This is a genomic window from Luteibacter sp. OK325 (genome assembly GCF_003050935.1).
GTDB lineage: Bacteria > Pseudomonadota > Gammaproteobacteria > Xanthomonadales > Rhodanobacteraceae > Luteibacter.
Genome location: NZ_QAOX01000011.1, coordinates 115,343 through 159,474 on the forward strand (window position 1 = coordinate 115,343; position 44,132 = coordinate 159,474).

The following is a 44,132-nucleotide window of genomic DNA, read 5'->3' on the forward strand; positions in this document are numbered from 1 at the left end:
GCTCATCGGCCAGAAGCAGGCGCGGCGAACCGGCGAGTGCGCGGGCGATGGCGACGCGCTGCTGCTGACCACCGGAGAGCTCAGCCGGATAGTGCTTGGCACGCGAAGCGAGACCCACACGCTCCAGCGCATCCATGATCCGCTGCTTGCGCTCGGCCGCCTTCATGCCGCGATAGCGCAGCGGCACTTCCACGTTGTCGAACACGTTGAGGTCGGGAATCAGGTTGAAGGCCTGGAAAATGAAGCCGATCTTCTCGTTGCGGATTCGCGAACGGGCGTTGTCGTCGAGCTGGCTGACTTCGACGCCGTCCAGGTGGTACTGGCCGCCGGTAAAGGTTTCGAGCAGGCCGGCGATCGTCAGGAATGTGGTCTTGCCCGAACCCGACGGTCCGGTCACGGCGACGAACTCGCCTTCCTTCACGTCGATGTTGAAGTCGCGCAGGGCGTAGGTCTCGACGACTTCCGTGCGGTAGACCTTGGCGAGATGGGTCATCTTGAGCATGGCGGTTCCTTCGTTGGTAAGGGAATGAGGTTGGATCAGCGGCTGATGGCGACGTGTTTCGCGTCACCGAAGGTGTCGGCACCGGAGATGACGATCTTGTCGCCCTCTTTCAGGCCGCTCAGGATTTCGACCTTGTCGATACTGCTCGCACCGACCCGGATGTCGCGACGATCGGCCATGCCGTCGGCGACGACGAAGGCATAACGGCCGGCGCTTTCGTCGACGAACGAACCGCGCTGCACGGTGAGCACGTTGTCGCGTTTGTCGAGCAGTACGCGTACGGAGAGGCGCTGGCTCTGGCGAAGCTGGCTGGGCGTGGCGCCGTCGAAGCGCAGGCGCGCAGCGACTTCTCCGTTGACCACTTCGGGCGAGATCGCACTTACCTTGCCGCTCCACACCTTGCCGTTGCCACTGATCTCACCGGGCATGCCGATGGCGAGATCACGCGCGAAGCTCTCCGGCACCTTCATTTCCACCTGCAGCGCGGACAGATCGATCACGCTGACCAGCTGTGCGTCCTTGGCGACCGTAGCGCGTTCGGCAATGAACGCCTGGCCCACCTGGCCGTCGACCGGCGACTTCACGTTGAGTTCTTCCACCTGGCGCTCGAGGTCCTGCACGAGCAGCACCTGGCGGTCGTAGGCAAGCTTCTTCGCCTGGATGTCGAAGGTCAGGCTGCCATTGTCCGTGGCGAGGTCGGACTGAGCGTGTTTCACCGTTACGTTGGCCTTGTCCAGCGTGGACTTTGCCGTGTCGACCGCCGCGGCGGGAACCGCCCCCTTGCCGTAAGCGCCCTCGTAGCGCTTGAGATCGCGCTGGCCGGCAGTCTGGTCGATCACCGCGTTGTCGTAGGCCTTCTGCAGCTCCGAACGCTTCTTCGTGGCGTCCACCTGTGAACGCAGGAAATCCACCTTCGCGGCATCCGCGGCCGAGCGTTCCTGGGCCAGCTTGGCGGCGAGGTCAGGGCTGGTAATCACAGCAAGCACCTGATTCTTCTTCACCACGTCGCCCGGATGCACGGTCAGCACCACCGCACCGGCGGAGGTGGCGTACAAAGTGGGGCTTACCGCGGCGACGACCTTGCCTTCGGCGGCGATGTCGCGGACGAAGGGTCCGCGCGTCACCGTGGCAAAGCTGAGGCGGGAGGCACTCACCGAGCTGTCGGCGGAGAACATCGTGGCGACATGGGGGGCCGCGAAGGCAAGCGCGGCGACTGCGGCAATGCCGGCGCCGATGTAGATCAGCTTGCGTTTACGGTTGGAACCGACTTCGACGAGGCGGTCCGTGGCGGAGGTATCGCGGATCATGCTGGCTTCCCTGGATTCTCTTGAGGGGAAGAGAGCAAGCGGCGTGCCAAGCCATTACATTGTATTAAAACAGTGAGTTACGGCGCTCCTTGGAGAGCAGCGCCGTGTCCGCGGACAAAGTGTCCGGACACTGCGCCGGTCGGACAGGCGGTGGCTCAGACGGTAATACCCACCGACTCCGAGACCGCTATGTCGCGCGCCACACCACGGCCCAGCGATGAGATCAGCACGTCGCGCGCGCCGAGCACAGTGAAGCCAACCAGGCGCCGACGGGTGAAGCAGAGAACGCGGGCCCGCGAGGCACGCAGCCACTCGCGATCGGGCAGTTCGCGGTTCGGCGCTTCGACGGGCGTGGCATCCACGAAGAGACCGTCCCAGGCGAGGTAGTCCGTATCAGGCAGCAGGTAGATCCGGGCGAGGGCTTCGCCCTGCCCGCCCACGCAATCGATCCACTCACGCGGGCCCTCCGCGGTGATCGCGCAGGTGAGGCCAACGTAACGCGTCGCAAGCAACGGCGCGAGGTCTACCGACTCGACAAGGCAACCGGACGGCGTGTTGTCCGGCAGCGGACAGACAGCGGATCCCGGGGCGAGGTACAACACACCACCGAGCTGGCCAAGACCTTCCACCAACGTACGCGGCGTGATGGCCAGCCAGCGCGTGGTGGGGATAGAACGGGCGCGCGAGTGCATGCCGAAGGAAGCTAACCAGCCGAACATAGTGCGTCTCCCGGGTGACTGCCGGAATGGGATGCCTGGCTGGGTGGCCTGGGAGGGCCCGCGTGGCTTGGCGTCGGGGAGGTTGTCCCTATTGAAGCGGGCCCTGTTGGGGTAGGCCCTTACTTGGTAAGGATGAGCTTGTCATTGCGCGTGAGGCGCAGGTGGTATTCGTTGCCCTGGTGCTCAATGACGAGCTCCCGCGAGCCATCGAGCAGACGCGTGCTTTCGATACGACGGGCAACGGCGGGGGTGGCACGCAGCGCGACGACTTTGTCACGGCCGCCGTTATCGGTCAGGGGAAGCGTTCTCATCAACATGGCCGGGCTCCGGGTCTGAGGGTTCGGCTTTGATGATAACGATTCTCATTTACACGTCAAGGGGGGTGGCTCACAAAAAAGCCCGACCTGAGTCGGGCTTGCGTTGACCTGCCATCGCCGCTGAAGCGGCTCCCACATATAAAGCGGCTTCCACCTATCAAGCCTCGGCGTGCATATCCAGCAGTGTCGCTTCCAGGGCTTCCAGGTCCGGAATCACCGCCGTGTCGTCGCGGACGAGGACGCGGGCGCGGACGCCGAAGGGGAGATCGTGGCCGTCGTGCGTGGGCAGGAGCAGTTCCGCGTTGAGCGTGGTCAGCCGAGGAAAGCCGTGCGTGAGCACCGCGATATACGGCATGTCCGGGTGGTTGGTCACGCCCTTCAGCACCGCCACGCGAGGCGCCTGCGCGCCGCCGTCTTCCGGCAACGCAGCGACGTGGTCGAACTTCACCAGCGGAATCCGCCAGCCACGCCACGCAATGCGCCCGACCAGCCACTGCGGCGCGTCGGCGACCGGTTCGACACCGGCCAGCGTGATCACTTCGGCTACCGCGGCGTTCGGCAACAGCAGGCGAACGCCGCCGCTGGGAATCAGTACGCAGCGGATTTCGCGCGGTAACGGCTCGCTCATGGGAATTCCTCGATCAGTTTCTGCGCCAGCGCGTGAACGTCGCCGGCGAAGCCGGCCACGCGTTCCTCGCGAATGCCGGCGACCATGTGTCCTGCTTCCACGTCGGCAGCGACGGTCTCGACCCATACGCGGCCACCGGCGTCATACACCGCCTGCGAGCCGGCGACGGCATCGTTGCCACGACCAGCGAAGACGATCGCCAGCGCGTCCGAACCAAAGCCGCCGGCGAGCGTGCTGAAGATGCCGTCGATGGACGGCCCTGTCGCGGATGCCGGGCTACCGTCCTCGCGTACGGTGACGCTGCCGTCGCGACGGATCTGGACATGCGAACCACGCGGCACCACGAGAATCTCACCGTGTTCCGTGTGCGAGCCATCCGTCGCCACGCGGGCGCGGCCCAGCCGCTGCGCGAAACCGCTCGGATCGACGTCGTGATGCACGGCGACCAGGATCACCGCAGGCATGCGTTTGGGCAATGCGGCGACGAAGGCGGCCACCGTCGATTCACTTTCACGCGCACCGCCAAGGGCGACGACGCGACGAACGGCGCGCGACGTACCTTCGAGGAACATCTCATGCGAGAACTCGCCATCGGTACGCGGCGCGATCGCCTCTTCGAGCGACACGAGCTCGAGTGACAACCCAGCCTGGAGGCCGTGCGAGCCGTCGTCGACGATATCCTGAGCGAGGTACTCGGCGGCACTGATCGTCTCGATGCCGAAATCGGCGGGCTTTCCGTGCGCCGGCGTCTCGATGACGATCGTATCGTGATCGACCAGGTCCCACTCGGGAGCCGGTGCCGGCACGTATTCCGTGGCGCGTGATTCAATCTGGATTGAATGCTCGTTGGACGCGGCCGATGTGCCCTCGTCGTCACCCGCCAGGCTGAACTGGCCGACATCGAACTCGCGTTCCACCGCAGTAGCCGGCGGCGGCGCCTCATCCACCACTTCGAATCCGGAGAGATCCAGCGACGCCAGCTCGGTTAGCTCCAGCGGCGCGGACGGAACATCTTCCAGGCCATCGGAACCGTTGATCGTGTTCGCGTCACTGTCGGCCAGCAAGGCTTCGAGTTCCGCCGCGAGCACCAGCGGATCGGTGCCCTCACCGTCTTCCGGCGCTTCGTCCAGCGGCGTGGAGAAATTCAGGGAGTCGGCGAGGTCGTCGGCGCGGGCCGTGGCGGGCTCGTCTTCCTCGCTGACAGGCATCGGCGTTTCCGCGTAGCCATGACTGCCGGTGATGGCGAGATCGTCCACCAGCGGTTCGTCGAAGCGTTCCTCGGCCGGTGCGGCCACCCCGGCGATCGCTTCGACACGCGGCTCGATGGCGCGTGCGTCTTCGGGGCGCGGCGGATCCATGGGATTGGCGCCAACCAGCTTGGCAGCAAGATGTCGGGCCCAACGGGCGCGATCCCAGCCTTCCAGATTGCGGCTGGCATCGGCATCATTGAAAACGAGGCGCGGATGGCCGCCTTCGACCGTGTCGTAGAGACGGTCGAGATCGCCATCGCTGGGATCGTCGAGATCGACCACGACCACGTCGGCGGACGAGCCGACCAGTTCGGCCGGAGCGAAGGCCCGCAGGTCCGACTCGTAGACGATCCGCGCACCATGCGCGACGAGGGCGTCGCGCAGGTGTGCGGCAAGCGCCGCGTCGTCGAACAGCAGTGCGACCGACGGCTCGCGATCAGCCATGGGTCACTCCGAGCACGTCATTGATCTGCACGATGAGGTCGTTCTCCTGGTACGGCTTGCCGATGTAGCGGTCGACGCCGATGTCGAACGCGCGCTGGCGATGCTTATCGCCGGTACGCGAGGTGATCATGATGATCGGCACACCCGCCAGGCGTTCATCCGCCTTCATCTGCGTCGCCAGTTCATAGCCATCCATGCGCGGCATCTCGATATCGAGCAGCATGAGGTCAGGCACGCGCTCGTTGAGCTTCTCGAGGGCGTCCACGCCATCCTTCGCCGTCATCACTTCGAACTCGTGACGTTCCAGCACACGACCGGTGACCTTGCGCATGGTGATCGAATCGTCAACCACCATGACCAAGGGCTTCACGCGTACTTCGTCCTGGACGCGCGGTGCGTGAGGTACGGCGGCCTCGGCCTCGAACGCGCGGCGTGCCACGCCGTGGCGCACCATCGGTGCGAGGTCGAGAATCATCAGCACCGAACCGTCGCCCATGATCGTCGCACCGAGGATGCCCGGCACCGAGCTGACCTGCGGGCCCACCGGCTTGACCACGATTTCGCGGGAACCGAGTACGGCATCGACGCGGATCGCGGCACGCAAGTCACCCGAGCGGGCCAGCAGCAGCGGAACATCGCCTTCCTCGGGCGAGGAGATCACGTGCACGCCAAGGAGCTGCGGCAGATCGTGAATGGTGTAGTCGTCGCCGAGGTAGTCGAAGCCCGGATTGGCATCGGCCATGCGGTGCGCGAGCTCATTGGGAGCGACGCGCGCCACACCGTGTACCGAGGTCATCGGGATCGCGAAGTTGGTTTCGCCGATACGGACGATCAGGGCCTGGGTCACCGCGAGGGTGAATGGCAGGCGCATCACGAACGTCGTGCCAACGCCCTTCTGCGATTCGATACCGAGGGTACCGCCGAGCTGTTTGATCTCGTTCGCAACAACGTCCATGCCGACGCCACGACCCGCCACCTGGGTAACCTTCTCCGCGGTGGAGAAACCGGGCACCTGGGTGAGCTGGAAGATCTGGTCGTCGGAGACGCGGGCTTCCGGACGCAGCAGGCCGCGTTCGATCGCCTTGGCCCGGATCGCGTCGCGATCCATGCCGGCGCCGTCGTCGGACAGACGTACCACCACCTCGGTCGCTTCACGCGACACCTGGATACGCACGGTACCTTCCGGGTTCTTGCCGGTGGATTCGCGTGTCTCGGGCGACTCGATGCCGTGGGCGACCGCGTTGCGCAGCATGTGCTCGAACGGCGCCTTGATGCGGTCGAGCATGTTGCGATCCATTTCACCGTTCGCACCCTCCACCACCAGCTGGGCCCGCTTGCCGACATCGCCGGCCGCCTGGCGCAGCGTACGGCGCAGGTTGGGCACCATCGCGTCGAACGGCAACATGCGCGTCTGCATGAGACCTTCCTGCAGTTCCGCGTTCACCCTCTGCTGCTGGAGCAGGAGGTTTTCGGACTGACGGGTCAGCTCGTCGAGGATCGTCTGCAGGGACACCAGATCGGATACCGACTCGGCCAGCGCTCGCGAGTACTGCTGTAGCTGCGAGAAGCGGTCGAGCTCGAGCGGATCGAAGTTCGTCGCACCCGTTTCGCGGTGCTCCTGGTGGTAGCGCGCGATGATCTGCGCCTCGGTTTCGATCTCGAGCATGCGCAGCTGGCTGCGTAGGCGGCTGACCGTCTGTTCGTGTTCGGTGAGCGTCGAACGGAAGCTGGCCGTCTGCTGTTCCAGGCGCGAACGGTAGATCGACACCTCACCGGCATGGTTCACCAGCGTATCGAGCATGTCTGCGCGAACGCGGATCTGCTCCTGCGACGAACGCTGAAGTTCTTCTTCCTCGAACTCCGGCAACAGCTCCGGCAGGTCGCGGTCGAGGACAGGAATCGTCTCGACGTCGGCCAGCGGTTCGAAGCCGGGGATCGGCGCAGGCTCGACCGTGATGATCGCGGCTTCGCGCTCTTCGCGATAGCTTTCGGCGGTAAGCGTGTCCGGCGCGATCGGCGCACCGGCCAGGCGTGCGAACGGCTCGATATCGGCGTCGTTAAGCGTGATGGCGCGACCCAGCGCAATGCTCTGGATCATCCCGTGCAGACGGTCGAAGCCTACCTCGGTCGCTTCAATGGACGGGCGATCGCTGTCGCGCTGACCACCGGCCACGGCGTCCAGCAAGGCTTCCATCGCATGGGCGAGATCGCCCACCACAGCCAGGCCGGCCATGCGTGCGCTGCCCTTGAGCGTATGCAGGTCACGCTGCAGGGCGGTGATGTGCTCCGCCGTCTGCGGTTCGATACGCCACGCCGCAAGGGCGCCGTCAGCGTGATCGAGGATCTCGCGGCCTTCTTCGACGAACACCTCGAGCAGATCGGGGTCGATGTCCGCGTAGGGAGAGAGCTCCGGAACCATGGCAACGACCGGCTGCTCGACCGGCGTGTGTACCGGCACGGCGACAGGTTCGTGAGACTGGTCCTCGATGACGACGGGTTCGTCCGATGGCTCGTCGACGTTCGCGGCGACACCCACGGTCTCCTCGATATCGGTGAGCTCCGTGGGTTCGATGGAGGCGAAAGCCTCATCGGCGAGGAAGCCCTCCTCTTCCGACGCGGTCTCGTCAATGATCTCCTCGTCGTCGACCAGACGCGGCTCGACCAGGCCATCGGTGCTGTGCAGTACCTCACCGTCGAGCGACATCGGCTGCGGCAGGGCTTCTTCCGTGGCAGGTGTTTCGTCGGCGAGATCGCCGATGAGCGAGCGCCACGCGGCGTCTTCTTCCGCGTCGTACTTCAGGATCGGCTTGACCTCACCTTCCGGCTTGTCGATCTGGAAGCCTTCGAGCGAAGCAAGCAACTCGGCGGTGAGATCGGCCGTATCGTCGGTCAGGTCGATCGGGGAGAGATCGATGGCCGGGATGGCATCGTTCTCCTCCAGCGCGTCGACCGGGGCAGCAGGCTGTGCACGCTCGGCCGCGGCGGCTTCGCGCGCGGCGAGTTCGCCCGCCAGCATGGCTTCGAGCTCGGCTTCGAGATTCTCCGGCGTCACAACAGCGTCGTCGGCCTCGACCGGCGTCTCGTCGAACGAGAGCAGCTCGTGGTGAACGTGCGTGTGCTCCACCGTCTCGGGAGCGTCGAACGTCCCGGATTCCTCGAGGGTCTCGAGTGCTTCGACAGCGTCGGAGGCTTCGATAGTTTCGGCAGCCTCGACGGTCTCGGGTTCCTCGAAGGCGACCGGGGCTTCGTCGTGTACGACCGGCGCTTCTTCGTGGACGACCGGCGCTTCGTCGTGATGAACGACCGAAGCCTCCGCCACCACTTCGTCTTCCAGCGGCTGCGGATCCGGCTCGTACAGGATGTGGGCTACCGTGGCTTCTGGCTGCTCGTCACGCAGCGCGATGATCTGCGCGGCAAGATCGGAAACATCGGGAACACGCGGATCCGGTGCGTCGAACTGCTCCATGACGTGGTCGACCAGGTCGGCCGCGTCCGTGAGGGCATCGACACCGGCCGGGCGCAGCGGCACGCCGCTGGCACGGACGCGCTTGATCAGTCCCTCGAGCGGCGCGAGTACCTGGATGAGCACCGGGATGTCGACCATGCCGATGGCACCGTGCAGCGTATGCACGGCGCGCAGCAAGCCGTCGTCCACCGGCAGTTCGCCGTCGCCGGCGAGCGCGAGGTTGGCGCGGATCACGTGCAGGTACTGGGCTACCTCGGTACGCAGGATGTCCAGCAGTACGGCATCGACCGGAGGCAACGGCGGTGCCACGTACGGCGGATCCATCAGCGCGGCTTCGACAGGCTCCGACGGTGTGTGACCATAACCGGCGAAGGCGGCCGTCGGCACCGCGGCAATGGTGTCGCGCGGTACGCGACGCTTGACCTTGGTGCGAACGGTGTGGACCGAGCTCTTCGCGACGTCTTCGACAAAGGCACTGTCGCCCATCCCCAGGCGATCGGCCGTCTCCATGATGGCGGCGATCGGCGCGCCCGGCGTGGACTCGCCTTCGAGTGCCGACTTCAGCTGCGGCAGCGCATCCACCGCGTGGCGGATGAGCGCCTGCACGCCGTCGTGCGGGGTAATGGTGTGATCGAGCACGCGGTTGAGCATGTTCTCGACCTTCCAGGCGAACTCGCCCAGCAGGCGGGCACCGACGAGGCGTCCGGAACCCTTCAACGTGTGGAATGAACGACGGATCGGCACCAGCGCCTCGATCCGCTCGGGATCCTTGAGCCATGCCTCCTGCGCGGCGAGCAGGTTGCCGATTTCCTCTTCGGTTTCCTCGAGGAAGATCTCGCGGATCTCGTCGTCGATGCCGTCGACCGTGATCTGGAAGCCGGCGAACTCGGCATTGCCGCTGCCTCCGACTTCCTGCTCGACTTCCTCTTCGATTTCGACCCAGTCTTCCTCGCCCGTCGCGGCGGCTGCCACGTCGTGCGTCACGGCTTCGCTGGCATGCGCCTGCGTCGCCTGGATCTCTGCCTCGGTGGGCGGCTCGTCGAGCAGGTCGAAGGTCTCGGCGAAACTGGACACGGTCTCGCCTGCATCGACACTGGTCGATGGCACGGCGATGTGTTCGACGGCTGCTGTGTCGATAGCTTCCAGCGCGGCGTCGCCGAGCGACTCCGGCGCTCCGACGACCGGCACCGGCCAGTAGCCGAGCTCGGCCAGGCTCTGCTGGGTCACGTCGAGGATGTGCTCGAGGCCGCCGCGATGTTCGCGGGCCGCTTCCAGGTAGTACTCGAGCGCGGCCAGCGCATCGGCAAGCCGATCCATCTGCGCGCCGTTGGGCACACGCCGGTCACCGAGCAGCTCGCGGTGGATGAACAGGCCGATGCCATCGGCCAGCTCGGCCGGACGCGGGGCACCGAGCATGTTCATGGCACCACCGATCTCACCCATGAGTTCGGGCGTACCTTCGAGCTGCGCGTGGTCCCATGAGGACTCCACGAACGCGACGATCGCGTCCTTCACCCTGGAGGTGTTGGCCGTGGCCTCTCGCATCAGGGTGGAGAGGATGTGTCGCGCTTCGCTACGCGGCAGCGGCGACGGGCCCGAGTCGGATGCCTGGACTTCGCCCTCGCCCTCCGCACCGAGACGCTCGATGTGGTCGTCCAGCGAGGCTTCGACGTAAAGCAGTGCACCGGCGACGTCGAGTAGCGACTCTTCGTCCGGAGAACGCTGGCCCGTGGCGATTTCGCCAAGGATCCGGCGCTGTTCGCCGACGACGCGACGCGGCACGCCCAGGGCAAGCATGCCCAGCGTGTCGCCGACGCGGTCGAGCACCTCGGCCTGCGGGCCGAGCTGCGCGGGATCGCCATCGGGACGACGCAGGAAAAGGTCGAGCGATTCCTTCACCCGCAGCAGGTCTTCCTTGATCGCCGCCGATACGGTGTCGAGCAGCGCGCGGTTGTGCCCGGACATCGAGCCACGGGCGTGTTCGAGCTCGGCAGCCCGCGGAAGCAGGCCATCCAGGCGATAGGTCTGACGCAGTTCTTCAATACGGTCGCTGCCAGTCTTGGCCTGGGCGACGTAGTAGAGGAGCTTGCGGGCGAGATCGTCGGATTCACCGGTGAGGAGGACTTCTTCACCACCCTCGACGAGCTCACGGATGGAACGATCGACGCGGCCGATCAGCTGGCGGACGTCTTTTTCATGGGCACGTAACACGCCGCGCTCGAGGCCTTCGAGCACGCCGGCGGCAATCCACCAAAGGCGACGGCCGGCGATCGTGTAGCAGCGCGCGGCGATGGCATCGAGCGTGGCACGCATGCCAAGCAACTGGCGTTCGTTGCCCTGCCCGCGGAACCAGGCAAGCAACTGCTGCTGGAAACGCACGCGCAACTCGGCCAGCTCGGCGCGATGCGCCTCGGCTACGGACGGGTCGCTCGCACCGGGCGCACCGATCGGCAGCATGGTGTCGAGGTTGGGCGTGAACAGCGCCGATTCGTGCAGCGACTGCTCGCCACGGCTGGCGCGCAGGTCGTTGAGCAGGGGCAGCAGCACGATCGGCACGTCGCGGTGACCGCTTTGCAGACGCTCGAGGTAATCGGGCATCTGCATCATGCCGCGCATCAGCGCGGCATAGGCGTCATCACGATGAGCGACGCGATCGTCGATGAGCGCGGCGACCAGTTGCTCCATTTCGCCGACAACCATCGCGGCGCCATAGAGCTCGACCATACGCAGCGTGCCGTGGACCTGGTGCAGGTCGGCGGCACAGGTGTGCATGACGTAGGCGTCGCGAGAATCCTCGACATACGACTCGAGGGCCTGGCGTGCCTTGGACAGGGCGTCGTCGAGCTCCGCCTTGACCCAATGCAGCGTGGTGAAATCGGTATGGTCTTGAAGTCTCACTGCATCAGCCCGGCAGCTTGAAGTTCGCGACGGACAGGCGCAGGTCGTTCGCGAGCTGGGCCAGGTTGCCGATCGATTCCGCCGTCTGGCTCGCGCCCAACGACGTCTGCGACGTGATCTCCTGGATGACGTTCATCGTTGCCGAGGTGTCGGTCGCCGCAGCGGACTGCTGGCGTGCCGCCGCGGAGATGTTCTGAATCAGCGCCGACAGATCGTTCGATACGCGCTCGATGTCTCCCAGCGCGGTACCCGCGTCCTCCGCCAGTCGAGCACCAGCCACCACCTCGGCGGTGGTCTGCTCCATCGAGCTGACCGCCTCGTTGGTATCGGACTGAATGGTCTGCACCAGCGTTTCGATTCGCTTGGTCGCACTCGCCGAGCGTTCGGCGAGGCGCTGCACTTCGTCGGCGACGACCGCGAAACCGCGACCCGCCTCACCGGCGGAGGCCGCCTGGATGGCTGCATTGAGCGCGAGGATGTTGGTCTGCTCGGCGATGTCGTTAATCAGTTCGACGATCGAGCCGATTTCCTGCGACGATTCGCCCAGTCGCTTGATTCGCTTCGAGGTTTCCTGGATCTGGTCACGGATCGAGTCCATGCCCTGAATCGTCTCGCGCACCACTTCCGCGCCGCGCGATGCGATCTGCACCGAGCGCTGCGCCACGTCGGCCGACTCCGCGGAATCCTTGGACACGGTATCCATCGAGGTAGCGATCTGGTTAATCGCCGAGGTCGCCGAGGTGATCTGCTGAGCCTGCTGTTCCGCCGCGTCGGCCAGATGCATGGCGGTCGCCTGCGTTTCCTGTGCCGCCGCCGAGACGCGAACCGCCGTCTCGTTAATCGTGGTCACGAGGTTGCGCATCTCGTCGACTGCGGAGTTCATGGCGTCCGCGATAGCACCCGTGATGTCCTCGGTCACCGTGGCCTTGATGGTCAGGTCGCCTTCGGCGAGCGTACCCATCTCGTCCAGCAACCGCATAATCGCGGTCTGGTTACGCTGGTTGAGCTCCGACGTGCTCTCGAGGCGCTGGCGCTGGTCACGCACCAGGGTGACGACGAGCAGCAGCGCGAAGGCCACCGTGGCAAGTGCGCCGACCAGGCCCCAACCCACGTTCGGGAAGAGGCGGAACTTCTTGGCGATCTGGTCCGCGGACTCGTTCGCGCGAAGCAAAACGGTCTGCGAGTCGAGCGAGGCCTGGTTACCGGCGCGCTTCACGTCCTGCAGGTTGGGCGACGCCGCAACCAGCTGGGCCACCGGATCGACCAGGTCGCCCCAGGAGGTCTGCATGCCTTCCAGGATCTTGCGTGCGTTGGTGTCGGTCATCGCACGGACGCCACCGTCGGCGTTGCCGTCGATCAGGCCCTTGAGGACCGCGCCATACAGCTGCGCATCGCGGGAGAGACCGTCGGCGGCGGACTGCGCGCCATCGCCACCCTGCAGGATTTCCTGCACACGGCGGATCATGCGGTCAGCCATCAGCATCCAGCGAGCGATGGTGAAGGTCTGTTCGGACGATGCATTCTTCTGCTGGACGATGTTCAGCACTTCGTCCGTGCGCGAGTTCAGCAAAGGCATCTGCTTGGAGAACAGGTCGGCGCGCTCACCCGAACTCAGGACCAGGTCCTTGTTCGAGAGAATCTTGCCGATGTCCGCGTCGAGCTGGTGCCAGGCATTGGCCAGGGCGCCCACCGAGCGGCCGGACGGCGTCGCGTCGTTCTCGGCATAAGAAGGCATGCCGGTCTTGTCGTCGCCCTTGACCAGTCGCTGCACGGCCGAATCGATGGTGTTGCGCGTGGCCGCCAGCTCGCGGAATGAATCGCGGTTGCCGTCGGACGCCTCGAGTGCGTACTTCGCGGTCTGCTGCGAAAGCACCTGCACCTGGGTCGTCAGCGCGATGGCTTCGCGATCCTCACCGTTCTTGATGTTCAGCCACCAGAAGTCGACCGACGCCAAACCGATAGCCAGAAGCAGGGCCACGATAACCATCGTGTAACCACGTTCCCGGCCTGCGCCCCCTGTTGTCGTACTCATACTCACCTCGACCAAACCTGGCAAAGCTAGTCACCGGCGCCCCGAATGAGGTCGTCGGCATGACGAAGCGACCGCACTGGCCGCCCCTCCGTTCCCATCGCAGGGGCGTTTACCGCCCCCGCCGATCCTGTTGCGGGGCGGCCACCCGGCCGTCCCGTCCCCCGTGGAGACGCTTTACAGCGCCGCCTGCCGGAAATCCGGCGCACGAGCCAGACGGCTCATGCTGAAAAGCCCGAACGATTGCTCGCCCAGCGTGACGTTTTCGGCGACGAACCGCGCCAGGCGCGGATCATGTTCCTCGCTACCGCTACCGCGCTGTGCCTCGTCCATGGTGCGCTGGCCGAACACTTCGTCGACCAGCAGGCCCACCGTGCCGCCGTGCTGGCGGACCAACAGCAGGCGCGTACGTTCGGACGAAGGCGTGCGTTCGTCGAACAGGAAACGGCCCAGGTCGATCGCCGGCACGAGGTTGCCGCGCACGTTCGCCACGCCCATCAGCCAGGGCTGGGTGCCCGGCACGTTGGTCAGCGGCGGCACGGCGAGCAGTTCGTTGATCTCTTCGATGCCGCTGACGAAGGCACGACGACCGATGCGGAAGCCGATGCCACGCCACAGGCCCAGCGATTCGACCCGTTCGGGCGCACCCGCGGAGTGCGCCAGGCAGGCGCGTTCGTAGTGGGCGAGCAGTTCGAAAGGCGTAAGTGCCGCGTTCTCGCTCATGGCGCCCTCAATGCTTGTTCGGCAGCAGGCTGGCGATGGTCGAGAGCAATTCCTTCTCGTTCACCGGCTTGGTGATGAAGGCCTTCGCGCCCTGGCGCAGCCCCCATACGCGGTCCGTCTCCATGGACTTGGTCGTGATCATCACCACGGGCACGTCCGCCGTGGCCGGGTCTCGGCTCAGCGTTCGGGTGGCCTGGAAGCCATTCATGCCGGGCATGATGACGTCCATGATGACCAGGTCGGGCTTGCTCGCACGGATGCGGTCGATGCCCGACTCGGCGTTGTCGACACTGGAGACGGAAAAACCCGCCTTCTCCAGCAGCGTGGTGAACACGCGTACGTCGGTGGGCGAGTCGTCAATGATCAGAATGTTTGCCACACGTCCCCCTGGACGTCGTTAAGCGGATTTGAATCAGCTTGCCGTCGCATAGCGATGGATCGCGCCGAGGAGTTCGTCGCGAGTAAAAGGCTTGGTGAGGTACTGCTCCGCGCCCACGATGCGTCCGCGCGCCTTGTCGAACAGGCCGTCCTTGGAGGACAGCATGATCACTGGCGTTCCGCGGAACTGAGCGTTGTTCTTGATCAGCGCGCAGGTTTGGTAGCCGTCCAGGCGCGGCATCATGATGTCGACGAAGATGATGTTCGGCTTCTGGTCGGAAATCTTTGCCAGCGCCTCGAACCCATCGACCGCGGTCAGAACGTCGCAGCCTTCCTTCTTCAGCAGGGTCTCGGCCGTGCGTCGGATGGTTTTCGAATCGTCGATGACCATGACCCGCAAGCCGGTCAGATCGGTACCACGTCCGTTTTCGTTCACTGCGCCCCCGTAGCACGCACAAAAAAACCGCAAATCCCACCGCAGGATAGCTGGTTTCATGCCGGCTTATCCGTGCGCTGGGTCGTCGTCCGGAACCTGGGCTCCGGTGGCCCGCTCTTCGGCGTTCCTCCCGTTCGCTGTTTAATGGTTGGCCGGGTCGCCGTCAAGATGAATTGTTCTTAAAGGGACAAATCCTTGTGAAATTGCGACCCCTCCCCCACTAGACTTGGCACCTTTCCTGATCTTCCGGGACACTCCCATGTCGCTCTCCGTCGCCGTCCTGATGGACCCGATTCGTTCCATCAAGATCGCCAAGGACTCCACCTTCGCCATGTTGCTGGAGGCCTCCCGCCGCGGCCACGCCTTGCTCTACATGGAGCAGGGCGATCTGGCGCTGCGCAATGGCGAGGCCTGGGCCCGCCTGCGCCCGCTCACCGTGAAGGACGACCCGACGGGCTGGTTCACATTGGGCGAGCCCACCTGGCGCCCTCTGGCCGAGGTCGACATCGTCCTGGCCCGCAAGGACCCGCCGGTCGATTCCCAGTTCGTCTACGACACCATGGTCCTGGAGCGCGCCCAGCGGGCCGGCTGCAAGGTCGTGAACGACCCGCGCAGCCTGCGCGACTGCAACGAGAAACTGTTCGCCCTGGATTTCCCCCAGTGCATCGCGCCGACCCTGGTCTCGCGCGACGCCGGCCAGTTGCGCCAGTTCGTCGCCGAGCATGGTGAAGCCGTGCTCAAACCGCTGGACGGCATGGGCGGGCGCGGCATCTTCCGGGTCAGGCACGGCGACTCCAACCTCAATTCCATGCTGGAAACGCTGCTCGACGGCGCCCGCCACTTCGCTATCGCGCAGAAGTACATCCCCGAGATCGCCGCTGGCGACAAGCGCATCCTCCTGATCGACGGCGAGCCGGTGCCCTACGCGCTGGCCCGGATCCCGCAGGGTGACGAGTTCCGCGGCAACCTGGCGGCGGGTGGGCGAGGCGAGGGCATCCCCCTTTCCGACCGCGACCGCTGGATCGCCGCCCAGGTGGCCCCGGAACTGGTCCGTCGCGGCCTGCGTTTTGTTGGCCTGGACGTCATCGGCGATTACCTGACCGAGATCAACGTCACATCTCCGACGTGCATCCGCGAACTGGATGCCCAGTTCGGCATTAACATCGCAGGGCTGATGTTCGACGCAATCGAGGCCCGATGACGACCCGCACCACCGGTGCCGACCTGTTCGGCGCGACCTTGCTGTTTTCGCTGCTGCTGCACGGTGTCGTCATCCTTGGCATCACCTTCGACGCGGAGAAGCCCAAACCGAGCGTTCCCACGCTCGACGTCACCCTCGTGGACGTCGCCAACCAGGAACAGCCGGACAAGGCCGACTTCCTGGCCCAGGCGAGCAATTCGGGCGGTGGCGACCAGGACAAGGCGGCGCGACCGTCCGAGCCGGTTTCCGGCCCGCTGCCCACGCCCAACCAGGGCGTGACGGCCCAACCCAAGGAAGCACAGGCGCCGGCGCCAACTGAGCGTACGCCCGCCCAGTTGCTCACCACCTCGGGCGAGACGGGCTTCACCGTCGATTCCACGAAGGAGCAGGCCGAGCAGAAGGAGCGCCCGGTTCCGGTCTCCGACGAGGACGTGCAGCGCAAGCTGGAAATGGCCAGGCTCTCGGCCGAGGTACGCGAGCAGTCCCAGGCCTACGCCAAGCGCCCGAAGAAGAAATTCATCTCGTCCAACACCCGCGAGTACGTCTACGCCGCCTATATGACGGGCTGGGTGGGCCGGGTTGAGCGCGTGGGCAACCTCAATTATCCCGACGAAGCCCGGCGCCAGGGCGTCTACGGTGAACTGGTGCTCACGGTAGGCCTCAACCGCGATGGCACGATCAAGAGCATGGACGTGATCAAGAGCTCGGGGCACAAGCTGCTCGACGAGGCCGCCCAGCGCATCGTGCGTCTCGCCGCCCCCTTCCCCTCCCTGCCGACGGACAAGACCCGGGTGGACGAGCTGTACATCACGCGCACCTGGCAGTTCCTGCCGGGCAACGTGCTGCGGAATTACTGAGACGCAAGCCCCTGTGGGAGCCGGCTACGCCGGCGATTGCAGGAGCCGCTTCAGCGGCATGTGGGAGCCGCTTCAGCGGCGATGTGGGAGCCGCTTCAGCGGCGATGTGGGAGCCGCTTCAGCGGCGATGTGGGGGCCGATTCATCGGCGATGTGGGAGCCGCTTCAGCGGCGATTCCGCGGCCGCGGGCCAGTTAACCTCTGGGGAGCCGAGGTCCGGGCTATGCCGCTCCGTTGGCTTTTCGCCGCTGAAGCGGCTCCCACACTTTCCCCTACTTGGGCAAGAGCTGATCAGCCTCGCTCACATAAGCCTTCTCCGCTTTCCGATCCCAAACGCAAAGCTCGCGCCCCGGCCGGTTGTTCATATGCTTCTGCGGGTAACGTCCCGCCAGGACCAACGCCGTGACCGGTACGCGGTCGTCGTACTGGATCGGGCCGCCGACGGGCTTGACCTCCTTCAGGCCGCTGGCGGCGATGCAGGCCTTTATCAGCCGCTGGTCATAGTCCTTCCAGGCGGCAGGCGATGAGGCCAGTGCAGCCGACGTGACGAAGCCTCCGGCGAGCACGATAAAAACCTTTGCAAACATCATCTTCCTCATCTGACAGTCTCCTTCGGCATAGACCTGCAAAGTAGCCGTATGGCGCTGAACATTCGCGCACGAGTCATGTTCGTAGCGGCTACAATGAGGCCATGACGATCGCCAACACCTTCGCGGGGCAATTCCTCATCGCGATGCCCTCCCTCGCCGAACCCCCGTTCGCGCGCGGTGTCGCCTTTCTCTGCCAGCACGGCGAAGACGGCGCGGTCGGCCTGCTGATCAACCAGATCTCCGAATACCGTCTCGGTGACGTACTCGCGCAGATGAAACTCGACTGCGAAGATCCCGAAATCGCCGACTACCCGGTCCTCATCGGCGGCCCCGTGCAGCAGGAACGCGGCTTCGTGCTCCACCGCGAGCCGGGCCACTGGGACTCCAGCTATCGCGTCAATGAAGACTGGTCGGTCACGACCTCACGCGACATCCTCGTCGCCATGGCCAAGGGCGAAGGCCCACGCCGCGCTGTCGTCACGCTTGGTTACGCAGGCTGGGAAGCCGGCCAGCTCGAGCAGGAAGTGATGGACAACGCCTGGCTGACCACCCGGGCCGACGAACGCATCATCTTCGACACGCCGCTCGACGAACGCTGGACCGCCGCCACGCGCAAGCTGGGCGTGACCGATCCCTCCCAGATCGCCGGCTATGCCGGCCACGCCTGAGTCCGGGGCGCGATGAGCTGTCTGTTCGGGTTCGACGTCGGGACGAAAATCGTCGGTGTCGCCGTCGGTAATCGTCTTACCGGTACCGCACGTGCGCTTGCCGCTGTCCCCGTCCGCGATGGCGAGCCGGACTGGCAGGTCATGGATAACCTGCGCCGCGAGTGGCTACCCGCGGAACTCGTGGTCGGCCTGCCACTTGATAACGACGGCAAGGAACAACCGATGACGCGCACCGCGCGCCGCTTCGCCGAACGCATCGGTGAACGCTATGGCCTGCCGGTGGCCTTCGCCGACGAACGCATGAGCTCACAGGAAGCCGCGCGTCGCTTTGCCGCCGCGCGCGCGGCAGGCACGCGAAAGAAGTCCGACGTGAAATCGATCGACGCCGAAGCCGCCGCCGTGATTCTCGAATCGCATCTCGCCCAGTTCTGAAACCGCTTTATTCCACCTTGAGGACGTCGACGTCATGTCACAACGCCTGCGCCACCTGACCACCCTCGAGAACCTGCCGCGCGAAACCATCGAGCGTCTGCTCGATCGCGCCAACAGCATGCGCGAGGCGACCGCGCATGGCACGCGCAAGCTCGACCTGCTGGGCGGGCGCACGGTGCTCAACCTGTTCTTCGAACCCTCCACGCGCACGCGCACCTCGTTCGAGCTGGCCGCGCGTCGCCTGGGCGCCGACGTGATCAACTTCGACATCGGCTTCTCCTCGACGGCCAAGGGCGAGGAGCTGTTCGACACCCTGCATACGCTCGAAGCGATGCACCTGGACACGATCATCGTCCGGCACAAGGAGTCGGGCACGCCCGAGTTGCTGGTCAAGCATGCGATGAGCGGCGTGGCCGTGGTCAACGCCGGTGACGGCAATCGCGCGCACCCGACCCAGGGCCTGCTCGACGCACTGACCATCCGCAACCATCACCCGGATTTTCGCAAGCTGCGCATCGTGATCTGCGGCGATGTACGCCATTCGCGCGTCGCCCGCTCCGACGTCCACGCATTCACGGCGCTGGGTGCGAAGGATGTCCGGCTGGTCGGTCCGTCTTCGTTGCTGCCGAACGAAGGCGAACTGGACGGCGTGACTCTGCACGACAATTTCGACGAAGCCATCGAGGGCGCCCACGCGGTGATCATGCTGCGCCTTCAGAAAGAACGCATGGCCACCACGGACCTACCAGACGAAGCCGCCTATTTCGAGCGTTTCGGCCTGGACACGAAACGCCTCGCCCGCGCCGCCAAGGGCTGCCTGGTCATGCACCCCGGCCCGATCAACCGCGGCATCGAAATCGCCACGGATGTCGCCGATGGCGCGCAGTCGCGCATCCTCGAGCAGGTGGGGAACGGGGTGTTCGTGCGGATGGCGGTGCTGGCGGAAGTGATGGGGCGCTGATCCCGCGTCCGGCCCGCTTCCGGCATAATGTCCGCACCAAGGGACAACTCAAACAATGGGATACGAAATGCGACCGACGAAGCGACTCATCGCGCTCGGCGTCGCCAGCGTGCTGCTGGCGGCCTGCGGCCACAAGGACAAGGACGCCCCGCTGGCCTTCGTGCCGGCCGATACACCGTACGTAGCTGCCAGCCTCGACAAGCTGGACGACGATGCCTATGAGGCCATGCTCAACCAGGTCAACACCGAGCTGCCCGGCCAGGTCGCCCAGATGAAGGCCATGGCCCAGGACATGGAAGCCAAGGGCAACGTGGACGGCGCCCACCTGATGAAGGCGGTGGCTGCCGAATTCGACGGCAAGACCGCCGAAGCGGCGCTGAAGAATCTCGGCCTCGACATCAAGACCGGCTCGGCTATCTACGGCATCGGCCTCAGCCCGGTCGCGCGCGTTTCGCTCGCCGATCCCGCCGCATGGGAACAATTCGTCGGTCGCCTCGAGACCGCCTATGGCAAGAAGCTGGAGACCGCCGACGCCGGCGGCCAGGCTTACCGCCATGTGGCCATTTCCGACACCGGCATCCAGCTGGTCATCGCCACCGTGGGCAAGCAGGCCGTGGTCTCGCTGCTGCCGGCCGACGCCGCACAGCCGGTGATCCGCCAGGCACTTGGCGCCGATCGCCCGGAAAAGAGCCTGCAGGAAGACGGTCGCCTCGCCGACCTGGCCAAGGACAAGGGTTACAAGGATTACGCTGTCGGCCAGGTGGACCTCACCCGCCTCCTGCCCCTGATCGCCACGGGCAAGGATCCCCTCTTCGCCGCCTTCATCAAGGCGCAGTCGGCCAAGACCGGCGAGCCCGCCCCGGCGCTGCCACCGAGCTGCCAGACCGAAGCCTCGCGCATTGCAGCGCGCATTCCGTCGATCAGCTTTGGCTACACCAAGCTCGACCTGCACCACCAGAGCCAGCGCGTCGACATCGCTCTTGCCGACGACATCACCAAGGCCTTCTCGGGCCTGAAGGTGGAGCTGCCGGGTCTCGGCCAGGACGCCAGCGCGCCGTTCGACGTCAGCCTCGCGCTGCCCGTCGAGCAGATCCGCACGTTCGTCACGGCGCAGTCGGAAGCCGTCGCCGCGAAGCCGTTCGAATGCCCGGCGTTCGCCAACATGAATGACAGCTTCACCAAGCTCGGCTCGACCATGCAGCAGGCTGCGATCCCGCCGTTCGGCGACATCCGCGGCGTGCGCATCGTCATCGATTCGTTCAAGCCGGCCGCTTCCGCCGCGCAGATCCCGCAGGTCACCGGTCGCGTCGTGCTTGCCACGCGCAATGCCCCGGGTCTGCTCGCGATGGGCCAGGCCGTGCTCGGCGGTGACTTCAAGCTGGCCGGTGACGGCAAGCCGGCCGCCCTGCCGGCGAACATCGTCGGCATGCTCGGCATGCCGGGCTGGGCCGCGATGAACGGTCAGGCTATTGCCATCGGCGTAGGCGAAGGCGAAGACGCCAAGCTCGACGAAGTGCTCATGGCCAGCACCGGCGACGCCGGTCGCCTGAGCCGCATGCACCTCAACGGCGACATGTACCGCCAGTGGGTGAACGTGATGGCCGAGAAGGCCCAGACCTACGCCAACGCGATGACCACCGCTGCGGGCGCCGATGGCGCTCCGGACAGCCAGGCCGATGACACAGCCGCGGCCCTGCGCTCCAAGGCCCAGTTCGACGCGATGAAGGCGCAAGCCACCCGCGTGGTCCAGGTCACCGGCGAAGCCCACATGGAAGAGAAGGGCCTGGTTATCTCTGGCGCGGTCGAATACAAGTAAGCCTTCGCAACATGCGTGACGAAAGCGCCCTCCGGGGCGCTTTTTTTTGGTTCATTGTGATTAACCGGGGCCCGGGCGCCCGGCTCTCAGGCCGGGCATTCTTTCGCACCTCGCACATCGCTCGCCTTCGGCCTCGCGAGCTCGGCTGCGCCGTCGCCCTCTACACTTGGGCGCTTCGCGGGGGAGACCTTGGTGCCCACCCTCGCTGCTCAGACAGTCCTCCGCGTTCGAGAAGGAAAGACCGCTGACGCGGCCCATGTATCTATCTGGCCTACGGCCGCTCCACTTGTGCGGAACTCGCCTCGAGGGTGGACACCAAGGTCTCTCACGACGATACGGTTGAGTGGAAGGAGATCCGTTGCGTGGGCCGTCGTCGGCCCCGGCCGCTCCCGGAACACCGGGACGATGCGGACGCGGTTGCTAGCAGCCGGTTGCCCAACACCTTCCTCGCGCCTGTGCCGGCGTGCTGGCCGACGATGCCGCCGCGCGCTTTGGCTCGACCCACGCGAACCTCAGGGCTCGGGAGAGTCTTCGGTGCCCACCCTCGAGGCGAGTTCCGCACAAGTGGAGCGGCCGTAGGCCAGTGAGAACACGGGCCGCGCAGCGGCCTTTCCGCTACGAAACGCGGAGGACTGTCTGAGCAGCGAGGGTGGGCGCCGAAGGCTCTGCTCCGCTACGTCACCGAAGGCTCTGCGCCGCTACGTCCGCGCCCGCAGCGGCGTCCCCGGAATTTCGCGATGAAACTTTTTTTGGCTTCATGTAGTAGCCGGCTATGCCGGCGATGGGGTTGACGGAACCTGGCTATCGCCGCTGAAGCGGCTCCCACAAGGGGCCGCACGGGGCTTGTGCGTGTGTTCGGCAATTCCTGAACGAAGCTGTTGTTTGGGCACAAATCGTTCACGGAAGCGCTGTTTCCATAGGTCCCGGACAGGCAGCCACAGCCCGTGGCGCCGTTCCCCAGTCCCATCATCAGATTCGTAAAAAGGAGTTCACCATGAACCATGCCAACCTCCGCAAGGCCCTGTTTGCCGCTGCCCTCGTCGCCGGTCTCGGTACGGTCCCGTTCGCCCAGGTGAATGCCCAGGACTCCACCCCGGCCGCCGCGAAGGCTGACAACCAGACCGTCGCCGGCAAGACCGACGATACCTGGATCACCACCAAGGTGAAGTCGGAATTCGCGACCAAGAAGGCCGTCAAGGGCAGTGATATCTCGGTGACCACCACCGAGGGCGTTGTCGCCCTGACCGGCACGGTCGCCACGGCGAAGGAAAAGAGCAGTGCCGAGAAGATCGCCAAGGCGGTCAAGGGTGTGAAGAGCGTCGACGCGAGCGGCCTGACTGTGTCGGCCGCTGCCAAGTAAATCTCGTTAGGACCCAACAAAAAGGGAGCCGAAAGGCTCCCTTTTTGTTGGGCAAACAGTCCGGGGTAGATCACGGCGCCTTCCAGTCCCCGATTCGGCGTACTGCGTATCGATCGCCCGACCAGTGGTACTCGGTGCAGCCATGATCCTCGTCGCACAGCGTGAACACTTCGTCACCCTTCGCATCGAGTGACACCGCGGGCGGGATACGCGAGCCCACTTCAAGGAGCTTCTTCGGCCTCCCGCCATCCACGCCGTGCACCATGACCCTCAGGGCACTACCTGATGTCCACAGGCTGAGGAAACGGGGACTTCCGTCCTTCGGAACCATCGCGTAGACCGGCTGAAAATCGGTATCTTCGTTGTAGAGGGCAGCGTCCGCACTACATTCGTCGACGCAGCGAATGTCGATCCTGCGATTACCGTTCTTCCCGGTGAGTACGTCGAACTGATACACCCCCGTTTCGAGCCCTGTGCGCGCGCGCTCAATCAGATGGCTCTGGCTGCCGGCAAGCGCGGTGCCGCCAAGCAACGTAATTGCCAGGCTAGTCATGAATCTGAGACAGGATCGCACTGCTGTCCTCCGGATGCTGTCGTAGGGCCGTCGCCGCCTGGATGATGTTATCGGCATAGCCTCGGCCGGTTCCGTACCCGTTTAACCCAGAGACCAGATTACCGCCGCGCTGGGCGATGCGCGAGCGAAGATAGGTGGTCCCCGCCTGGATGTTCTTCGCCGGATCAGTCATCTCCGACTGCTTATAGCCGACTTCCTTTGTCGCGCCCTTGGTCATCTGCATAAGGCCGGTCGCCGTCGACGTCGACGACCTCTTCCCGGGATCGAAGTTGGATTCCTTCCAGGCCACGGCGATGACGATTTCGTCCGACTGCCCCGACCTGTTGTTCGCCTTGACGATATCGGCGATCTCGGCGTACGACAGCGCTGACGAGGAATCGTCCTTAGTCGACTTCGTATCGCCAGCGCCCTTGTCGACACAGACGGAACACGAGTCCGCGCCACCTACGCCGGACGGACCATAGTGATCACGCGACCACGGCAGCACGTCGTTCATGGGCCCGCCACCCGCGTCGTAAACCGAGCGCCGGCCACTTGGGTCGGTGCGTGTCGCGGGGTTGTCGTTGACGTATGCGTATCGATTGAACGACGCGACATCGCCAGCGGCGAGTGCATCCGGATCAACACTGAGAAACCGACCTACATCGGGGTCGTAGTATCGCGCCTGCATGTAGACGAGCGATGACTCAGGGTCTTCGACATGCCCGGTAAACCCAGGCCCGTCCCCCGGCTCGCCGAAGGCGGTCGCCCCATAGGGACGACGATCGCTGCTCGTCGAGGGGTTTCCCGAAGTGTCCGTCTTCATCAGCACGGAGCCCTGACCGTCCGTGTAGTAGTAGGTGATTGTCGTGGTCGCCGATGCGATCGATGAGGCACCGACCGTTGCGATCAGTGCCAGTACTGCCAGATACAGCGGTGCGCGTGCTACAGCGCACGAGGTCCTGAACTTCCGCCACACAGATCCCCCTTCCCCGACAGCCTGTCGGTATCGCGTCATGTTTCCCGCTTCCCCCTCAGCGCGAGAGCATCCCGCCAAAGGTCTGCTTGTCGTTGGCCTTGTCGATTTCGACGCCTTCCAGCCCCTGCGAGAGCGTGTGCGCGTCGCCACCCTGGGCAAGCTTGATGCGCAGGCGCACTTCGTTCGAGCTGTCGGCGTGGCGCAGGGCGTCTTCGTAGGAGATCTCACCCGCGTGGTAGAGCTCCACGAGGCTCTGGTCGAAGGTGCGCATGCCGAGCTGGTTGGAGTCGCGCATGAGCTCCTTGAGCTTGTGCACTTCGCCCTGGCGAATGTAGTCCTGGGCCAGCGGCGTGCCGAGGAGCACTTCCACCGCGACGCGACGGGCCTTGCCGTCCGGCGTGGGAATGAGCTGCTGGGCGACGATGCCCTTGAGGTTGAGCGACAGATCCATGAACAGCGCGCTACGGCGGTCTTCCGGGAAGAAGTGCAGGATACGGTCGAGCGCCTGGTTGGCGTTATTCGCATGCAGCGTACACAGGCAAAGGTGGCCGGTTTCCGAGAAGTTGATCGCGTGTTCCATCGTCTCGCGCGTACGCACCTCGCCGATCATGATCACGTCCGGCGCCTGGCGCAGCGTGTTCTTCAGCGCGTTTTCCCAGCTGTCGGTATCGATGCCGAGTTCGCGCTGGGTAACGATGCAGCCTTCGTGCTTGTGCACGTACTCGATCGGATCCTCGATCGTGATGATGTGACCGGTGGAATTCTGGTTGCGGTAGCCGATCATCGAAGCCAGCGATGTGGACTTACCCGTACCGGTACCGCCGACGAAGATGATGATGCCGCGCTTGGTCATCGCCAGCTGCTTGATCACCGGCGGCAGGTTGAGTTCTTCCGGGGTCGGGATCTTCGACTCGATCCGGCGCAGCACCATGCCGACGCAGTTGCGCTGGTAGAAACACGAGACACGGAAGCGGCCGACACCGGAGGCGCTGATGGCGAACTGGCACTCGTGGGTCTTTTCGAACTCCTCGCGCTGGGCGGGAGTCATCACGTTCAGAACCATGTCGCGCGACTGCTGCGCGGACAGGGGGCTCTGCGTGATCGGGACGATGCGCCCCTGGACCTTCATGGACGGCGCGACGCCGGCGGTGATGAACAGGTCGGATGCCTGCTTATGCACCATCAGCTTCAGGAAAGAGGTGAAATCGAAGTCGCTCATCGCGTATGTCCCCATGGCCGGACCGGGCCGGCGCCCCTGGGGCGATCATATACCGCTGCGGAGGGCCCTGCAGCGACCGCCTTCACGGTCTGCGGCCGTCCTGCCGGGTGGCAGGAACGGCCGCCGGACGGGCTTAGCGGAAGCTTTCCTTGTTCTTGGCGTACATCAGCCCTTCCTGACGCGTTATCAGGCCACGTTTGACCAGGTCCAGGAGGTTCTGGTCGAGGGTCTGCATGCCGTACTGCTGGCCCGTCTGGATCGCCGAATACATCTGGGCGACCTTGTCCTCGCGGATCAGGTTACGGATGGCCGGGATGCCGGTCATGATCTCGTGGGCGGCGATGCGGCCCCCGCCGACCTTCTTCAGCAGGGACTGCGAGATGACTGCGCGGAGCGATTCCGAGAGCATCGAGCGGACCATCGGCTTTTCGCCGGCCGGAAACACGTCGATGATGCGGTCGATGGTCTTGGCCGCCGACGAGGTATGCAGCGTTCCGAACACCAGATGCCCGGTTTCCGCGGCGGTCAGGGCCAGGCGGATGGTTTCCAGGTCGCGAAGCTCGCCGACCAGAATGTAGTCCGGATCCTCGCGGAGCGCGGAACGCAGGGCTTCGTTGAAGCCATGGGTGTCGCGGTGGACTTCGCGCTGGTTGACCAGGCACTTCTGCGAGGTGTGGACGAATTCGATCGGGTCCTCGACGGTGAGGAGATGGCCGTATTCGGTCTTGTTGATGTGGTCGACCATGGCCGCGAGGGTGGTCGACTTGCCCGAGCCGGTCGGACCGGTCACCAGGATCAGCCCCTGCGGCTGCTCGATCAACTCGCGGAAAATCTTCGGCGCACCGAGATCTTCCAGGGAGAGCACTTCCGAGGGAATGGTACGGAATACGCCGCCCGCGCCGCGGTTGTGGTTGAAGGCATTCACGCGGAAACGAGCCAGGCCGGGAATCTCGAACGAGAAGTCGGTCTCGAGGAACTCTTCGAAGTCGCGTCGCTGCTTGTCCGACATGATGTCGTAGATCAGCGAATGGACCTGTTTGTGCTCCAGGGCCGGGATGTTGATCCGGCGCACGTCGCCGTCGACGCGGATCATCGGCGGGAGTCCCGCGGAGAGGTGCAGGTCGGAGGCCTTGTTCTTCACTGAGAAGGCAAGGAGTTCGGCGATATCCATTAGGGTCCCCTATCTTTGTGGGCATAGGTAAACACGCCCGGGGGTCGGCGGCAAGGCGCGGCACCATATATGCTTCGACGACTGTGAAAGACGTCGCGTATGGAGCGGACACCCCCCCATGAATCGGATCACCTTCATCGGCGGCGGCAACATGGCCACGGCGCTGATCGCCGGCATGATCCGCCACGGCGCCCAGCCGGGCGGTATCGCCGTGGCCGAACCGCGCGCCGAGGCGCTTCAGGAGCTCTCACGCGAATACGGCGTGGCTACCTACACCGACAACCTTGACGCCGCAGAGGGCGCCTCGATCCTCGTCCTGGCGGTAAAACCGCAGATGATGGCGGATGTTTGCCGGTCGCTGCGTCCCGCGGTGCAGAAGTACCGGCCGGTGATCATCTCGATCGCTGCCGGTATCCGCATCGCCCAGATCGAGCGCTGGCTGGACGGCGCCCTGCCCGTGGTCCGTTGCATGCCGAACACCCCGGCCATGATCGGTGCCGGGGCAACCGCACTGTTCGCCAATGGCCGGGTCAGTGCGCCGCAGCGCGCCCAGGCCCAGCATGTGCTCGACGCTGCCGGCCTCACCGTGTGGGTGCCCGAGGAAGACCAGCTCGACACGGTCACCGCCCTCTCCGGCAGCGGCCCGGCCTACTTTTTCCTGATGGTCGAGGCCCTCGAGAATGCGGCATTTTCTCAAGGCCTCTCCCGTGAGACCGCCCGTGCGCTCGCCGCGCAGACGGCGCTCGGCGCCGGTCGTATGCTGATCGAGAGCGGCGAAAGCGCGGCCACGCTGCGCCAGCGGGTCACCTCGCCCAACGGCACCACCCAGGCGGCGCTGGACAGCTTCCGCGCCGACGGCTTCCCTGCCATCGTGGCGCGCGCCGTGGACGCCGCACGCCGCCGCGGCTTTGAACTTTCCGAAGACATGGAATCGAACACGTGAACTACCTGACCAACGCGGGCTCCCTGATCCTGAACTTTATCTTCGGGGCCCTCGTCACCCTCTTCGTGCTGCGCCTGCTGGCCGAAGCGTTCCGCGCGGACTTCAACAACCCGATCTGCCAGTTCATCTACCGCTTCACCAATCCCGTGCTGCGCCCTGTGCGCAAGCTGCTACCGAGCGTGCGCCGGGTGAATACCGGCGCGCTGCTGGTCGTTTTCCTGCTCGAGTGCGTGAAGTGGCTGCTCATCCTGGCGATGGCCGGCATCCTGCCGAACGTGCTCGGCCTGGTCGTCGCCGGCCTCGGCGAAACCCTCGACTTCTTCCTGCTGACCTGGGTGGTGCTGGTCTTCGTCTGGTCGCTGATGAGCATGCTCTCGACCGACCGTTACCACCCCCTGGCGCGCCTGGTGACCAGCCTGGCCGACCCGCTGGTGCGCCCGCTGCGCGGCCGCATGACCATCGGCGGGCTGGATTTTTCGCCGACCATCGTCATCCTCGGGTTGATCCTGGCGCGCATGCTGGTGGCGGCACCGATCAAGGATTGGGGCCTCGCCATGATGATGGGTGGCCTCTAGGACCTCACTCTGTGGGAGCCGCTTCAGCGGCGATCCCGCGGCAGCGGGCCAGGTTGAGGCAAGCACCCTATCGCCGCTGAAGCGGCTCCCACAAGTTACCGGCCGCCGAGGCGTCGGGCATCGGTGACGTTAGGCAACGCGCCCAGTCGTCCCAGCAACATCGACAGCTGCTCGTAGTCCTTCACCCGTAGCGTGAAACGCATCTCCACCTCGCCCGTCTGCACGTGCACGCGGCTGGAGGATGCGACGATGTGCGGACCGGTGTTGCTGATGGTGGTCGCGACGTCTTTCTGCAGGCCCTTGCGGTCGTAGCCGCGCAGCTCGATGTCGATCTCGTAATTCTGCACTTCCACCCTGCCCCAGCTCACCTCGATCACCCGCTCGGGATTTTTCCGCGCGAGGCGTGACAGGCTGGCGCAGTCGGCCCGGTGGACGGAAACGCCGCGCCCGCGGGTGATGAAGCCGCGGACCGGATCCCCGGGCAGGGGCTGGCAGCAGCGCGCCAGGGTGGTCAGCAGGTTGCCGACCCCCTCGATGGAAAGCGCGCCACGATCGTGCTGTGCCGCCCGCGACGCCACGGGATTGCCCGACTGGGTGATGCCCTGCTCGACCGGCTCCTGCAAGGAGCGTGCGATCTGCCCCAGCGAGACCTCGCCCAGCGCGATGGTGACGAAAAGCTCTTCGACACCCTTGAGGCGGAAGTGCGTGGCCAGCTTGGCGAGGTCGACATCGTCGAGCGCCAGCTTGCGCAGTTCCTTTTCCAGCGCCGCCTTGCCGGCGACGATGTTGGCATCGTGCGCGGTGCGCCGGAACCAGGCCCGCACCTTTTCCCTGGCGCGTGACGTGTTGAGGTAGCCGTGGTGCGAGGAAAGCCAATCGCGGCTCGGCTCGGAACTCTTGGTGGTGAGGATCTCGATGCTGTCGCCACTACGCGGCTGCGTGGTCAACGGCACGATACGGCCATTGACCTTGGCGCCGCGGCAACGATGCCCGACCTCGGTGTGAATGTGGTACGCGAAGTCGAGTACGGTGGCGCCGCGCGGCATGTCGATCACCTCGCCCTTGGGCGAGAGCACGTAGACGCGGTCTTCCATCAACTCGGTTTCGAAGCCGGCTGCCAGCTCCGCCGCTTCGTCTTCACCACGCGGCTCGAGCAGCTTGCGCATCCAGGCGATCTTCGCCTCGAACTCCGCGTCGGCACCGCCGCCTTCCTTGTAGCGCCAGTGGGCGGCCACGCCCAGTTCATTCGCACGATGCATCTCGTGCGTGCGGATCTGCACCTCGAGCGTCTTGCCCGCCGGGCCCATCACCGCGGTGTGCAGCGAGCGATAGCCGTTACCCTTCGGGCGAGCGACATAGTCGTCGAATTCGCCGGGCAGATGCGGCCACAGGCTATGCACCAGGCCTAGCGCGGCGTAGCAATCGGCCACGCTGTCGACCAGGATGCGCACCGCGCGGATGTCGTAGAGGTCGGAGAACTCCAACCCCTTCTTCTTCATCTTCTTCCAGATGGAGAAGATATGTTTTGGCCGTCCAGCCAGTTCGGCACGCACGCCCGCACCTTCCAGCGTGCTGCGTAGCGTGGCCAGGCTCGACGCGATGAAGGTCTCACGGTCCGCGCGGCGCTCATCCAGCAACCGCGCGATGCGCCGGTAGGTGTCGGGTTCGAGGTACCGAAAGGCGAGGTCTTCCAGCTCCCACTTCAGCTGCCAGATACCCAGCCGGTTGGCCAGGGGCGCGTGGATGTCCGAGGTGAGCTGGGCCAGTTCGCGCCGCTCATGGTCCGGCAACGACATGGCCGTGCGCATGGCCGCAAGTTGGCGGGCGAGCAGTACAAAGACCACGCGCAGGTCGCGGATGATCGCCAGAAGCAGGCGGCGCAACCCTTCGGCGCCGCCGACCGGCCCGCGCTGGGCATGCAGGGCCCAGACTTTTTCGGCCTCGCCCTGCCCTTCGATCAGGCGGCGAAGCGAGGGCTTCCACGTTTTCGCGGCCTCGTCGGCAGCGCCCGGCAGGCCGTTGATCAGTGAGAACCACAGCGCCGACGCGCAGGTTTCGTCGTCGCAGCCGAGCAGGCGCAGCAGTTCGATGACGGTTTCCGCCTCCGCGCGTGCCGCCACGGGCAGCAAGGCACAGGCTTCGCGCGCACGCTCGGTCAACGGCATCGGCGTTGCCCTGGCGTCGGGGGAGCGTTGCTCGCTCATCGTCGCGTCGTCCTTTCGGTGGTCATCGTTGCGTTGCCTGGGCCACTTCCAACGCACGTGCAAGACGTTTGGCCGACACCGGTTCGGCGGTCTTCAGCTCCTGCGCGAACAGCGATACCCGCCATTCCTCCAGCAACCAGCGCAGTTCGCTCCAGACCACCGCGTCCAGCGCAGTACCCCCCGCATTGAGCAATGCGCGCCAGTAAGGCAGCACCTGCAGCATACGCGACTGATCGCGCGCGGGGTCCTGCCGGAGGCGCTCGGCGCGCAGGCGCATGGCCTTGAGGTAGCGCGGCAGGTGAGCCAGGCGCGAAGTCGGCAGTTCACGCAGGAAACCGGGCTGCAACAGGGCCGCGAGCTGTTCGCGCAGGTCGTCGTAGCTAGCCTTGGCGAAACCCATCAGGGGTGGCTCCATCCACGGCTTCAGCTCGGCCTGGGCCTCGATGATCGGCTCGGCCACCTTCTGTCGGGCCATGGCGGCGCCGAACAGCTCCCGGCCGAGCTGCACGTGCAGCGCTTCGAATTCGCCCTGCGTCCGCGCATCCAGGCGGCGCTCGGCGATCAGGTCGCTGAATCCGCCTTCGACCAGATCCTCGCGCAGGCCCTCGACGCTGCCCATCGGCGCGTACTTCAGCGACAGCGGATTAGCGATCGGCAGCTGGCGGCGCGCGCGCTTGAACTCCGGCGCCAGCGCCTGGCGCAGCAAGCGCTCGACGCCGCCCACGTGTGCCTCGGCCGCTTCGTCGGCGCGCTCGAACACGCGCAAGGCCACGGCCTCGCCCAGGTCGACGAGCGCGGGATACGCGGTCAGTCCACCTTCGGAGCGCACTTCCTTCGGGATCGATTCGAAGTCCCAGGCGGCGATATCTTCACGAGTAAGCTCGATGTCCGTCTTGCGCGAGAACGCCTCGCGCGCCTTGCCCTCCCAGCGCGCCCGGATCTCCGCCAGGTCGCGGCCTTCGGCCAGCGTGCGGCCGTTCTCGTCATGGATGCGATAGCGCATGAGCAAGTGCGGCGGCAGCTCGGCGCCAGCGAACGCGGCGGGATCCACGTCGACGCCCGTCGCGCGCTTGAGGAAACGCGCCAGCGCCCTGGCCAGCGGCTCGTCACGCGGCGCCTCCGCTTCGGCGAAGGCGCGGGCAAAGTCCGGGGCCGGCACGAAATTGCGGCGCAAGGCTTTGGGCAGGGCACGAATCAGTTCCGCGACCTTGTCCACCACCAGGCCACCCACCAGCCATTCGCCGCGAGCGATGGGCAACGCGTTGAGGAAGGCGAGTGGCACCTGGATGGTGACACCATCGGCGGGATCGCCCGGGACGAAGCGGTATTCCAGTCGATATCGGTGCTGGTCGATATCGAGCGACGCCGGGAAAGCCTTGGGGTCGAGACCGGTGCCGCTATCCATGACATCGGCGAGCGTCCAGCGCAGGGCGGCCTGTTCGCCGGGCGCCGCCTTGCGGTACCACGCGTCGAGTCCGCGCACGTCGGCGATCTCTTCCGGCAGCTTGCCTTCGAAGAACGCGGATAGCTCTTCCTCCGAACGCATCAGGCCGGCACGGCGCTGCTTCGCCTCGATGTCGTGGGCCTGCTCGAGCACGCGCGCGTTGGCGCGAACGAAATCGGCACGGCTGTCGATATCCGCACGAACCAGCGCTTCGCGCACGAAGATCTCGTGGGCCAGTCGCGGATCCTGCTTATGGAACGTCACGGGACGACGCTCGACCAGCACCAGGCCGAACAGGGTGACCTGCTCGTAGGCGATAACGGTGCCGCGCTTGCGCGACCAGTGCGCGTCTCGTGCCGTGGCGCGCACCAGGTGACTGGCCTGCGTTTCGATCCAGGCGGGATCAACGCGGGCGCACATCATGGCCCACACCTTCCCGCCGATATCGATGATCTGTCCGGCGAACAGCCACGCCGGCGGCGCCTTTGCCAGGGCCGATCCAGGAAAGACCTGGAAGCGGCGTTCGCGGGTGCTGCGGAAGATGCCCTTCTCGTCCTTGTGACCGACCTGGGTCGGCAGGCCGGCGAGCACACTGCGATGGACGGCTTCGAACAGGGCGTCGCCTTCGAGGGCGCCAGCCGCCGCCGCGGCAGTCGACCAACCAAGGTCCCGGGTCACCAGCGCGAGTTGCCGGTGCAGCTCACGCCACTCGCGCATGCGCATGAAGCTGAGGAAGTGTCGCGAGCACCAATCGCGCAGCTTGGACGAGGTGAGCTCCTCGGCCGCTTCGCCGTGGGCGCGCCACAGGTTCAGCACGCCCACGAAGTCCGACCTGGGATCGGCGAACTGGGCGTGGGCCGCATCGGCCTGGCCGCGCGCCTCCGGAGGACGCTCGCGTGGATCCTGGATGCTCATGAACGCGACGATGGTCATGAGGTCGGCGAGGCTGCCCAGGCGTCGTGCTTCCACCAGCATGCGTGCCAGCTGCACGTCGATCGGCAGGCGGGCGACGGTACGGCCGATCTCGGTTAGGCGCTGGCTTTCATCGATAGCGCCGATCTCGGCGAGACGACGGTAGCCGTCGGCCACCACGCGTGGATCGGGGGCCTCGAGGAAGGGAAACTCCTCGACGTCGCCCAGGTCCAGCGCGAGCATGCGCAGGATGACGTTGGCCAGCGACGACCTCAGCAGCTCCGGATCGGTGAAGGCCGGGCGCAGGTTGAAATCGGCTTCGTCATAGAGCCTGTAACAGATGCCGGGACCCACGCGGCCACAGCGCCCCTTGCGCTGATTGGCCGCGGCCTGCGAAATCGGCTCGATGTGCAAACGTTCCAGCTGGCTGCGCTGGCTGTAACGCTTCACCCGCGCCGTGCCGGGATCGACCACGTAGCGAATGCGCGGCACCGTGAGCGAGGTCTCGGCGACGTTGGTGGCAAGCACGATGCGCCGCTTCGTTCCCGGCTTGAATACGCGGTCCTGCTCGTTGGCCGAGAGGCGCGCGTAGAGCGCCAGCACCTCGGTTTCGCGGTACTGCTTGCGCGACAGCAGCAGGTGGGTATCGCGGATTTCGCGTTCGCCGGGCAGGAACACGAGGACATCCCCGCGAGGATCTTCCCGGGTGATCTCGTCCATCGCGTCGGCGATCATCTGGGCGACATTGCCCTCACCGCGCTCACCGGGCGGGCGGTAGCGCACGTCGACCGGATACGTGCGGCCTTCGACCTCGACCACGGGCGCATCGCTGAAATGAGCGGCGAAGCGCTCGGTGTCGATCGTCGCCGAGGTGACGATGATCTTCAGCTCGGGCCTGCGCTGCGCCAGCCGCTTGAGGTAGCCGAGCAGGAAATCGATGTTGAGGCTGCGCTCGTGCGCCTCGTCGATGATGATCGTGTCATAGGCCGACAACCAGGGATCTGACTGGGTTTCGGCCAGCAGGATGCCGTCGGTCATGAACTTGATCAGGGCCTGGTCCGAGACCTTCTCGGTGAAACGGACCTGGAAGCCGACCTTGTCACCCAGCGGCGTGCCGAGCTCCTCGGCCACGCGGGTCGCCACCGAACGTGCGGCGAGCCTTCGCGGCTGGGTGCAGCCGATCAGGCCGGCTTCGCCGCGGCCGGCGGCCAGGCACAGCTTAGGCAACTGGGTGGTCTTGCCCGACCCCGTCTCGCCCGCGAGCACCACCACCTGGTTCTCGCGAATGAGCTTGATGATGTCTTCGGCCCGCGCGGCGATTGGCAGGGAGGCATCCACCGTGATCGGCGGCTTGGACGCCGCACGCGCCGCGCGGCGCGCCACCGAGACGGCGATGTCTTTGCCGAGCGCGTCGATCTTCGCGGCGTCCGGCTTGCGCGAGAGGGTATGCCAGCGGCCGGACAGGCGGCCGTAGTCGCGGCTGGTGACCTGGCCCAGCGCTTCGCGCAGCTCGCGCAGGCGCGGATCCGGGGACGGGTGTCGTGCAGGGCTTGTAGAGGTACTCATGGGAACGCCAATAATAGCGTGCGTCTATCGACGGCATCGGAACGTTTCATTTCACGTGGGCCGGGCCGCGCGTTAAAATTTCGCTCGAAGAAAGAAAAAACCAAGGAGAGTCGCAGCATGGCCATCGATATCGGTATTGCCAAGAAAGACCGTGAAGCGGTCGCGAAGCACCTGTCCAAGCTCCTCGCGGACACCTACTCGCTGTACCTGAAGACACATAATTTCCATTGGAACGTGACCGGCCCGCAGTTCAACAGCCTGCACGCCATGTTCGAGGTGCAATACAACGCCCTGTGGCTGGCGGCCGACGAAGTGGCCGAGCGCATCCGCATCCTCGATGTGTTCGCACCGGGCTCCTACAGCCAGTTCGGCAAGCTCACCTCGATCAAGGAAGAAGCCGGCGTGCCGGAGTGGAAGGATATGGTGGCCCAGCTGGTCGAAGGCCACGAAATCGCCGCCGCGACGGCGCGCGACACCATCAAGGGCGCCGAGGCCGCCGGTGACGAAGGCACCGCCGACATGGTCACCGGCCGCCTGAAGGACCACGAGAAGACCGCCTGGATGCTCCGCTCGCTGCTGAAGTAAGAAGCGCCAAACCTCCATGTGGGAGCCGCTTCAGCGGCGAAAGGGTGCTCGCCGCACCCTGCCCGCTATCGCGGGATCGCCGATAAATCGGCTCCCACATGGGCCTGGCAGTGCTCCCACACGGGCCTGGCAGTGCTCCCACATGGGCCTGACAGTGCCCTCACACCGGGTTAGTACAGCCCCGGAACACCCCTCTCTCTGAGTTCAGCCTGACCGGTCCATCCATCATGCGTTGAGCCATAACGCCCCGTTCGTTAAGCTCCCCCGGTTACCTCACTTGATGCCACTTGGGGGCCGACCGGTCCGGGGATTGTTTTTGAGCGCTGTTACCACGACCGAACGAAGCCATCCGATCCTCACCGCGCTGCTGCTGGCGGTCCTAGTCGCGGGCCTCAACGTGGGCCTGTGGTTCCTGGGCAACATCCCGCGCGGCCCGGACGACTGGAACGGGCCCATCTCCGGTTTCGCCTTCACGGCCTACCAGCGCTACCAGAACCCGATGAGGGGCGACCTCTCCAGCGACCCGGAAATCTCCGGCGACCTGCACCTGGTCCGCAGCTATTCGCCGCGCATCCGCACCTATTCGATGCTGGAGAACCCGCAGACGATCCGCCTGGCCGAGAAGGAAGGCCTGGACGTGATGGCGGGCGCCAATATCGACACCCGCCTGGAAAACAACGAGCGCGAGATAGACGCGCTGATTGCCCAGGCCCACCGCTATCCGAAGACCATCTCCCGTGTGATCGTCGGCAACGAGGTGCTGTTCCGCGGCGACCTCAAGCCCGAGCAGATGATGGCTTACCTCGACCGCGTGCGCGCCGCCGTGCGCCAGCCGGTCTCCATCGCCGAGCCGTTCTACGTCTGGATCCAATACCCGGAACTGGCCGATCACGTCGATTTCATCACGGTCCATCTGTTCCCCTACTGGAACGGCATCGACCGCAAGGACGCCGTGCCCGACTCGATCGGCACGCGTGACGCCGACGGCAGCAAGGACAGCGACGGTAGCTACCAGGCGCTGCAGCACCGCTTCCCAAGCAAGCACATTGTCATCGGCGAGATCGGCTGGCCGTCGAACGGCGACCGCTTCCAGTACGCGTATCCGACCGTTTCTAACGAAGCGATCTTCCTGCGTGACTTTTTCAACATGGCCAAGCGCAAGGGCATCGACGACTACTACGTCCTCGAAGCCATCGACCAGCCGTGGAAGGAAAACCTGGGCGAAGGCCGCACCGGTGCGTACTGGGGCATGTTCAATGCCGATCGCCAGCTGAAATTCCCGTTCAAGGGCCCGGTGACCGAAGACACCAGCTGGCCGTGGAAGGCGTTTGCCGCCTCAATCCTGGCCTTCTTCCCGATGGTCTGGTTCGGCAGCCGCTTCCGCCGCTTCAAGCTGATGGGCCGCCTGTTCTTCATGGCGTTGCTCCAGCTGGCCTGCGGCCTGATTGTCTGGTCGGCCACCCTGCCGTTCAATTTCTACCTGAGCCCCTTCGACTGGGCCATGCTGATCCTGCTGTTCCCGGCGCAGATCGCCATCCTCGCCATCCTGCTCATCAACGGCTTCGAGTTCACCGAAGTGCTGTGGCGTCGCGGCTGGATCCGGCACGCCGGCATGCTGCCTTACGATCCGGTCGAGAAGCAGCCGTTCGTTTCCATCCACCTGGCGTGCCATAACGAGCCGCCGGAGATGGTCGCGATTACGCTGGATTCGCTGGCCGCGCTGAACTACGAGAACTTCGAAGTGCTGGTGCTGGACAACAACACCAAGGACCCCGCGGTGTGGGAGCCGGTCAAGGCCTACTGCGAAAAGCTCGGCCCGAAGTTCCGCTTCTTCCATCTCGAGCCTTGGCCCGGCTACAAGGCGGGCGCGCTGAACTTCGGCCTCACCGCCACGGACGAGCGTGCCGACGTGGTCGCCGTGATCGACGCCGACTACGAAGTCCGCGAGGACTGGCTGGCCGCGCTCACCGGCTATTTCCATGATTCCAAGGTGGCCGTGGTGCAGTGCCCGCAGGCCCACCGCGACTTCGAGAACAACCGTTTCCGTCGCATGACCGCATGGGAATACGACGGCTTCTTCCGCATCGGCATGCATCATCGCAACGAGCGCAACGCGATCATCCAGCACGGCACGATGACCATGGTGCGCCGCTCCGCGCTGGAAGGCACCGGTGGCTGGTCGGAATGGACGATCTGCGAGGACGCCGAGCTCGGCCTGCGCCTGATGCATGCGGGCTACGAGCTGGTCTACGTGGACGAACTGATGGGCAAGGGCCTGACCCCTGCCGACTTCAAGGCGTACAAGAGCCAGCGCTATCGCTGGGCCTTCGGCGCCATGCAGATCCTCAAGGGCCGCTGGAGCTGGATGACCCGCAAGGGGCCGCTCTCCGCCGGACAACGCTTCCACTTCCTCACCGGCTGGTTCAGCTGGTTCGCCGACGCACTGCACTTCATCTTCACGATGATGGGCCTGTTGTGGACCGCGGGCATGATCTACGCACCGCAGTACTTCAACCTGCCGATGCAGCTGTTCCTGATTCCCGTGATCGGCTTCTTCTTCGCCAAGGCGATCTTTGGCTTCGTGCTTTATCGCGCCCGCGTCCCGTGCAGCTGGTACGACACCATCATGGCGTCGGTGGCGAGCATGGGCCTGTCGCACGCCATCGCCCGCGGCATCCTGCACGGCCTGACGCGTGAGAAGACCGCCTTCGTGGTCACCGCGAAGAGCCGCCGCATGGGTGGCAGCAGTTTTGCCGCTTTTGCGCCCGTGCGTGAGGAAGGTCTCATGGCGATCGCCCTGCTCTGCGCGGTGGTCGGCATGGCGCTGCACTACGGCACGAGCTATGTGGAGAGCACGTTGTGGATGTTCATCCTCACCGCGCAGTCCATTCCGTACGTGTCGGCGCTCGCCGGCGCCTGGATCGCGCACCGTGCCGGTGACGAAGCAGGCTGAACAAGCGCAGGGTCGTTCACGTTTGTGTATCGACCCTGCACGCCGCGCGCTGTAAGTTATGAAGACTTCGTGTGGATCACGACCGGAACGGGATGCTCATGCGCCGAACCAGACGCCATGGACTGCTGCTTCTGCCGTGGTTCCTCTTGCCCTGCCTCGCCCATGCCGGCGTCGTCGTCACCGTGGACGGCGTCGATGAAAACCTGAAGAACGCCGTCGTCGCCGGTGTCGAACTCAGCCAGTACGCCAAGCGTGATGCCACCGCCGCGCAGATCCGGCGCCTCTATGACAAGGCACCCGACGAAGTCCAGGCGGCACTACGGCCCTACGGCTACTACGAAGCCACCGCCACAGGCGACATCAAGCAGGTCGGCAACGACTGGCAGGTGGCCCTGCACGTGGTTCCGGGCCTCCCGGTCATCGTGAAGTCGGTCAATGTCAGTATCGACAAGGAGACCGCCAGGCTCCCGCCCGTCGCCCGTGCCATGCGCGGCGTCAATGGCCTCAAGGACAAAACGCTCAACGACGGCCAATATGACGCTGCCCGCGACGCCGTGAGCGGCGCACTCACCGCCACTGGCTTTCTCGACGCGAAGCTCGTCACCCATCGTGTCGAGGTGAACCGCGCGGAGCACAGCGCGACGGTCGAATTGGCCTGGGAGACCGGCAAGCGCTACCGCTACGGCAAGATCCACTTCGAGAACTCGCAGTTCCGCGACGGTTTCCTCGACCGCTACGTGCCGTTCAAGAGCGGCGACTACTTTTCGCAGACCCAGCTGCTCGACCTGCAGCAGGCGCTCAACGGTGCCGACTACTTCGCCGTGGTCAATGTCATGCCCGATACGGACAACGCGAAGGACGGCACGATCGACATCAACGTGGAACTGGCACCCGCCAAGCGTACGATCTACACCGGCGGGCCGTTCTTCGGTACCGATACGGGCGCGGGACTTCAGGGTGGCGTCGAAAGGCGCTGGGTAAACGACCGCGGGCACAAGTGGAAAAACCAGATCGTCATGGCGCAACGCCTGAAGACCATCTCCACGCTCTACCAGATCCCCATGCCTGGTCCGAACCAGCGCAGCTTCAACTTCGGCGCGAACTACCGCGATGCCAACACCGTGACATCGAAGTCGCGCACCATTCAGCTGGTCGCCAACGAAACACGGCTCTGGCATGGCTGGACGCGCACCATCGGCATCAATGTGCTGTCCGGCACGTTCACCGTCGGTAAGCGCGGTGGCGAAGGCGACAACGCCGAAGGTCTCGAACACGGCCGGAGCACCCTGCTCTACCCCGAAGTCACGCTGAGCCGGAAGAAAGGCGACAATCCGACCTTCGTGCGCAGCGGCTGGTCGCTCACGCTTACCGCGCGCAGCACGGCCGGCGACCTGCTCTCCGATGCACGCTTCTCGGAACTGATGGGCGACGCCAAATGGATCCAGTCGTTCTGGGGCCGCAACCGGCTGATTCTCCGCGGCACGGCCGGCAAAATCTGGACCGATGACTTCAGCGCCCTGCCCCCGCAGTTGCGCTTCTTCGCCGGCGGTGATCGCTCCGTGCGTGGTTACGATTTCGAAAGCATCGGTCCGAAGAATGCCTACGACCGCGTCATCGGCGGTGAGAACCTGCTCGTGGGCAGCACCGAGGTCGAGCATTACTTCACGCGCAACTGGGGCATGGCCGCCTTCGTCGACGCCGGCAACGCCTTCACCGGCACCGACTACAAGCCACTGGTCGGTACCGGCCTGGGCGTACGCTGGCTCTCGCCGGTCGGCATGATCCGCGCGGACCTTGCCGTACCCGTCGGCAACAAGGAGTCGCACGGTATCCACCTGCACGTCGTCATCGGGCCCGACCTGTGAGGAGCACCGGCATGAAATGGTTGATCCGCATTGGCGTAGCCTTCGGCGTGCTACTTCTCATCGTCGTGCTCGGCGTGTGGTGGCTGGTCGGCAGCGCCTCCGGCCTTCGTTTTGCGCTGGCTCGTGCGCAGGGTTTTACCGATAACGCGCTCACGATCGAGCACGCCGAAGGGCGTCTTGCCGGCCCGCTCGACCTCGCTGGCGTGCGCTACCGGGACGGCAAGGGCATGGATGTGCGTGTTGCGAAAGCGCATCTCGACTTCTCGTTCGGTTCGTTGCTGCGCAAGCGCGCGCACGTCTACGACCTGACGGCGGACGGCATCGACGTGGCGCTGCCGCCGAGCCAACCGGAGCCGGACACCGCATCGGAACCGTTCTCGCTCGAGCCGCCACTCGACATCGTGCTCGACAAGGTCAAGGTCGGCCACGTGAAGGTGACCCAGGCGGGTCAGCCACTGTTCGAGTCGAACTCGCTGGATCTGGTTGGTTCGTGGACATCGAAAGGCATCGCGCTGAAAACCCTCGCGCTGCGCGCACCCGACGGCCAGGCCGATCTCGGCGGCACGCTCGCCGTGGGCAAGGGATACAAGGGCGACGGCAAGGCCAGCTTCCGCTGGAAGGTCGGCGACATCGACTACGCGGGCGATCTCGAAGCGCATAGCGACGGTGCGAAGGCGCGCACCATCGTCAAGCTCAGCCTGCCCTTCGTTGCCCAGGTCGACGCGAATCTCGTACAGAGCGGTGACTTCGCGTGGACGGCGAAGATCGATGCGCCACGCTTCGACCCCAAGCCGCTGATCGGTGACAGCAGCCTGCAAGCGCTTGGCGTTGCCCTGCGGGGTTCGGGCGATCGCTACCACGCCGACCTCACCGGCGATCTCGATCTCAACGATTATGTCGTGCGCCTGACACCGGTGAAAGCTGCCTTCGATCACGAGTACAAGCGACTCACCCTCGACGAGCTCACCGTGGGTTCGCCGCAGGTCAAAGGCTCGTTGACCGCACGCGGCACCGTGGAGATCGCGGCGCAACCGGTCTCGGCAGACCTCGCCCTGAGCTGGAAGGACGTACTCGTCCCCGCGAATGTCGCGGGTCAGGACCTCGCCAGCGCCGGTCAGCTCACCTTCAAGGGCAGCGCACAGGCGTATCACGCCGCCGGTAACGTCGACATCGGACCACCGGACCACATCGGCAAGTTCACCCTCGACGTGGACGGCAAGCCCGACATCATCGACCTGCATACCGTGCAGCTGAAGCAGCCGAACGGCAACGGCGTCCTTGCCGCGAATGGCACATTGACCCTGCAGCCCCAGCTTGCGTGGAAGCTCGATCTCAAGGGCGAACGCTTCGATCCCAGCGGGTTGCTCGCCGATTGGCCCGGCGCGCTAAATGTCGATCTCTCCACCGAAGGGCAGATAGCGAAGGATGGCCCGCTCGGCACGCTCGAGCTCCGCAAGCTCGACGGCACGCTGCGCAAGCGGCAGTTGCATGGCTACGGCAAGCTCACCCTGAAGCCCAACGAAGTGATCAACGGCACGCTCGATCTCGCCTCGGGCAGCAGCACGGTTCATCTCGACGCCAGGGGCGATCGTGCCAACGACGCGAACCTGAAGCTGGCGATCACTTCACTGGGTGACTGGTTGCCGGATGCCGGCGGCCGCATCCAGGGCGATGTCTCCGCCAAGGGCAACGTACCGAAGCTGGCGGTGAAGGCGAACGTGCGCGGCAGCGCCCTGGTCTACGCCGGGCTGAAGGTCGATGCGCTTACCGTCGACGCCGATGTCCCCGATATCAGCAAGCCCGGCGGCAAAGTCGCCATCGTCGGTACGCAGGTAACCTCGGGCGGTCTCGTCTTCGACCGCCTTGCCGTGAACGCGAACGGCACGCAGGAGAAGCACCAGCTCAGCATCGACGCGACAGGCCGTCCGCTTGCTGCCGACCTCCAGCTTTCCGGCGCGCTGCGTGACGGCGCGTGGAATGGCACGCTGTCCACGCTCAACATCGATTACCAGGGACTGCCCCGCTGGCACCTGCAGAACGCCAGCCAGCTTGCCTGGAAGGATGGCGCGGCAAGCATGAGCGAACTCTGCCTCACCGCCGGCGAACCCCTGCTCTGCGTCGCCGCGAAGCAGGACAAGGGCGGCAACCTCGACGCCAGCTATCGCCTGCGCAAGCTGCCACTCGCACTGATCAAGACGGCCGTCGAAGCATCGAGCAGCCCGATCCGTGCCGACGGCATGATCGAAGGCGACGGCAGTATCCGGCGCACGGCTGCAGGCGCCTTGTCGGGCCAGGCTAACGTCACCAGTGCGCACGGCTCCATCACCTTTACTGACCGCAGCGATGAGCCGCTGCTGGTCTACGACAACCTCGCCGCTAATGTGCAGCTCTCGCCGGGCAGCCAGCGTGTCACGGTTCGTGCGGCGTTCAACAAGGGCGGCTCGCTCAATGGCGATGTCTCGATCAGTGGCGCGCAGCAGGCACTCGGCGGCACCATCGCACTGCGCCTGGCCGACCTTGGTGTCATCGAGCTGTTTACCAGTGAGCTCGACGAGGTCAAGGGCGGACTTGATGCGAACTTCAACCTGGGTGGAACAGTCGCCGCACCAGCAATCACCGGGCAGGCGCTGCTCGCCGGTTTCGCTACGGAAGTCCCGAGTGCCGGCCTGAAGCTCAAGGACGGCCGCATCAGTGTGACGACCGCCGACGCGAAGAACTACGCCGTCGACGGCACGATCCACTCCGGCGATGGCACGCTAGGCATCAAGGGCACGGCCGCACTCGGCGCCGGTGCGCAGATGCGCCTCGGCATCCAGGGCTCGAAATTCACCGCCGTGGATATTCCCGCCGCCAAGGCCGTCGTCTCGCCGGACATCACGATTGTGCAGGATGCCACGGGCATGAACGTCACCGGCAAGCTCAATGTCGACATGGCGGATGTCAATGTCGAGCGTCTGCCCGGCGCCGGTGCCACGAAGGCCTCGCCGGATGTCGTCGTCATCGACGACAAGCAACGGGAAGCCGCCGCTGAAGCGTCGCCCATCTCGGCGGATATCCGCGTCGACCTCGGGCGCAAAGTCCATCTCGTCGGCTTCGGTATCGACGGCCGTATCACCGGACAGCTCGACGTGCGCGAACGCCCCGGCCGCGCGACGACAGGCCAGGGACAGATCGGTGTGGACGGTACGTATAAGGCCTACGGGCAGGACCTGAAGATCCAGCAGGGCCAGCTACTGTTCGCGACCACGCCCATCGACAATCCGCGCCTTAACATCCGTGCCGCGCGTGCGCTCAACCCGAATGCCACCATTGCCGATGGCCAGACGGTGGGACTCTATGTTTCCGGAACCGCGCAGCGACCGATCCTCACGGTGTTCTCCAACCCGGTGATGGAACAGTCCGACGCTCTTTCGTACCTCGTCACCGGCAAGCCGCTGTCGCAGGTTAGTGGTGGCGAAGGGAACATGGTCGGCGCAGCTGCGCAGGCACTTGGTTCGGCGGCGGGCGATCTGCTGGCGAAGCGTGTCGGTTCGAGGATCGGCGTCGACGATATCGGCGTATCGAACAACGATGCGCTCGGCGGCACCTCGGCATTCACCGTCGGCAAGTATCTCTCACCACGTTTGTACCTGAGCTATGGCGTCGGCCTGTTCGACCCGGGCCAGGTAATCACGCTGAGATATCTCTTCAGCAGGAAGTGGAACTTCGAGGCGCAGAACGCGACGGATTTCAGCCGGGCAAGCCTGAACTACCGCCTCGAACGATAAGCAGAGCGGCTCGTCGCTCCCTGTAGGAGCCGCTTCAGCGGCGAAAACCAGCCCGCCTCACCCCGATTTATCTGACCCAAAGAAAAGGCCCGCAAGAGCCTTTCTCTTTCAGGAGCGTTGATCCACGTCAATCAACGCGAGCCCTACAGACGACTCAACATTGTTTTGTTGCGGTCGCTTCGTTGCCTGTGCATTCGCCGTTGCATGCGTCACAGACAACCATCGCTCGATGCGGTGAGAAGCGCGACCCGAGGGTGCTAGTAACACCTCCGGACCACTGACCACAACTAACTATCTAGAAGTCACTCGTGGCTGCCATCGATCATACGGCATGTATGGACGCCTCCCGTTTGGCAAGGTCCTTCGACGTGATGTAGCAACAGAGCGCGGTCGCGGTTATGTATTCGGCCTGTCG

At 65.1% G+C, this 44,132-nt stretch carries 31 protein-coding genes (1 of these 31 cut by a window edge); 13 read left to right on the forward strand and 18 right to left on the reverse strand.

The window, feature by feature from the left end:
• The 11 genes from C8J98_RS19650 to pilG all read right to left on the reverse strand — a co-directional run.
• Positions 1–502: the 5' portion of an ABC transporter ATP-binding protein gene (locus C8J98_RS19650; protein WP_107915220.1), read on the reverse strand. The gene continues 209 nt to the left of window position 1, outside the view; the window shows 502 of its 711 coding nt (coding positions 1–502); the start codon lies at positions 500–502; its stop codon lies beyond the left edge, outside the window.
• Positions 503–537: 35 nt separating this feature from the next.
• Complete coding sequence (locus C8J98_RS19655; RefSeq protein WP_107915222.1) at positions 538–1,809, reverse strand: efflux RND transporter periplasmic adaptor subunit; 1,272 nt, start codon at positions 1,807–1,809, stop codon at positions 538–540.
• 155 nt (positions 1,810–1,964) lie between these two features.
• Entirely contained in the window at positions 1,965–2,528 is a 564-nt protein-coding gene (locus C8J98_RS19660; RefSeq protein ID WP_107915224.1) for a hypothetical protein, read from the reverse strand.
• Between the two features lie 119 nt (positions 2,529–2,647).
• On the reverse strand, positions 2,648–2,845 hold the full coding sequence (locus tag C8J98_RS19665) for a hemin uptake protein HemP (RefSeq protein ID WP_107915227.1): 198 nt from the start codon (positions 2,843–2,845) through the stop codon (positions 2,648–2,650).
• 157 nt (positions 2,846–3,002) lie between these two features.
• Positions 3,003–3,473 (reverse strand): chemotaxis protein CheW, encoded by a 471-nt coding sequence (locus tag C8J98_RS19670; protein ID WP_107915229.1) that lies wholly within the window; start codon positions 3,471–3,473, stop codon positions 3,003–3,005.
• A complete protein-coding gene (locus C8J98_RS19675) occupies positions 3,470–5,167 on the reverse strand; it encodes a chemotaxis protein CheB (protein WP_107915231.1) in 1,698 nt (565 codons plus the stop codon). Before C8J98_RS19675 ends, C8J98_RS19670 begins: the two co-directional genes overlap by 4 nt.
• Positions 5,160–11,531, reverse strand: a complete 6,372-nt coding sequence (locus C8J98_RS19680; protein WP_107915232.1) for an Hpt domain-containing protein — start codon at positions 11,529–11,531, stop codon at positions 5,160–5,162. Before C8J98_RS19680 ends, C8J98_RS19675 begins: the two co-directional genes overlap by 8 nt.
• Positions 11,532–11,535: 4 nt before the next feature.
• Positions 11,536–13,518: a methyl-accepting chemotaxis protein gene (locus C8J98_RS19685; RefSeq protein WP_233260310.1), complete on the reverse strand. Its 1,983-nt coding sequence runs from the start codon at positions 13,516–13,518 to the stop codon at positions 11,536–11,538.
• Positions 13,519–13,737: 219 nt separating this feature from the next.
• Positions 13,738–14,283 (reverse strand): chemotaxis protein CheW, encoded by a 546-nt coding sequence (locus tag C8J98_RS19690; RefSeq protein ID WP_107915237.1) that lies wholly within the window; start codon positions 14,281–14,283, stop codon positions 13,738–13,740.
• A gap of 7 nt (positions 14,284–14,290) precedes the next feature.
• Entirely contained in the window at positions 14,291–14,662 is a 372-nt protein-coding gene (locus tag C8J98_RS19695) for a response regulator (RefSeq protein ID WP_046968466.1), read from the reverse strand.
• Positions 14,663–14,695: 33 nt separating this feature from the next.
• Positions 14,696–15,097, reverse strand: a complete 402-nt coding sequence (gene pilG, locus C8J98_RS19700) for a twitching motility response regulator PilG (RefSeq protein WP_046968465.1) — start codon at positions 15,095–15,097, stop codon at positions 14,696–14,698.
• A 259-nt stretch (positions 15,098–15,356) separates the two neighbouring features.
• Here pilG and gshB point away from each other — a divergent pair, with 259 nt between their 5' ends.
• Positions 15,357–16,298 carry a glutathione synthase gene (gene gshB, locus C8J98_RS19705; RefSeq protein ID WP_107915239.1) on the forward strand — a complete coding sequence of 314 codons (942 nt, stop codon included), beginning with the start codon at positions 15,357–15,359 and terminating at the stop codon, positions 16,296–16,298.
• Positions 16,295–17,155 carry an energy transducer TonB gene (locus C8J98_RS19710; protein WP_107915241.1) on the forward strand — a complete coding sequence of 287 codons (861 nt, stop codon included), beginning with the start codon at positions 16,295–16,297 and terminating at the stop codon, positions 17,153–17,155. The genes gshB and C8J98_RS19710 overlap by 4 nt, the downstream gene beginning before the upstream one ends.
• 271 nt (positions 17,156–17,426) lie before the next feature.
• Here C8J98_RS19710 and C8J98_RS19715 read toward each other — a convergent pair whose 3' ends face one another.
• A complete protein-coding gene (locus C8J98_RS19715; RefSeq protein WP_107915248.1) occupies positions 17,427–17,753 on the reverse strand; it encodes a hypothetical protein in 327 nt (108 codons plus the stop codon).
• Between the two features lie 92 nt (positions 17,754–17,845).
• On the opposite strand from C8J98_RS19715, the gene C8J98_RS19720 reads away from it, so the two are divergent.
• The 5 genes from C8J98_RS19720 (at position 17,846) to C8J98_RS19740 (ending at position 22,981) form a co-directional block, all read left to right on the forward strand.
• On the forward strand, positions 17,846–18,412 hold the full coding sequence (locus tag C8J98_RS19720; protein WP_107915250.1) for a YqgE/AlgH family protein: 567 nt from the start codon (positions 17,846–17,848) through the stop codon (positions 18,410–18,412).
• A 12-nt stretch (positions 18,413–18,424) separates the two neighbouring features.
• Entirely contained in the window at positions 18,425–18,844 is a 420-nt protein-coding gene (gene ruvX / locus C8J98_RS19725; protein ID WP_107915252.1) for a Holliday junction resolvase RuvX, read from the forward strand.
• A 34-nt stretch (positions 18,845–18,878) separates the two neighbouring features.
• Positions 18,879–19,805: an aspartate carbamoyltransferase catalytic subunit gene (locus tag C8J98_RS19730; protein WP_107915254.1), complete on the forward strand. Its 927-nt coding sequence runs from the start codon at positions 18,879–18,881 to the stop codon at positions 19,803–19,805.
• Positions 19,806–19,872: 67 nt separating this feature from the next.
• Entirely contained in the window at positions 19,873–21,621 is a 1,749-nt protein-coding gene (locus tag C8J98_RS19735; RefSeq protein ID WP_107915256.1) for a hypothetical protein, read from the forward strand.
• A gap of 994 nt (positions 21,622–22,615) precedes the next feature.
• A complete protein-coding gene (locus tag C8J98_RS19740) occupies positions 22,616–22,981 on the forward strand; it encodes a BON domain-containing protein (protein WP_107915257.1) in 366 nt (121 codons plus the stop codon).
• A gap of 70 nt (positions 22,982–23,051) precedes the next feature.
• On the opposite strand, the gene C8J98_RS19745 is transcribed toward C8J98_RS19740, so the two are convergent.
• From C8J98_RS19745 to C8J98_RS19760, 4 genes are all read right to left on the reverse strand, one after another.
• Complete coding sequence (locus C8J98_RS19745) at positions 23,052–23,534, reverse strand: hypothetical protein (protein ID WP_107915258.1); 483 nt, start codon at positions 23,532–23,534, stop codon at positions 23,052–23,054.
• Positions 23,527–24,513 carry an RHS repeat-associated core domain-containing protein gene (locus C8J98_RS19750; protein ID WP_158272766.1) on the reverse strand — a complete coding sequence of 329 codons (987 nt, stop codon included), beginning with the start codon at positions 24,511–24,513 and terminating at the stop codon, positions 23,527–23,529. The genes C8J98_RS19745 and C8J98_RS19750 overlap by 8 nt, the downstream gene beginning before the upstream one ends.
• Positions 24,514–24,568: 55 nt before the next feature.
• Complete coding sequence (locus tag C8J98_RS19755) at positions 24,569–25,732, reverse strand: PilT/PilU family type 4a pilus ATPase (protein ID WP_046968457.1); 1,164 nt, start codon at positions 25,730–25,732, stop codon at positions 24,569–24,571.
• A 133-nt stretch (positions 25,733–25,865) separates the two neighbouring features.
• A complete protein-coding gene (locus C8J98_RS19760) occupies positions 25,866–26,903 on the reverse strand; it encodes a type IV pilus twitching motility protein PilT (RefSeq protein WP_063573399.1) in 1,038 nt (345 codons plus the stop codon).
• Positions 26,904–27,021: 118 nt separating this feature from the next.
• Here C8J98_RS19760 and proC point away from each other — a divergent pair, with 118 nt between their 5' ends.
• Together proC and C8J98_RS19770 are read left to right on the forward strand one after the other, a co-directional pair.
• The gene (gene proC / locus C8J98_RS19765; protein WP_107915260.1) at positions 27,022–27,846 is read left to right on the forward strand and encodes a pyrroline-5-carboxylate reductase; all 825 of its coding nucleotides are present in this window, start codon (positions 27,022–27,024) and stop codon (positions 27,844–27,846) included.
• Positions 27,843–28,421 carry a YggT family protein gene (locus C8J98_RS19770; protein ID WP_107915262.1) on the forward strand — a complete coding sequence of 193 codons (579 nt, stop codon included), beginning with the start codon at positions 27,843–27,845 and terminating at the stop codon, positions 28,419–28,421. The genes proC and C8J98_RS19770 overlap by 4 nt, the downstream gene beginning before the upstream one ends.
• Before the next feature lie 95 nt (positions 28,422–28,516).
• Here C8J98_RS19770 and C8J98_RS19775 read toward each other — a convergent pair whose 3' ends face one another.
• Both C8J98_RS19775 and hrpA read right to left on the reverse strand, forming a co-directional pair.
• On the reverse strand, positions 28,517–30,625 hold the full coding sequence (locus tag C8J98_RS19775; protein ID WP_107915264.1) for a bifunctional (p)ppGpp synthetase/guanosine-3',5'-bis(diphosphate) 3'-pyrophosphohydrolase: 2,109 nt from the start codon (positions 30,623–30,625) through the stop codon (positions 28,517–28,519).
• Between the two features lie 22 nt (positions 30,626–30,647).
• Complete coding sequence (gene hrpA, locus C8J98_RS19780) at positions 30,648–34,547, reverse strand: ATP-dependent RNA helicase HrpA (protein WP_107915266.1); 3,900 nt, start codon at positions 34,545–34,547, stop codon at positions 30,648–30,650.
• Positions 34,548–34,664: 117 nt separating this feature from the next.
• Here hrpA and C8J98_RS19785 point away from each other — a divergent pair, with 117 nt between their 5' ends.
• The 4 genes from C8J98_RS19785 to C8J98_RS19800 all read left to right on the forward strand — a co-directional run bounded on the left by C8J98_RS19785 (position 34,665) and on the right by C8J98_RS19800 (position 43,717).
• Positions 34,665–35,132, forward strand: a complete 468-nt coding sequence (locus C8J98_RS19785; protein ID WP_063573606.1) for a Dps family protein — start codon at positions 34,665–34,667, stop codon at positions 35,130–35,132.
• 316 nt (positions 35,133–35,448) lie between these two features.
• A complete protein-coding gene (locus tag C8J98_RS19790; RefSeq protein WP_233260307.1) occupies positions 35,449–38,085 on the forward strand; it encodes a glycosyltransferase in 2,637 nt (878 codons plus the stop codon).
• Positions 38,086–38,183: 98 nt separating this feature from the next.
• Positions 38,184–39,950 (forward strand): autotransporter assembly complex family protein, encoded by a 1,767-nt coding sequence (locus tag C8J98_RS19795; RefSeq protein ID WP_107915290.1) that lies wholly within the window; start codon positions 38,184–38,186, stop codon positions 39,948–39,950.
• Positions 39,951–39,961: 11 nt separating this feature from the next.
• Entirely contained in the window at positions 39,962–43,717 is a 3,756-nt protein-coding gene (locus C8J98_RS19800) for a translocation/assembly module TamB domain-containing protein (RefSeq protein WP_107915270.1), read from the forward strand.
• Positions 43,718–44,132: the final 415 nt, after the last annotated feature.

Coding starts and splice junctions, on each gene's coding strand:
- proC (WP_107915260.1), top strand. CDS start 27,022: ATGAATCGGATCACCTTCATCGGCGGCGGCAACATGGCCACGGCGCTG.
- C8J98_RS19795 (WP_107915290.1), top strand. CDS start 38,184: ATGCGCCGAACCAGACGCCATGGACTGCTGCTTCTGCCGTGGTTCCTC.
- C8J98_RS19755 (WP_046968457.1), bottom strand. CDS start 25,732: ATGAGCGACTTCGATTTCACCTCTTTCCTGAAGCTGATGGTGCATAAG.
- gshB (WP_107915239.1), top strand. CDS start 15,357: ATGTCGCTCTCCGTCGCCGTCCTGATGGACCCGATTCGTTCCATCAAG.
- C8J98_RS19685 (WP_233260310.1), bottom strand. CDS start 13,518: ATGGTTATCGTGGCCCTGCTTCTGGCTATCGGTTTGGCGTCGGTCGAC.
- C8J98_RS19670 (WP_107915229.1), bottom strand. CDS start 3,473: ATGAGCGAGCCGTTACCGCGCGAAATCCGCTGCGTACTGATTCCCAGC.
- C8J98_RS19785 (WP_063573606.1), top strand. CDS start 34,665: ATGGCCATCGATATCGGTATTGCCAAGAAAGACCGTGAAGCGGTCGCG.
- C8J98_RS19660 (WP_107915224.1), bottom strand. CDS start 2,528: ATGTTCGGCTGGTTAGCTTCCTTCGGCATGCACTCGCGCGCCCGTTCT.
- C8J98_RS19665 (WP_107915227.1), bottom strand. CDS start 2,845: ATGTTGATGAGAACGCTTCCCCTGACCGATAACGGCGGCCGTGACAAA.
- C8J98_RS19655 (WP_107915222.1), bottom strand. CDS start 1,809: ATGATCCGCGATACCTCCGCCACGGACCGCCTCGTCGAAGTCGGTTCC.
- hrpA (WP_107915266.1), bottom strand. CDS start 34,547: ATGAGTACCTCTACAAGCCCTGCACGACACCCGTCCCCGGATCCGCGC.
- C8J98_RS19675 (WP_107915231.1), bottom strand. CDS start 5,167: ATGGCTGATCGCGAGCCGTCGGTCGCACTGCTGTTCGACGACGCGGCG.
- C8J98_RS19745 (WP_107915258.1), bottom strand. CDS start 23,534: ATGACTAGCCTGGCAATTACGTTGCTTGGCGGCACCGCGCTTGCCGGC.
- C8J98_RS19730 (WP_107915254.1), top strand. CDS start 18,879: ATGTCACAACGCCTGCGCCACCTGACCACCCTCGAGAACCTGCCGCGC.
- C8J98_RS19800 (WP_107915270.1), top strand. CDS start 39,962: ATGAAATGGTTGATCCGCATTGGCGTAGCCTTCGGCGTGCTACTTCTC.
- C8J98_RS19775 (WP_107915264.1), bottom strand. CDS start 30,625: ATGAGCGAGCAACGCTCCCCCGACGCCAGGGCAACGCCGATGCCGTTG.
- C8J98_RS19710 (WP_107915241.1), top strand. CDS start 16,295: ATGACGACCCGCACCACCGGTGCCGACCTGTTCGGCGCGACCTTGCTG.
- C8J98_RS19735 (WP_107915256.1), top strand. CDS start 19,873: ATGCGACCGACGAAGCGACTCATCGCGCTCGGCGTCGCCAGCGTGCTG.
- C8J98_RS19690 (WP_107915237.1), bottom strand. CDS start 14,283: ATGAGCGAGAACGCGGCACTTACGCCTTTCGAACTGCTCGCCCACTAC.
- C8J98_RS19740 (WP_107915257.1), top strand. CDS start 22,616: ATGAACCATGCCAACCTCCGCAAGGCCCTGTTTGCCGCTGCCCTCGTC.
- C8J98_RS19715 (WP_107915248.1), bottom strand. CDS start 17,753: ATGAGGAAGATGATGTTTGCAAAGGTTTTTATCGTGCTCGCCGGAGGC.
- C8J98_RS19720 (WP_107915250.1), top strand. CDS start 17,846: ATGACGATCGCCAACACCTTCGCGGGGCAATTCCTCATCGCGATGCCC.
- ruvX (WP_107915252.1), top strand. CDS start 18,425: ATGAGCTGTCTGTTCGGGTTCGACGTCGGGACGAAAATCGTCGGTGTC.
- C8J98_RS19760 (WP_063573399.1), bottom strand. CDS start 26,903: ATGGATATCGCCGAACTCCTTGCCTTCTCAGTGAAGAACAAGGCCTCC.